This window comes from Lapidilactobacillus dextrinicus DSM 20335, assembly GCF_001436095.1.
GTDB lineage: Bacteria > Bacillota > Bacilli > Lactobacillales > Lactobacillaceae > Lapidilactobacillus > Lapidilactobacillus dextrinicus.
The window spans coordinates 57,672-104,376 of record NZ_AYYK01000022.1; the positions used below are offsets into that span (position 1 = coordinate 57,672).

Annotated in this window: 45 protein-coding genes and 1 pseudogene (1 of these 46 running past the window's edge); 13 read left to right on the forward strand and 33 right to left on the reverse strand. The window is 37.9% G+C overall.

All coding sequences use genetic code 11. From position 1 onward, the window contains the following. From FC84_RS08030 to FC84_RS08050, 5 genes are all read right to left on the reverse strand, one after another. Positions 1–2,077, reverse strand: partial view of a penicillin-binding protein gene (locus tag FC84_RS08030; protein WP_057757574.1) — the 5' portion only. The gene continues 104 nt to the left of window position 1, outside the view; only the first 2,077 of its 2,181 coding nucleotides appear in the window; it begins with the start codon at positions 2,075–2,077; the stop codon falls past the left edge of the window. Continuing rightward, entirely contained in the window at positions 2,074–2,457 is a 384-nt protein-coding gene (ftsL, locus tag FC84_RS08035; protein WP_057757578.1) for a cell division protein FtsL, read from the reverse strand. Before ftsL ends, FC84_RS08030 begins: the two co-directional genes overlap by 4 nt. A gap of 27 nt (positions 2,458–2,484) precedes the next feature. Further along, positions 2,485–3,432 (reverse strand): 16S rRNA (cytosine(1402)-N(4))-methyltransferase RsmH, encoded by a 948-nt coding sequence (rsmH, locus tag FC84_RS08040; RefSeq protein WP_057757581.1) that lies wholly within the window; start codon positions 3,430–3,432, stop codon positions 2,485–2,487. Between the two features lie 9 nt (positions 3,433–3,441). After that, complete coding sequence (gene mraZ / locus FC84_RS08045; protein ID WP_057757584.1) at positions 3,442–3,873, reverse strand: division/cell wall cluster transcriptional repressor MraZ; 432 nt, start codon at positions 3,871–3,873, stop codon at positions 3,442–3,444. Between the two features lie 167 nt (positions 3,874–4,040). Next, a complete protein-coding gene (locus tag FC84_RS08050) occupies positions 4,041–4,397 on the reverse strand; it encodes a DUF3397 family protein (protein ID WP_057757588.1) in 357 nt (118 codons plus the stop codon). An 89-nt stretch (positions 4,398–4,486) separates the two neighbouring features. On the opposite strand from FC84_RS08050, the gene FC84_RS08920 reads away from it, so the two are divergent. Further along, positions 4,487–4,606 carry a DUF4044 domain-containing protein gene (locus FC84_RS08920; RefSeq protein WP_083479598.1) on the forward strand — a complete coding sequence of 40 codons (120 nt, stop codon included), beginning with the start codon at positions 4,487–4,489 and terminating at the stop codon, positions 4,604–4,606. Positions 4,607–4,741: 135 nt separating this feature from the next. On the opposite strand, the gene FC84_RS08055 is transcribed toward FC84_RS08920, so the two are convergent. The 3 genes from FC84_RS08055 to FC84_RS08065 form a co-directional block, all read right to left on the reverse strand. Continuing rightward, entirely contained in the window at positions 4,742–6,322 is a 1,581-nt protein-coding gene (locus tag FC84_RS08055) for a peptide chain release factor 3 (RefSeq protein ID WP_057757591.1), read from the reverse strand. A gap of 140 nt (positions 6,323–6,462) precedes the next feature. After that, positions 6,463–7,818: a hemolysin family protein gene (locus FC84_RS08060; RefSeq protein WP_057757594.1), complete on the reverse strand. Its 1,356-nt coding sequence runs from the start codon at positions 7,816–7,818 to the stop codon at positions 6,463–6,465. A gap of 106 nt (positions 7,819–7,924) precedes the next feature. After that, the gene (locus FC84_RS08065) at positions 7,925–9,076 is read right to left on the reverse strand and encodes an AI-2E family transporter (RefSeq protein ID WP_057757597.1); all 1,152 of its coding nucleotides are present in this window, start codon (positions 9,074–9,076) and stop codon (positions 7,925–7,927) included. A 125-nt stretch (positions 9,077–9,201) separates the two neighbouring features. Between FC84_RS08065 and FC84_RS08070 the strand changes: the two genes are divergently transcribed. Both FC84_RS08070 and FC84_RS08075 read left to right on the forward strand, forming a co-directional pair. Beyond that, positions 9,202–9,648 (forward strand): GNAT family N-acetyltransferase, encoded by a 447-nt coding sequence (locus tag FC84_RS08070; protein ID WP_225733061.1) that lies wholly within the window; start codon positions 9,202–9,204, stop codon positions 9,646–9,648. Positions 9,649–9,653: 5 nt separating this feature from the next. Further along, positions 9,654–10,118 (forward strand): hypothetical protein, encoded by a 465-nt coding sequence (locus FC84_RS08075; RefSeq protein ID WP_057757603.1) that lies wholly within the window; start codon positions 9,654–9,656, stop codon positions 10,116–10,118. Between the two features lie 47 nt (positions 10,119–10,165). Here FC84_RS08075 and FC84_RS08080 read toward each other — a convergent pair whose 3' ends face one another. From FC84_RS08080 to recX, 4 genes are all read right to left on the reverse strand, one after another. Further along, complete coding sequence (locus FC84_RS08080) at positions 10,166–10,690, reverse strand: hypothetical protein (protein WP_057757607.1); 525 nt, start codon at positions 10,688–10,690, stop codon at positions 10,166–10,168. Between the two features lie 17 nt (positions 10,691–10,707). Continuing rightward, on the reverse strand, positions 10,708–11,505 hold the full coding sequence (locus FC84_RS08085) for a DNA/RNA non-specific endonuclease (RefSeq protein ID WP_057757610.1): 798 nt from the start codon (positions 11,503–11,505) through the stop codon (positions 10,708–10,710). Between the two features lie 82 nt (positions 11,506–11,587). Beyond that, positions 11,588–12,127: a nucleoside tri-diphosphate phosphatase gene (gene ntdP, locus FC84_RS08090; protein ID WP_057757613.1), complete on the reverse strand. Its 540-nt coding sequence runs from the start codon at positions 12,125–12,127 to the stop codon at positions 11,588–11,590. Between the two features lie 183 nt (positions 12,128–12,310). Then, positions 12,311–13,108 carry a recombination regulator RecX gene (recX, locus tag FC84_RS08095; RefSeq protein WP_057757616.1) on the reverse strand — a complete coding sequence of 266 codons (798 nt, stop codon included), beginning with the start codon at positions 13,106–13,108 and terminating at the stop codon, positions 12,311–12,313. A gap of 94 nt (positions 13,109–13,202) precedes the next feature. On the opposite strand from recX, the gene rlmD reads away from it, so the two are divergent. The 4 genes from rlmD to FC84_RS08115 all read left to right on the forward strand — a co-directional run bounded on the left by rlmD (position 13,203) and on the right by FC84_RS08115 (position 18,994). Next, complete coding sequence (gene rlmD / locus FC84_RS08100; protein WP_057757618.1) at positions 13,203–14,585, forward strand: 23S rRNA (uracil(1939)-C(5))-methyltransferase RlmD; 1,383 nt, start codon at positions 13,203–13,205, stop codon at positions 14,583–14,585. Between the two features lie 23 nt (positions 14,586–14,608). Then, a complete protein-coding gene (locus tag FC84_RS08105) occupies positions 14,609–15,412 on the forward strand; it encodes a DUF975 family protein (RefSeq protein ID WP_057757620.1) in 804 nt (267 codons plus the stop codon). Positions 15,413–15,433: 21 nt separating this feature from the next. After that, entirely contained in the window at positions 15,434–15,913 is a 480-nt protein-coding gene (locus tag FC84_RS08110; RefSeq protein WP_057757623.1) for a nucleoside 2-deoxyribosyltransferase, read from the forward strand. Between the two features lie 300 nt (positions 15,914–16,213). Next, complete coding sequence (locus FC84_RS08115; RefSeq protein WP_057757626.1) at positions 16,214–18,994, forward strand: cation-translocating P-type ATPase; 2,781 nt, start codon at positions 16,214–16,216, stop codon at positions 18,992–18,994. Positions 18,995–19,037: 43 nt separating this feature from the next. Here the strand turns inward: FC84_RS08115 and FC84_RS08120 are convergent, their stop codons facing one another. From FC84_RS08120 to FC84_RS08130, 3 genes are all read right to left on the reverse strand, one after another. Continuing rightward, entirely contained in the window at positions 19,038–23,330 is a 4,293-nt protein-coding gene (locus tag FC84_RS08120; RefSeq protein ID WP_057757629.1) for a 2-hydroxyacyl-CoA dehydratase, read from the reverse strand. 117 nt (positions 23,331–23,447) lie between these two features. Continuing rightward, positions 23,448–24,095, reverse strand: a complete 648-nt coding sequence (locus FC84_RS08125) for a TetR/AcrR family transcriptional regulator (protein ID WP_057757632.1) — start codon at positions 24,093–24,095, stop codon at positions 23,448–23,450. A gap of 376 nt (positions 24,096–24,471) precedes the next feature. Then, on the reverse strand, positions 24,472–25,443 hold the full coding sequence (locus FC84_RS08130; RefSeq protein WP_057757635.1) for a LacI family DNA-binding transcriptional regulator: 972 nt from the start codon (positions 25,441–25,443) through the stop codon (positions 24,472–24,474). A 225-nt stretch (positions 25,444–25,668) separates the two neighbouring features. Here FC84_RS08130 and FC84_RS08135 point away from each other — a divergent pair, with 225 nt between their 5' ends. After that, positions 25,669–26,322 (forward strand): VTT domain-containing protein, encoded by a 654-nt coding sequence (locus FC84_RS08135; protein WP_057757638.1) that lies wholly within the window; start codon positions 25,669–25,671, stop codon positions 26,320–26,322. A 46-nt stretch (positions 26,323–26,368) separates the two neighbouring features. On the opposite strand, the gene FC84_RS08140 is transcribed toward FC84_RS08135, so the two are convergent. The 3 genes from FC84_RS08140 to FC84_RS08150 form a co-directional block, all read right to left on the reverse strand. After that, positions 26,369–27,037, reverse strand: a complete 669-nt coding sequence (locus tag FC84_RS08140) for an ABC transporter ATP-binding protein (RefSeq protein WP_057757640.1) — start codon at positions 27,035–27,037, stop codon at positions 26,369–26,371. Further along, on the reverse strand, positions 27,037–28,104 hold the full coding sequence (locus FC84_RS08145; RefSeq protein ID WP_057757643.1) for an FtsX-like permease family protein: 1,068 nt from the start codon (positions 28,102–28,104) through the stop codon (positions 27,037–27,039). The genes FC84_RS08140 and FC84_RS08145 overlap by 1 nt, the downstream gene beginning before the upstream one ends. 114 nt (positions 28,105–28,218) lie before the next feature. Beyond that, positions 28,219–28,731 carry a MarR family winged helix-turn-helix transcriptional regulator gene (locus FC84_RS08150; RefSeq protein ID WP_057757646.1) on the reverse strand — a complete coding sequence of 171 codons (513 nt, stop codon included), beginning with the start codon at positions 28,729–28,731 and terminating at the stop codon, positions 28,219–28,221. Positions 28,732–28,930: 199 nt separating this feature from the next. On the opposite strand from FC84_RS08150, the gene FC84_RS08155 reads away from it, so the two are divergent. Together FC84_RS08155 and FC84_RS08160 are read left to right on the forward strand one after the other, a co-directional pair. Continuing rightward, positions 28,931–31,261, forward strand: coding sequence for an ABC transporter ATP-binding protein/permease (locus FC84_RS08155; RefSeq protein ID WP_057757647.1), 2,331 nt, complete (start codon positions 28,931–28,933; stop codon positions 31,259–31,261). Between the two features lie 348 nt (positions 31,262–31,609). After that, entirely contained in the window at positions 31,610–32,149 is a 540-nt protein-coding gene (locus FC84_RS08160) for a GNAT family N-acetyltransferase (RefSeq protein ID WP_057757650.1), read from the forward strand. Positions 32,150–32,198: 49 nt separating this feature from the next. On the opposite strand, the gene FC84_RS08165 is transcribed toward FC84_RS08160, so the two are convergent. From FC84_RS08165 to FC84_RS08180, 4 genes are all read right to left on the reverse strand, one after another. Further along, positions 32,199–32,867 carry a TMEM175 family protein gene (locus tag FC84_RS08165; protein WP_057757653.1) on the reverse strand — a complete coding sequence of 223 codons (669 nt, stop codon included), beginning with the start codon at positions 32,865–32,867 and terminating at the stop codon, positions 32,199–32,201. Positions 32,868–33,373: 506 nt separating this feature from the next. Next, the gene (locus FC84_RS08170; RefSeq protein ID WP_057757656.1) at positions 33,374–34,021 is read right to left on the reverse strand and encodes a YczE/YyaS/YitT family protein; all 648 of its coding nucleotides are present in this window, start codon (positions 34,019–34,021) and stop codon (positions 33,374–33,376) included. 35 nt (positions 34,022–34,056) lie between these two features. Further along, positions 34,057–34,605 (reverse strand): dihydrofolate reductase family protein, encoded by a 549-nt coding sequence (locus tag FC84_RS08175; RefSeq protein ID WP_057757660.1) that lies wholly within the window; start codon positions 34,603–34,605, stop codon positions 34,057–34,059. A 144-nt stretch (positions 34,606–34,749) separates the two neighbouring features. Further along, complete coding sequence (locus FC84_RS08180) at positions 34,750–35,748, reverse strand: TDT family transporter (RefSeq protein ID WP_057757662.1); 999 nt, start codon at positions 35,746–35,748, stop codon at positions 34,750–34,752. 124 nt (positions 35,749–35,872) lie between these two features. Here FC84_RS08180 and FC84_RS08185 point away from each other — a divergent pair, with 124 nt between their 5' ends. Then, entirely contained in the window at positions 35,873–36,715 is an 843-nt protein-coding gene (locus FC84_RS08185) for a LysR family transcriptional regulator (RefSeq protein WP_057757664.1), read from the forward strand. On the opposite strand, the gene FC84_RS08190 is transcribed toward FC84_RS08185, so the two are convergent. The 10 genes and pseudogenes from FC84_RS08190 to FC84_RS08235 all read right to left on the reverse strand — a co-directional run bounded on the left by FC84_RS08190 (position 36,708) and on the right by FC84_RS08235 (position 44,882). Continuing rightward, a complete protein-coding gene (locus tag FC84_RS08190; RefSeq protein ID WP_057757667.1) occupies positions 36,708–37,223 on the reverse strand; it encodes a GNAT family N-acetyltransferase in 516 nt (171 codons plus the stop codon). The two genes, FC84_RS08185 and FC84_RS08190, sit on opposite strands and share 8 nt — an antisense overlap. Positions 37,224–37,241: 18 nt before the next feature. Beyond that, positions 37,242–37,694, reverse strand: a complete 453-nt coding sequence (locus FC84_RS08195; RefSeq protein ID WP_057757669.1) for a MarR family winged helix-turn-helix transcriptional regulator — start codon at positions 37,692–37,694, stop codon at positions 37,242–37,244. A 154-nt stretch (positions 37,695–37,848) separates the two neighbouring features. Beyond that, positions 37,849–38,322, reverse strand: coding sequence for a VanZ family protein (locus tag FC84_RS08200; protein WP_057757672.1), 474 nt, complete (start codon positions 38,320–38,322; stop codon positions 37,849–37,851). A 117-nt stretch (positions 38,323–38,439) separates the two neighbouring features. Beyond that, the gene (locus FC84_RS08205) at positions 38,440–39,129 is read right to left on the reverse strand and encodes a 2,3-diphosphoglycerate-dependent phosphoglycerate mutase (protein WP_057757675.1); all 690 of its coding nucleotides are present in this window, start codon (positions 39,127–39,129) and stop codon (positions 38,440–38,442) included. Positions 39,130–39,324: 195 nt separating this feature from the next. Next, complete coding sequence (locus FC84_RS08210) at positions 39,325–39,864, reverse strand: DNA-3-methyladenine glycosylase I (protein WP_236697762.1); 540 nt, start codon at positions 39,862–39,864, stop codon at positions 39,325–39,327. Further along, entirely contained in the window at positions 39,857–40,270 is a 414-nt protein-coding gene (arsC, locus tag FC84_RS08215) for an arsenate reductase (thioredoxin) (protein WP_057757678.1), read from the reverse strand. The genes FC84_RS08210 and arsC overlap by 8 nt, the downstream gene beginning before the upstream one ends. Before the next feature lie 53 nt (positions 40,271–40,323). Next, positions 40,324–40,944 carry a glycerol-3-phosphate acyltransferase gene (locus FC84_RS08220; RefSeq protein WP_057757682.1) on the reverse strand — a complete coding sequence of 207 codons (621 nt, stop codon included), beginning with the start codon at positions 40,942–40,944 and terminating at the stop codon, positions 40,324–40,326. Between the two features lie 170 nt (positions 40,945–41,114). Then, positions 41,115–41,775 (reverse strand): annotated as a pseudogene (locus FC84_RS08225) (ABC transporter ATP-binding protein). A gap of 12 nt (positions 41,776–41,787) precedes the next feature. Beyond that, positions 41,788–43,266: an ABC transporter permease gene (locus FC84_RS08230; protein ID WP_057757685.1), complete on the reverse strand. Its 1,479-nt coding sequence runs from the start codon at positions 43,264–43,266 to the stop codon at positions 41,788–41,790. A 590-nt stretch (positions 43,267–43,856) separates the two neighbouring features. After that, complete coding sequence (locus FC84_RS08235) at positions 43,857–44,882, reverse strand: YdcF family protein (RefSeq protein ID WP_083479602.1); 1,026 nt, start codon at positions 44,880–44,882, stop codon at positions 43,857–43,859. Between the two features lie 288 nt (positions 44,883–45,170). Between FC84_RS08235 and FC84_RS08240 the strand changes: the two genes are divergently transcribed. Together FC84_RS08240 and FC84_RS08245 are read left to right on the forward strand one after the other, a co-directional pair. After that, a complete protein-coding gene (locus FC84_RS08240) occupies positions 45,171–45,542 on the forward strand; it encodes a hypothetical protein (protein WP_057757691.1) in 372 nt (123 codons plus the stop codon). Between the two features lie 160 nt (positions 45,543–45,702). After that, positions 45,703–46,230: an HdeD family acid-resistance protein gene (locus FC84_RS08245; protein ID WP_057757694.1), complete on the forward strand. Its 528-nt coding sequence runs from the start codon at positions 45,703–45,705 to the stop codon at positions 46,228–46,230. Positions 46,231–46,368: 138 nt separating this feature from the next. On the opposite strand, the gene FC84_RS09235 is transcribed toward FC84_RS08245, so the two are convergent. Next, positions 46,369–46,584 carry an IS3 family transposase gene (locus FC84_RS09235; protein WP_083479600.1) on the reverse strand — a complete coding sequence of 72 codons (216 nt, stop codon included), beginning with the start codon at positions 46,582–46,584 and terminating at the stop codon, positions 46,369–46,371. Positions 46,585–46,705: the final 121 nt, after the last annotated feature.

Below are 46,705 nucleotides of genomic sequence, written 5' to 3' on the forward strand. Positions count from 1 at the left end.
AATCTGCCCCGGTAATTTCAGCTAGTTTCAAAACGTCATTTTTCGACCAGCCTTTAATGTTAGGCATTGTCATTGCGCCTTCTGTCAATAAAACTACGCGTTGATTCTTAATTACTTTTTCACCAGCAGCTGGAAGTTGTTGAACCACCTTGCTACCACTACCTACTTGCGAAACCGTTAATCCTAGCTTTTTGAGTTTTGATTTTGCTGTACTTAAGGAGGTCCCGGTTAACTTAGGCATGGAAATCGAATTAGCATCCAGGTCTTCATCGTTAACTTCAGATTTTAAAGCCCGTTTCATTAACGGATTAAAAAGTCGACTCATCATTTGAGATTCGGAATCCGTCATTTTTTTTGGCTGTTGCATGGTGACATACAAGATATATTTAGGGTTCTTAGCTGGTGCCATCCCTGCAACTGAAAAAACATAGTTACTACTACCAGTTAAATAGTTACCATCAGAACCAGCTATTTGAGCTGTACCTGTTTTAACGGCAATTTTGTAACCCGGAATTTTATACGCGCCACCCGTACCATAATCTGAATAAACAACTTGTTCCATTAACTTGCGTACTTTTTTAGCTGTACTTGCCTTAATAGGGTGATCAACAACTTTAGTATCATAGTTTTTCACTTGACCGTTGTTACTGATCGCATGGTCAACTATTTGTGGTTGAACCATTGTCCCATTATTAGCAATAGCAGATAAGTACTGCATCATTTGAATAACCGTAACATTTACACCTTGACCAAAAGAAGTTGTCGCCTGAGAAACCTTAGACTTCAAATTAAGATTGCCACTAACTTCACCAGGTAAAGTAATACCTGTTTTTTCGCCAACATGGAATTTCTTTAAGTACTTGGCATATTTTTTAGCGCCTAACTGTTGTTCGATTTTAACCAAACCAGTATTGCTTGAACGTGGAATGGCTTGATAGTAAGGAATCCAGCCCCAGCCATCTTTATCCCAGTCATAAATCGTGCGATCAGCGACTTTAATGGACCCAGATTGGAAATACTCATTTGGCTTATAAGTGCCCGCGTCAATTGCCGCACTAACCGTTAATAGTTTAAAAACTGAGCCAGGTTCATAAGTATCCTCAACCAGACTATCCCGCCACATCGAAGCAATGCCTTTTTTTGTAGAAGCATTAAAGGTTGGCCGTTGTGAGGCTGCAATGATTTTACCGTTTTTAGCATTCATTAACACGGCTGTCATTTTAACCGGTTTGTACTTTTCTTGAACATTCGTCATTAATTGTTCAAGGTAACTTTGTAATCTTGAATCTAGCGTTAGATAAATTGAAGAACCATTTTTAGGTTGTTTAGTAACAACTTTGGAATTAGGAATTTCGTAACCAAACGTATCACGCTTAGATGTCTGTAACCCATTCGTTCCAGTTAACGCATTGTTGAAATACTTCTCAATTCCTAAAATACCCGTTAATTTTTCATCATCTTCATCGGTTGCTTTCTTTTTCTCATCTGTATTTGCAAGTTGAGCTAAGCCAACAATATGTGATGCAAACGTACCATTGGGATAAAGACGAGACGGTGTATCCGTAAATCGAATTCCCGGTAATTTTTCGGCCTCAATTTTTTTCTTAGTATTTAAACTAAGGTTCTTACCTGCGCTACCAAACTCTACTTGAAATTGATTTTTCTTCTTCAAATAAGTCAGAATTTTCTTTTGTGACAGTGGTAAGTACTTGCTTAAAACTTTGGCGGTTTTTTTCTTATTAACAACATGCAGTGGCTTGCCATCTGTGTCATTATATTTCTTATCTAAAATCGCATAAACGGAATATACGTTAGAGTCTTCCGCAATAATATTGCCACTGACGTCATAGATCGTCCCGCGTTTACCTAGAAGCACTTTGTTTTGACTATATTTTTGTTCTGTTTTTTTAGTTAAATCCACACTACCCACGTGTCCACTAGTGGCAATATAGGCAAATCTGGAAATAAAAAGCAGGAGTACAGCACTCATCGCAACAATCAGAATCAATCCGACTATTACACGATTACGGCGTGTCCTCCTACTCTTTTGATGATCATCTTGATTGAACTGTTTCATTTAGTAACATTCCTAACGTTAGCTTCTTTAAAAGTCAGGCCATTTTTCTTGGCAAAAGCCGCTAAGCGATCAGAGCTGGATAACTCACCAATTTCTTGTTGCAAATCCATATTTGTCGTTTTGACTTTTGTTATTGACGTTTGAACGTCTTGAAGTTGACGTTGGCTTGCGGAAACACTTACGGTTGTATGTACCAGCATAACCATCATAATAACTGCAGTTACAGCGATGACACAAGCCATAGCCTTTTCAAACGTTGAATAACGAACCTTTTGCTTAACTGAAATTTGTGGTAACTCAATTGGTTTAGCTTGGGTAACAATCTCTGGAGTAATTTCTGGTGCGATGTTTGGTTGAATTTTTCTAACTGTACTATCCATATTATGTCTACTCCATTATTTAATTGATTATAATTTCATTTTTTCAGCAATTCTTAACTTTGCGCTATGTGCTCGATGATTTTCTGCCAGTTCAGTTTCACTTGGCGTAATCGGTTTACGATTAACCAAATTTAGCTTAGGCTGTAATTCTGGTGGAATGATGGGCAAACCAGCGGGAACATCAATCTCAGCATTCTTCTTCATGGTTTGCTTAACAATCCGATCTTCCAGCGATTGGAAAGTAATCACACTTAGACGACCGCCTACTGTCAATAAATCAACTGCTTCATCCAAACTATCTTGCAAAGCACCTAATTCATCATTGACAGCAATTCGGATAGCCTGAAATGTTCGTTTAGCTGGATGACCGCCAGTTCTTCTAGTAGCTGCTGGAATTGCATTTTTGATAATTTCTGCTAATTCCGTTGTAGTTTGAATTGGTTGAATAGCCCGTTGACGTTCAATAGCTCGAGCAATTTGTTTAGCAAATCGTTCTTCGCCATAACGATCGATGATTCGTCTTAAATCTTGGAACGACCACTCATTAACCACCTGATCGGCCGTCAATGCCTGTTCTTGATTCATTCGCATGTCTAATGGAGCTTCTAAACGATAGCTAAAACCACGTTGTTGTTCATCAAGTTGCGGTGAAGAAACGCCTAAATCATACATAATCCCGTCAACATGTTGAATATTTAGTTTAGTTAATTCTTCGCGCATTGCCCGAAAATTAGCCTTAACTAAAGTCACACGACTGGCATCTTGAAATGAAGAATCTTCAGCTAATAATTTTTGTCCATTTTTTAATGCTCGCTCATCTTGATCAAAAGCTATTACTCGACCACCACTAAAGCGAGATAATAATTCTCTAGTATGACCGCCACCACCAAAAGTAGCATCAACGTAAATACCGTTATCATGAGGTGCTAAACCACTAACGGTTTCCTTAAGAAGTACTGTAGTATGTTTAAACATGGCAACTCCTTAAAGATTAAAATCCATTAAATTTTCAGAAATCTCGTCGAAATTCTCCTCAGCCTCTTGGTTAACTTCTTCCCAGCGCGCTTCGTCCCAAATTTCGATTCGATCTGAAACACCGACGATGACACAATTCTTTTGCAATTTTGCAAATTTGAATAAAGGTGTGGCAATGTTAATTCGGCCTTGCTTATCTACTTCATTCTCGGTGGCTGCTGAGTAGAAAAAGCGAACAAAGGCCCGGGCGTCTTTTTTGTTCAGCGGTAGGCTATCAAGCTTTTGCTCAATTTCTTGCCATTTTGCCATTGGATAACCAAACAAGCAGCCATCCATTCCTCGCGTTAAGATGAAGGTGTCACCTAAATCCGCACGAAACTTTGCTGGCATGATCACACGACCCTTACTATCAATTGTGTGATGAAATTCACCCATTAACATTGTCTCACCACCTGTCATGAATAAAGTTTACCACATTCCCCCACTATTAACCACTTGATTTCCAAATGCCTCCACCTTTTTATTGCAACAAAAAAGCCCCTATTAATAGGGGCTTAGCAGCTTTTTAAATTTTGTAAAAAAATCGTAACATTAATACAATCTGTCTGTTATATGACAACGACCCAAATCAGAACAAAAACATACCAAAACACTGTTATTAAAAGCGCACAGCGCCAAACAACTAAGGCGAATCTTTGCCACTTAATTGATCGCGGTACAATAACCAAGTAAATTGCATAAATTAACGCAAAAGCACAAATATCAATGATCATATAAGATCCAGTTGACGCAATTTGACGGCTTGCGGCCAATACCGAGGTTGCCACAATAATAATGGGTGGCCAAGCATCATACAAACGCCATTTCTTACTGACCAGTCGTTTAAAGAACGGCATCAAAAAAACACTAAGAATGCCACCTATAAGTAAAATAACAAAGCTCCAAATTAAATACTTAATTTGCATAATGACCCACTTTCGCAATATAATCAAGAGTCGTTGAAATATCGAAATAATTACAGTAGAATAATAGCAAAGATAAATGAGGTGCAGTTTTGAAAAAGAAAAAAACGAGTACATTTAGCAAAATAACCAAATTTTTTGTTTGGTTAATGATTATCATCACAATCGCTGGTGTCGTTCTCGGTGCACTAAGCACATTTAGTATTTTATAAGACACAACACTAAAATTATTTTACCGCATATTTAATAAATAGCAAAAGCGTTTAGGATATTATTGTTATCCTAAACGCTTTTGCTATTTTATTGCTACTGTTAATAACACCTCGAGCTATTATCTAAATCAAATTTTACAACAAGCTCTTTAATTTAACATCGGGATATTTGTCTTTGAACCAATTCTCTGCAAATCGATTTTCAAACAAGAATAATGGTTGACCTTGAATGTCTTTAACTAATAAGTTTCGGCTTGAAGACATCTTAGGATCTAATTGTTCCGGATCAATCCAACGAGCTGTTCGAGCTCCAATTGGCTTCATAATAACCTCAGAGTTATATTCGTGCATCATTCGATATTGGAAAACTTCAAACTGCAGTTGACCAACGGCACCTAAAATATAATCATCAGTCGCATAAGTCTTATACAACTGAACGGCACCTTCTTGAACTAATTGTTGCATACCTTTATGGAATGATTTTTGTTTCATGACGTTTTTAGCCGTTACTTCAACGAAAAGTTCTGGTGTAAATTGCGGTAACTTTTCAAATTCAACTTTTTGTTTACCTGAGTAAATACTGTCCCCGATTTGGAAGTTACCCGTATCATAAAGACCGACAATATCACCTGCTACGGCTGAGCTAACCTGTTCACGCTGTGCTGACATGAACTCAGTGGCATTATTTAACCGCAAATCTTTACCTGTCCGCGCTAGAGTTACTGTCATGCCCTTTTCAAATTCACCTGAACAAATTCTAACAAAAGCAATTCGGTCACGATGAGCCGGGTTCATATTTGCCTGAATTTTAAAGACAAAACCAGAAAATTCTGATTCATCAGCTGCTAAAACTTCACCATCTTGTAATTGATGGCTAGCTGGTGCAGGAGCCATGCTTAAAAAGCTCTTTAAGAAAGTTTCTACGCCAAAGTTAGTTAACGCTGAACCAAAATAAATTGGTGTTTGTTCACCGGCAGCTATTTTATCGAGATTGAAAGTATTACCTGCTTCAGCCAATAATTCAACTTCATCTAAAGTTTGTTGATAAATTGAATCTTCCTTCAACGGATGATCACCATCAATTTCGCCGGTTTTTTCATTAAGCGGAATAAAACGCTGATCGTCATTTTCAGGACGATATAATTCAATCCGATGATCGTAAATATCATACAGTCCCTTAAGACCCTTACCCATACCCATTGGCCAATTCATAGCAACGCCTTCAATATCCAATAGCTCTTCTAACTCTGCGATTAAATCTAATGGTTCGCGTCCATCACGATCTAACTTATTCATAAAGGTAAAGATTGGAATACCACGTTGTTTAACAACTTTAAATAACTTTTTAGTTTGTGGCTCGATACCTTTAGCTGAGTCAATTACCATGACCGCAGCATCAACTGCCATCAATGTTCGGTAAGTATCTTCTGAGAAATCCTCATGTCCTGGCGTATCCAAAATATTGACACGCTTGCCGTCAAAATCAAACTGCATAACGGAACTGGTGACTGAAATACCACGTTTCTTTTCAATTTCCATCCAGTCAGAAGTAGCAAAGTTGCCACTCTTCTTACCTTTAACTGTACCTGCTTGCCGAATAACGCCACCAAACAACAACATCTGTTCTGTAATGGTTGTTTTACCAGCATCGGGGTGAGAGATAATGGCAAAGGTCCGGCGTTTCAATACTTCTTCATCTAATTGTTTTTTATCCACTTTTTTACTCCTACTAATCTTAGGCCTTAATAAAAGACCCAACTAATTAAAACAGGATCTGGAATTTTGTCCCAGATCCTGTTAAATCATCTCACAATTATATCATTTAATTACGATTGTGTTGTCGATCTTACATTGGACTAATCCTCTTCTGTCGGTTCTTCTGAATCATCGACATCCTCATGTTCTTCAGGCAAGGTTAGGGTTACATTTTCCATACGTGAGCCTTGCATTGTACCAGTCGTTAAAATCATACCATTTTCTAACGTTACTTTTAAATGCTGACCATCACTTGGAATAGCACCTAATTCCGTGATCACAAAACCAGCAATCGTATCGACATCGTCGTTTTCTAAATCAGTCTTAAATTGGTCGTTAAATTCAGATAACGACATCTTGCCGGCAATAACATAAGTTCTATCGCCAACTTTTGAAAAGAGTGTTTCCGTTGAATCTGACTCATCATCGATTTCACCAACAATTTCTTCAAGCAAATCTTCAATGGTGGCAATACCGACAACACCGCCGTATTCATCAAGTAGCACAGCCATTTGTTGATGCGTGCGCTGCATTTCTAACAAAAGGTCATCAATGGTAATGGTTTCAGGAACAAACATTGGTTTAGACATAACATCTACCAATTGTAGATCCTCAAACCCAGATTCACGGGCGGTTTTTAAAATATTCTTGATATGAACAATGCCCACGATAGAATCTTTATCTTCTTTGTAAACAGGAATTCGTGAATATGGTTGGCTAAGAATCTCATCAATGTTTTTGCTGTTCGAATCGTTGATGTCAACCATAAAGGCGTCTGTTCTTGGCACCATAACTTCACGGGCCATCGTGTCATTGAAATTAATAATCCCTTCAAGCATATTATACTCATCCGGGTTTAACGCGCCGGTTTTACGAGAGCGTTCAATTACAGAAAGCATTTCATCACGTGTCATCTTATTATCTTCGCTTGCTAAATCAACTGGCGTTAACTTCACTAAAAGATTAGTTGAGGCTGACAACAACCAAACAAACGGCCGTAAAAAGGCACGAACAACTTTAACTGGACCAACACTAGCTTTGGCAACTTCTTCAGCCTTAGCTAAAGCTATCTGCTTAGGAAACAATTCCCCAAACACTAATGAAACATACGATAAAACAATCGTAATGATAATAACAGAAACTTGTTCAGCCCAACTAACATTACCAAAAAGTGGCGCTAACAAACTAGCCATTGAAGTTGCAGCACTTGCAGAAGATAAGAAGCCTGCAAAAGTAATAGCTACCTGAATCGTTGCTAAAAAACCACTTGAATCATTCATAACACCTAACAGAGACTTGGCTTTTTTATCACCATTTTCTGCCTCTGTTTCAATCTTAGTTCGGTTTACTGAGACGATCGCCATCTCTGCTGCCGCGAAAAACGCATTGACTAACGTCAAAATGACGATCAAAAGTATCTGTCCACCCAACGAACTACTGGCCGGGTCACCACTCATTATCTAACCAACTCACTTTCAAAATTATGTCTATTAATTGTTATTATACCAATCACAAATGGTGCTTTCAATATTATAAGACGGTTCACCTTATTAAAATTTACTTTTATTTTGTTTTCTCAATCGGTTTATCAATTGGAGCGACAATTTCAGCTTCAGACCGCGCCCGTTTTTGCAGACGATAAAAAGAAACTAAGTATTGAATAATCGTCCTCACAACTGCATAACCAGGAATTGCCAAGACAATCCCTAAGAAGCCAAACATATTACCGGCTACCAGTAATAGCACAATAATTGTTAGGGGGTGAATTTGTAATGTCTTGCCAATAACGTTTGGATAAAGCAGATTGCTATCTACTTGTTGAACAATAATCACCACGACGGCTACCGCAATAGCCTTAGGAAATGAAACGGTTAAAGCAACAATAATTGCCGGCAAAACACCTAGCCATGGTCCTAAATAAGGCACGATGTTTAAGATACCCGCCACAACTCCAAGCAACAAAGCATAAGGCATTTGAATAATTAAATAACCAATAAACGTTAATGAACCCACAAAGAGCATATCTAAAAATTGCCCAGCAAAGTACGTGGAAATAGTTTGATTCATCTGGTGCAGTAATTCAGCTACTTCATCGCGAAACCTTTCTGGAAATAGACGCTGAATATTGGGCACGAGCTTTTCGCCATCATGTAGTAAGTAAAATAAAATAACCGGAATGGTGAAAGCACTAACTGCAATGCCACCAATTGAACTAATCAGCGAACTAACATTACTAACATTACTTGTAAAGTATTCGCCAATTTTTAAATACATTGTTTGTGGCTCAAAGTCTAACTGCTTAACCAATTGTGTAACATGATATTTTTTCGCCCAATCACTTCTTAATAGCGCTTGGGTTTCGCGCTGAATATCAGTCGCAAATTGCGGCAAATGACTGATAATATTAGAGATTTGGCTTGTTAGAGTAGGAATTAAGGCACTCATTGCCAACACAATCACCGCTAATAAAATAAAGAAGGAAATTAAGATCCCCCAGTTACGCTTAATTTTAAACTTAGCCAATAAATTAATTAATGGGTTCATTAAATAATAAAGAAAACCAGCCGCTAAAAAAGGCCCAAATAAAGTAGCTACAAAAGTTTGAATAGGCGTAAATACAAAAGAAATTTTGCTCAAAACAAAGATCAAGGAGACAATAACTAATAATTCAACGCTCCAGAAAAATAGTTTTGATTCTTTAAATTTATTGATCATGATTTATTTTCTCCTGGAAATAAAATAAGCTATAATTGATTTATCATTAGCTAGCGCTACGACTATATATAGCTATCATATTACTCGGTCGAAATGCTAAGAACAACAAAAAGTTGGTTATATCAGTGGAGATTAAATCAGAAATCGGTCTTAAGACTCAAACTTATCAAGATGCACTCATGATTCGCCGCGAGGTTTTTGTCAACGAACAAAAAGTTGAGTTAGCTTTAGAAATTGACGACAACGATCCGATTGCCGTTAATTATGTTGGCTATCTTAATCAAACACCTGTGACCACAGCACGAACTGTTCCCGCTGACAATAACGGTTGGCATATACAACGAGTTGCCACACTAAGAGAATTCCGCCATCATCAATACGGCTCAACTTTATTAAAGCAAATAACTAAAATTGCCCGACAACAACACCTTGACTATTTAATTCTCGATGCACAAGTGGCAGCTATTCCTTTTTATCAACAATTAGGCTACCAATTAACGAAGCGGGCAATATTCCTCGATGCTGGTATCGCTCATCGCGAAATGATACTACCTTTAGCAACGAAAGGATGAGTTCATTGTCCAAAACTAAACTGTTCTTTACTTATTTATTTTTATTTTTAGTTCCTTACGTTTTAGCAATTCTTTTAATTGGCACTGCTTATAATGCACTAGTTATTCATTGGTCAAGCTACTGGCGCCTACTTGTTGGTGCAACTGTTGGTGCCATTTTTATGATGCTACTTAAGGTTATTATTCAACAGCCCTTAGGCTTGTTAGTCTTACAAAAACAACCTGGCATCATGCGGTATTTAGGTCAGTTCTTTCTGATTAGTCACAACCGGCCCTTACAAATTTTTAACTTACTGGTAGATGCCGCCTTGAGTATCGCCGGTATTTATTTCACCCGCTTATTTTTCTCTGAAAAATTCATTAATGGTTCAGCATTGGGGTGGCTGATTACGGGAATATTTTTAGCCGTGATGATTGGCTCGTATTTAGCATTTGATGTCTTAAAAATGAACGATCGTAAATCAGCATAGTTATATTAAAAAAGCATCATCGCTCTTTAATAAGCGATGGTGCTTTTTTAGCCTAGGTCGTCTTCAAGTGCTTCAATTTCATCACTTAAATAAACGAGATAGCGTTGTTGTTCAACATGATTAATATCATTGAATTTTAATTCTTCTAAGAAGTAAGGTTGTTGCGCATGGCCCAAACTATCTGGTAGCTGAACGTTTTCTTTTTCAGCCTGTGCAAAAATTTGATCTAATTTAAAATTAAGGGGGATTTGTGGCATAAACTCTGGTGTGGCTTGTGTTACTTCAAACGCTTGCCCAGCTGGCAAGAGATAGGATTGCCAATCTTGCGGCGTTGAAAAGGTTGTCGGAACAGCTACTCCAGCCCAATAAAGATAACTCTCTGGCGCATAAACAACTAACCCGACTCGATTCGTCTGGCCGACCTGTTCTTGTAACTGTTGATCTACTTGTGACATTTGTGGATCGTCATTAAGATCTTGCCACAGGCTGTAGAAACTACCGTTAGGATCTATTTGGTTGGCTAATGCAATTCGACCAATAATTTTTAGTTGCGGAACTTTAACAATACTCATCATAACATCTCCTAGAATTACGCATTGCTGCTGGTACCTGTTGCATAATTAATAACATAATTTGCTTGTACGTTGAAAATATAAACATTAAAACTAATTTTATCATCTTCAACAGATTGCGCCATCATTTGAATCCCTCGCGCAACCAAATCGTTCCCGCGAAAAACGGGGCGAATTTGATAGCGGACATGATGATTAGTTTTACGAATATATTGAGCAACGGTATTTTCATAATAAGTCATGCCTGGATCATTTAATGAACGTGTCCCCGTCATTAAATTCTTAGCATTATTATTTTGCCCCGTCAATTGATAACCGATTAAATGACAACGATTGTAAAGCGAATCTTGATGACCGTTATTAATAATAGTGCGTTGATGCCAACCAGTTGGCTTAATATATAGACGTTCCCGTTCAGCAGTGGGCATAATATCGCGACCCAACATGGCATTAGCCACACCGACACGATTAAGTGAATCTAAATCAGAATAACTCTCCCAAGAACCACGGGCTAAACTCAAGTCAGTCTGTGAAAAAGTTGGTTGATTATCATTAACAGCAATAATTTGCTGTTTATCATAGTTTAAGTCTGCTAGTTTACTTTGAGTGCTATTAGTATCTGTTTTGGTTTGACCATCAGTTGTCGGTGCTTGTGCGGCTACTTTACTACTGGTTAAACCACTGCCGGTGTTAGTAGTGGTTTGATTTTGATTATTGGGACTCTTTAAATACCAACTAACCAGTGCAATTAGAATCACACCAATTAACGAAGGCAGACTATACTTTTGTTTGCGACTATAACGTCTTTTTGCCATTCTTTTTTCGACTCCTCTAATAAATTCCTAGCGATAAAAAAAGCTCGCTATTGCGAGCTAGAACTAAATTGCGCACCCTTATTTAAGCACGACGATGCAATAATTCTTGATAACGGCGATACCAAATATCAATGTATGCCTGTGAAAATGGACCTTTCCCTTGATTAATCCAGTCAACTAGAACTTTAACATTCTGTTTAAGAATATGATCAATTTCTGGTGGATAATTCCAGTGCACACTATGTTGCTTATACTCATCGACATCTAACAATCGTTTCTCTCCATTAGGAAAAACCTTAATGTCTAGATCGTAATCAATATACTTCAAAGCTTCACGATCTAAAGCATACGGCGTTGCTAAATTACAATAATAAGACACTCCGTTGTCACGAATCATCGCGACGACATTAAACCAATAATGCTTATGAAAAAAAACAATGGCCGGTTCCCGAGTTACCCAACGACGTCCATCATCTTCAGTAACTAAAGTATGGTCATTACAACCAATTAATGAATTCTCGCTAGTTTTAAGAACCATTGTTTCTTTCCATGTACGATGCAAACTGCCGTCATGCTTATAGCTTTGGATAGCAATATAGTCCCCTTCTTTGGGAACTTGCATCAATTATCTAACCTACTTTCATGGAACATAACTATTCCTAGTTATTATAACAAACCTGTGCTTGAATTACATTGCCCAGTGTTAATTTTGACCAATCTAAAAATAATTATTTTAGATCGCTCATTAATGGTTAGATTCCTGAAAGTTTAACGATTATTAATTAACAATAACTAATTAATTTAATCAAGCCTCTGGGTGTTCTTCTAACCAACGACTAATATCATCAAAACTGAACCCCTTACGAACTAATGCTTGCTTAAACTTCTGCTTTTGCTTCAGATCACTCAAAGGTTGGTACCGCCGAACTAACTTTTCTGCGGTTACGTTTAAAATATCGCGTTCATCTTCTGGATCAACAGAAAAGTCCAACTGATCAAAAATCATTGTAATTTCATCACCAGTAAATCCTTTTTGTTGCAGGGTTTGACGAACTTTTTGTTGACGCACCCGTTGTGCCAATTTAGCCTGTCGCTGCCAAGTCTTTTGGGCTAACTTGGTTCCATTTTCTAGTGTTGTTTCCGTATCATATAACGTTAAAGCATCAGCGATTTCTGTAGGGCCCACGCCTTTTTGCTTTAATTCCCGTTCAAGAACAATCCGGCCTTTTTCGTGTAAAATCATATTCGTTCGAACATAAGCCTTGGCATATTCAGCATCATCTAAATATTTCTGTTCAATTAACTGGCCAATAATCGTTTCAATTGTCGCAGCTGCAATATCATGATCACGCAAATAAGTTTGCATTTCTTTAACAGTCCGCAATTGATAACTGAGATAGTTCAAGGCTAGTTCATGAGCTTGTGAATTGGCGTCAGCGACTAACAGCTTTTGCTTAAGTTCGTTATCAACCTCTTGACCCTTCATGAGACCAAATTGGATTAAAACATCTTCGCTTACTGGCAAAGCATATTGCCCGTCAAGAAAAATATTATACCGGCCCGGACGCTTCTGGGCAGTTATTTTAGTGATTTTTGCGGTCATCAAGCACCTCCAGCATCGCTTTACTTTGTAAAATCATTTATACTAAAACTAATATCATCATTTTAACATGAGAATGATAAAAAAGAGGTTAACCATGAAACAACAAAATAATGTTGTCGTAACAATCGGACAACGCTTCCCCATAACGGCTCATAAAATTGGGATTAACGGCGAAGGCATTGGCTACTTTCAACACAAAGTAACTTTTGTTCCAGGCTTGCTTCCTGAAGAAGTAGCCGTTGTTGAAGCAACTCAGGTCACTGATCGTTATATCCGCGCAAAAATTCATAAGTTGCGCAAAAAATCACCACAACGCGCTAGAGAAGTTCCCGAAATTGCTGCCAAAGTTGGTGGCTTAGAATTTGCTCATATTGACTATCCTGAACAGCTGGTTTATAAGAACGATTTAATTAAACAAGCTCTAGAGAAGTTTAAGCCCCGCGGTTATGAGCATTATCAAATTCTTCCGCCAATTGGTGCAGATAATCCTTGGCATTATCGTAATAAGGCTCAATTCCCGATTGAACAATTAGCTGATGGTACTTTAATTAGTGGTCTTTATCAAGCCAATTCCCAGACCTTAGTCGATCTGCCAGAAATGCCTACGCAAAGTGAATTAACATTGAGTGTTGTTCGACGTTTATTACCAATCTTAACAGAATTACAAATACCTATTTATGATGCTAAAACAAACGCTGGTATTATTAAAGCAGTCGCTGTTCGAGAGTCACAATTACATCATCAGGCTCAACTAACTTTCATTACTAATTCCAAGAAGATGCCCCATAAGCAACCGTTGTTGACTTTAATTGCAGAAAAAATTCCAGAAGTTACTGGCATTTTTCAAAATCTAAATCAAACTAAGCAAGGTTTATTCTGGGGCGAAGAAACTTGGAAACTAAGCGGTGATGATTATCTCGAAGAACAATTAGGCGATTTAAAATTCTTATTATCACCACGTGCTTTCTTACAACTCAACTTAGCTCAAACAGAAAAATTATACCAAGTCGTCGCTAAATTCTTAGATCCAAAACCTGATGATCAATTACTCGATGCCTATGCTGGTGTTGGTACAATTGGCTTAAGTATGGCTAATAAAGTGCAATCGGTCGTTGGCATTGAAGAAATTCCCGGTGCTGTAGCTGATGCACGTCAAAATGCTAAGCACAATCAGATCACCAATGCGGTTTACTACACTGGTAAAGTTGAAAATAAATTACCTAAATTACAAGCTGAAGGACAATATTTCTCTGCTGTTGTGGTTGACCCACCACGAGTTGGTCTAGCAGACAGTTTAATTCAAACCTTACTATCCGCAATGCCAGAAAAAATAGTCTACGTTTCTTGTAATGAATCGACTTTGGCTCGTGATTTAGTTAAACTAACTAAGGCTTATCGCGTTTCCAAAATTCAAATGGTCGACATGTTCCCAGAAACAGCCCGTGTTGAAGCAGTAGTACAATTAATTAGACGTTAAAAATTATCTTGGGGGAAATTTAGATGAATGATTATTTAACACGACCACAAATCAAAAAAAGAGCTCGTGAAACGATGAAGGGGCATTTTGGCACTGCTTTTTCTTTAAACTGGTTACCTGTAATTGGCACTATTTTAATTGGTTTATTGATTGCTGGTTTATTTGCCGGTTTGACTTATGCAATTTCTACATCGGAGGCCTTTCGCAACTCGATTACGACGGCAATGAATTCTGCAACTGAAGCTGGTCAAAATGGTGGCGCTGCTGGTGGTAACGGTGGTGTTAGCCCCTTTACTTCTTTTGGTGGTAGCTTAATCGGAACAATTCTCAGCTCTGGAATTGGTTTTGCTTCTCTAGAATGGTTGCGTCTAAAAGATCATCAAGTTTTAGAACATCCATTCAAGAAGGCTTTCCAAGGTTTTAAGTTTGAATATTTATTAGGGATTGTTGTCCTTTATATTCTAACTTCAATCGCCGGGATTGTTGGCTTGATGTTATTCGTTATCCCAGCAATTCTCTTCTCTTATGCTTTTAAGATCATCTATTTATTATATTATGATGTAGGCGACAAATATGGCTATTTGGAATTGCTTAAACTCAGTTGGAAATTAATGCGTGGTCATAAGTTTGATCTATTTATCTTCCAGTTAAGTTTCTTCTGGTGGTATCTCGGTGTTATTTTGACGTTTGGTTTGTTGTCAATTTACTTCACACCTTACTATAATTTAGCCTTTGCTGCCTTTTATGATAATATTTACCAAAATAGCGAATTGGCACAAGAAAATATTACCAATGCTGACAATTCAACTGACAACCTTGATTACTAATTAAATTATGGAGGAAAAATAATGCACTTTTATTTTGCAAATGGTTTATTCTCACAAGCCGACTATAATTTTAACGCTCAATTAGTTGCTAAAATTCGCGCATTGTCAGCTAAAATTGACGTTTATCTCCCTCAAGAAAATGAAACGATCAATGATAAACAAGCTTATGCCGATTCTAAAATGATCGCGCAAGCTGATACTGATGAAGTTTTGCGTAGTGATTTAATGATTGCTATTTTAGACGGTCCTGTTATCGATGCGGGCGTTGCTAGTGAAATTGGTGTAGCTTACGCTAAAAACATTCCTATCTTTGGTTTATACACAGACTCTCGTCAACAAGGCTTTTCAAATCAAAAAAAATTAGCCGCACTCGCTGAAATATGTGAGAATCAATTCCACTATTTAAATCTATACACAACTGGTTTAATTAAGTTAAACGGGACGATTTATAATAATGAAGCTGATCTCTTAGCCGGTATTCAACAATTTGTTAATCAATAAAACTATTCTTTATCAATGATAAAGAAGCCCTGAGTATTCCAAATCCGGATACTCAGGGCTTCTTTTTTTAGTTTATAGAAAAACACCCTATCTTATTTGTGTTACGTCAAATTCAAAGTGTTATTATTACTGCCGTGGGGTTAATAATGCCACGTTTAAGATAAATTTACTGCGTAAAACGGTCTTTATTGTTTCACTTTTACTGAGAATAGCTTACGATGAAATTAACCTTGATCGATAAAAAAGTAAATAAGCCGGAGAAATATGCAGTAATTTCGTAATTTTTTCAAGGGGAGATTAATGATGGATAAACAAAAAAGAGGTCGCGACTATGCAACTGTAAATATTGACCAAGTTTATCAAGAACTGAACTCAGGCCAAACTGGACTTTCATCAGAACAAGCCCACAACTTATTGGAAAAATTCGGGCTCAATACCATTCAAAAAACCAAACGAGAATCTCAATTCAAAGTTTTTATTAAAAACTTTGTTAGCCTAATGGCTATTTTGCTTTGGGTTAGTGGCTTTGTGGCCATTTTTGCTGGCACAACTGAATTAGGAATTGCAATTTGGTGTGTCAATATTATCAATGGTCTTTTTAGCTTTTATCAACAACATGCTGCTCAAAAGGCAACAGATTCATTATTAAAGATGCTGCCTTCTTACACGAAGGTTTTGCGCAACGGCAAGCCTCAACAGGTCGAGACTTCTCAGATAGTGCCGGGCGATGTCTTTACATTACAGGCTGGCGATTCTGTTCCTACCGATGCCCGAATTATTGAAGCAATATCATTACAAGTCGATGAATCGGCATTAACTGGCGAATCTGTTCCTGAGTCAAAAAGTGCTACTTATAAAAAAGGCGACGGACAATTTGCTGAGAGTAATATCATTTATGCTGGAACCAATGTGGGCAACGGTACTGCTACAGCAATTGCCGTTGCTACAGGTATGCATACAGAATTTGGTCGGATTGCCAAGTTAACTCACAGTCAAAAGAAAACCATTAGTCCTTTACAATTAGAACTAAACCGTTTGACAAAACAAATTTCTTTAATTGCTATTGCTATTGGCATTACTTTTTTCCTTGCCGCAATTTTCTTCGTTCATTATCCAGTCGCTAAGTCCTTTATTTTTGCCTTAGGAATGATTGTTGCCTTTATTCCTGAAGGCCTCTTGCCAACTGTCACGTTATCTTTAGCACGTGGTGTCCAGCGAATGGCTAAAAAACATGCCTTAGTTAAAGACTTAAATAGTATTGAGACCTTGGGTGAAACAACCGTCATTTGTTCCGATAAAACTGGAACGCTAACTCAAAATCAAATGACTATTGATCATGTTTGGTTACCTAGCAAAGAATATCAAGTTACTGGCAAAGGTTATTATAATAACGGAAAAATACAAGTTAACCAGCAAGACATCGATTTAAAAAATGAACCTGATCTTAATTTATTAATCACTATTGCAGCTTTAGATAATGATACACAAGTTCAAGAAGTCGACGGTAAAGCTAAAATCTTGGGTACACCCACAGAAGCATCACTCATTATCTTGACCCAAAAGGCCGGACTGGATCCTGATGAACTTGCCAAAAACAGTCCACGCTTAAGAGAATTTCCTTTTGACTCCGATCGTAAACGGATGTCATCAATTCAAAAAATCGATGATCAAACCCAGCGCTTATGTTTGAAGGGCTCATTAAGCGATACTTTAAAACACTGTCCTTATATTTTAGACAATGGGCAAGTTCGCGACATGACTGATGACGACCGTGATAAAATTAGCGCCATTAACAAGACTTATGCTGCTAAAGGTTTACGTTCAATGGCGATCGCTTATCGAGATTTTGCCAAGGTTATGACTAAGGACGAACTAGCCCAATTAGAAACTGAACAGGCTGAACAAGAATTAGTTTTCGTTGGTTTAACTGCCATGTCTGACCCACCACGTGAAGAAGTCTTCGATGCAGTTAAGAAATGTCATGCTGCCAATATCAAAATCATCATGGTCACTGGTGATAGCACACTAACGGCGAAATCAGTTGCAACCCAAATTGGAATTGTTAGTGACCAAGCTCGCGTGGTTACCGGCAATGAACTAGATCAAATGACTGACGAAGAATTAGGAGAGGCTCTTGCAGGTGAAATCATTTTTGCTCGAGTTGCACCAGAACAGAAATATAAAATTGTTTCTGCTCTACAAGCTCGTGGTGAAATTGTCGCCTCAACTGGTGATGGTGTTAATGATGCCCCTGCTCTTAAAAAAGCGGATATTGGCGTTGCCATGGGTAAAATGGGGACGGACGTTGCCAAAGACGCTGCCGATATGATCTTAACCGATGATAACTTTGCGTCGATTGTCGCCGCAATTGAAGAAGGACGCGCAGTTTACAGTAATATTCAAAAATTCTTAATCTATATTTTAACTTCAAACGTTCCCGAAGCGATGCCTTCTATCCTCTTCTTATTCAGTCGTGGTTTGATTCCTTTACCTTTAACCGTGATGCAAATTTTAACGGTTGACTTGGGAACTGATTTAATCCCCGCAATTGGTTTAGGCTCTGAGCAATCCGAACCAGGTATCATGAATCAACCACCACGGCGCCGGGATGCTCACTTATTAAATAAAGGTGTGATTTGGAAGGCCTTTGCTTGGTATGGCTTAATTGCTTCAGCAATTTCTACTTTTGCTTATTTCTTTACGAATATGCAAAATGGTTGGCCAGAAGTTGCACTGGCTAGCAGTGGTTATAATTATCATGAAGCCACTACTATGACTTTGGCCGCAATTATCTTTACCCAAATAGCTGCTGTTATGAATTGCCGCACACAAAAAGCATCAGTTTTCAAAGCCGGAATTTTTTCAAATCGTTTAATTTGGGTTGGTATGGTTTTTGAAATTTGTTTATTAGCCGTACTTGTTTATACGCCGTTCTTCCAGGGATTATTTAATACAGCCCCACTTAATTTGCGGGACTGGTTATTCCTAATTTGTATTCCGATTCCACTTTTCCTAATTGAAGAGTTACGCAAATATGTTGCCAGAAGAATAGCGGCCAAACAAAAAGTCTCAGTAAATTAATTTAAAATAAAAAACGTAGCGGATGATTGTCCGCTACGTTTTTTTATTCTGCTAGTGCTGTTATTTTTTGAGACTGTGCTTGCTTGGCTAAATTCTTGTTGGCTGTTGCTAACATTAAGCGAATCCGATTTAATTGATTAACTACCGAAGTGCCGGGATCGTAATCGATTGGTGAAATATTTGCACCTGGAAATTGACGACGTAATTCTTTAACCATACCTTTACCAACAATGTGATTAGGCAAGCAGCCAAACGGTTGCATACAGATAATATTAGGTACATCACTCTTCAATAACTCAATCATTTCGCCAGTTAAGAACCAACCTTCACCAGTTTGGTTACCAAGTGATAGGACTTTGCTGGCATCATCAGCTAAGTCGGCAATGGCAGCAATACCTGTGAACCGTTTAGATTCAGTTAAGGCTTTTTGCATAGGTTTTTCACACCATTTAATAACTTGCATACCTAATTCAGCAATCCACTTAGCTTTAACTGAAGCACCTAGCGCATCGTGTTTGTAAATCTGATTAAAGAAAGAATAATTCATAAAACCAGCGATATCAGGAACGACTGCTTCCGCTCCTTCTGACTCCAATAAACGAACAACATCGTTATTGGCAATTGGCGAGTACTTAACTAGTATCTCGCCTACCACACCAACCCGTGGCTTAACGACATCACGTAATGGTACTGTATCAAAGTCTTTGACGATTTGTGGCACATTCTTTTTAAATTCATGGAAACTACCATTTTCAACATTTCGACGAACAAGTTTGAGCCAATTCTCATGCATTTGATCAACTTTACCAGGCTCAACTTCATAAGGTCGCGTACGATAAACCACGCGCTCGAATAAATCACCGTACAAGAATGCAATTGCTACTCGTTTTAATAACGGCAAACTGAAATTAAAACCAGGCGTATCTTCAACACCTTGGTTACCCAACGATAATGATACAACTGGAATCTTTTCAAAACCGGCATCTTTTAAAGCTTTACGAATCAAAGGAATATAATTGGTAGCTCGACAACCGCCACCAGTTTGCGTCATCATCACCGCTGTTTTGGTTAGATCATATTGACCGGACTGCAATGCTTCAATCATCTGGCCAATCGAAATAATGGCAGGGTAACAAGCATCATTATTAACGAATTGTTGGCCTACATCAACGGCTTTACGGTCTTTCATTGGTAAATTGACAACATTGTAACCTGATGCTTGTAGTGCCACATCGACTAAACCGTGTTGATGAATCGGTGACATCATCGGTAACAATAACGTATAGCCTTGTGTTTGCATATCTTTCGTATAGGTAACAGGTTGAGGATCATCATGCAATTTCTCTGGTTCAATCTGACGATTATGACGTTCCAAAACTGCAGCTTTAAGTGAGCGAAGTCGAATACGAACAGCTCCCATATTCGTTCCCTCGTCAATTTTCAATGCTGTGTAGAGACGATTATATTGACTCATAATCTCTTCAACTTGATCCGTATCAATGGCATCTAAGCCACAACCAAAGGAGTTTAACTGTACAAATTCTAACTGTGGTGTTTTAGCCGCAACACGTGCAGCCGCATAGAGCCGAGAATGGTAAACCCATTGGTTAACAACGCGCAAGCCTTTGACATTACCTAAATGAGCAATTGAATCTTCTGTCAACACATGGAAACCTTCTGCTGTCATCAACTGCGAAATACCGTGGTTTACTTCAGGATCTAAATGATAAGGGCGTCCTGCTAAAACAATGCCATGTTCGCCACGCTCCCGTAATAAACGTAATGTATCTTCACCACGATTACGAATCTTTAATTTGAATTTCTCAAGCTCTTGATAGCCAAGCTCCAATGCTTCCACAACTTCTGCTTTAGTCACGCCGTAGTCTTTAAAGCATTGATATAAATTCTCTGCCGTTGATTTATGGTCGGCTAGGTTTAAGTAAGGATTACGATAATCAACTTGCCCCGCACGAATTTCATCAACATTATTACGAATAACATCTGGATAAGATTGAACGATCGGACAATTGAAATGATTTTGGGCATCTTTATTTTCATTAACTTCATAAACAACTGCAGGATAAAAGATCGTTGGGATGCCTTTTTCAATCAAAGCTTGAATATGACCATGCACTTGTTTAGCCGGATAACAAACAGTATCTGAAGGGATTGTTTCCATTCCCTTCTCGTATTGTTTCTGACTACCTTTAGATGATAATTCTGCTCGAATACCTAATTTAGTAAAGAACGTTTGCCATAAAGGATAATTCTCGTACATATTTAAGACGCGTGGTAGTCCAATCACCCCACGTGGTGCTAACTTTTTACGTAAAGGGCGGTAACTAAAGAGTAATTTATATTTCTCTTGAACGAGATTAATCTTGCCATTTTCTTTGGGTAAGTGTTGGCGTAATCCGCGAGCCTCACCCTTCTCACAACGATTACCTGTTACAAAACGTCGACCATCATTGAAAATTGTAATCGTTAAAGGACAGTTATTTTCGCAACCACCACAATGCATGTATTCTTTAGTAAAAGTTAACTGATCCATTTCTGCAACGTTCAACATCGTGGTGACGTCACCTTCATGATAATTAGCCTGGGCAATCAAAGCCGCACCATATGCGCCCATCAAGCCGGCAATATTGGGTCGAATAACTTCACAACCAGCAATTTTTTCAAAAGCACGCAAAACCGCTTCGTTATAAAAAGTCCCACCTTGACAAACAATATGCTGCCCCATATCTTCAGATCGCCGCATCTTAATTACTTTATAAAGCGCGTTTTTGATAATTGAAACGGATAAGCCTGCTGCAATATCACCAACTGTTGCGCCTTCTTTTTGAACTTGTTTCACCTTTGAATTCATAAAGACAGTACAACGCGAACCTAAATCTGAGGGATGCTTAGCTAACAACGCAGCTTGAGCAAAATCACGAATATCATAATTCAAGCCGCTAGCAAAGGTCTCTAAAAACGAACCACAGCCTGAAGAACAAGCTTCGTTCAACTTAATTGTCGATAAAGCATCGTTTTTAATCGTCATGGCCTTCATATCTTGACCACCAATATCTAAAATGAAATCAACATCTGGTTGGAAATAATGGGCAGCTTGATAATGAGCCACAGTTTCCACTTCACCAATATCAACTTTTAAGGCATTTTTGATAAGATGCTCACCATAACCAGTAACAGTGGCCTTCCCAATTGTTACACCTTCAGGAATTTTATTGGTCAAGTCACGCATAATCTCTTTTGTTTTTTCGAGAGGGTCACCATCGTTACTATCGTAATAAGTGCAAAGAATTTTGTGATCGTCACTAATTAAAGCAACTTTAGTTGTTGTTGAACCAGCATCAATACCTAGAAAAGCCACTCCTTGATAACTGGCTAAGTCACGTGTCTCAACTTTAGCTTGTACATGACGTTTACGGAATTCTTGCAATTCATTGTCGTCATTAAATAGCGGATCCAATGAATGAGCTGGTTTCATGACAGAATCATCGCCATTTTCCAAACGATCCATAATCTCAGCCAAGTTGCTTTCAGATTCTTCAACCGCATATAGTGCCGCACCTTTAGCCACGAATAATTGTGGATCTTCTGGAAAAATAACTTGTTCTGGCGTCAAATGCAACGTTTCAATGAAGCGATAACGAAGTTGGTCCATGAAATATAACGGACCGCCTAAGAAAGCAACATTGCCTTTAATTTTATGACCTGCAGCCAATCCAGAAATTGTTTGGTTAACGACCGCTTGGAAAATACTTGCTGCAATATCGCTTTTGGCAACACCATCATTAATTAATGGTTGAACATCTGTTTTAGCAAATACGCCACAACGACTAGCAATTGGGTAAATGATTTTAGCCTCTTTGGCCATCTCATTTAAACCATCAGCGTCCGTTTTTAAAAGAACCGCCATTTGATCGATAAATGCACCAGTCCCACCAGCGCAGCTACCGTTCATCCGTTGTTCTAATGATGCACCAAAGAAGGTGATTTTGGCATCTTCACCACCTAATTCGATACTAACATCTGTTTGCGGAATTAAAGTTTCCACTGTCTTTGTACAAGCAATCACCTCTTGAACGAACTTTAATTCTAGTAAGTGAGCTAAGCCCATGCCACCAGAACCTGTAATCGTAAAAGCAATCGGCGCCTTTGTACCAAGTTCAGTAATTGCTTCTTGTAAAATCTTTTTACTCGCAGCTTTTACGTCTGAATAATGTCGTTCATAACGCGCAAACTTCGTCTGATAGTTTGCATCCATGATGACGAGTTTGACGGTTGTTGATCCAACATCAATCCCGCCGAATAACATATTTGTTGTCATTTAGTAATTCCTCCATAATTAATAATTTCGGAAAGATTTTTATCTTCAAATAATCGAGGATGTTTTTGGCTTGTTATCAGCTAATTCATTCAAAAAATATTCTGGCAAAATAAAAAGCTAAGCTGATAGCCCCCGCATTAAAAATTCAACACATTCACGCGTTTGTTGTTCGATGACCAGTGGCTCATCACTCATTAACGTATTAGGTAATAAGTATCCCAGAATCACACTCACAATATAGCGACTGATTCGCATAGGATCCCAAGTAATTAATTCACCTTTATCTTGATAAAATCTAAGCATTTCACTTAATCGGCGATTAATTAATGTGTTTAAACGTTCAGTTAACATAATTAGTAACTGAGGATTCCGGCCCATTTCCTGAACGAATATTTTAAATTCACTGCGATGACTCATCACAAAGCTCATGCGATCATGCACAATGTAATTTAAAAAGTCTTCAAAATGCGGTAAGGAGGTTGTTTGTAATTGGTTAATAAAATCACTAGCAGCCATTGGCAAAATTTCTCCAATAAACGGTTCTAAAATCGCATGTAACAGTTGATTTTTTGTCTTAAACTGTGAAAAGACTGTTCCTTCAGAAACCCCAGCTAACTTAGCAATTTCATAAGTACTAGTTCGATCATAGCCAACCTTGGCAAACAAAGATAAACTAGCTTTTAAAACAGCTTGTTGTTTCTTAGAAAGCTGAGTTATTGCCTTTTCTGGTGATATTTGATTAATGGTTGTTTCAAGATTATCCATATTAACCTCACAATATCATGCTAATATTGAGCAACAGATTCCATTTAATTTATTGAGTACTCACTCAATAAATTAAGTATAAACCGCACAAACTCAACCACAAGGCTTATTAAAAATATGCCAAATTTATATCAACCTACTTAAAGACACAAAAAAGCCCAGCATCGCTGCTGGACTTAATTGGGGACAAGAGATCAACGGCTGAATTGACCTCTTGTTTATTTCATGTAAACATGGGTTAACAAAAATTCATTAATTATCATTCAATGATTAATTCTTGCTACGTGAACACTCTAACTTATGGGAATGTTCCCATGTCAATAAAATAACTTCAGTTTTTATTTAATTATCTTTTTCACTTAATCGTTATAGCCAGTTAACATGTTTTACGGATGATCATTTTAGGTGTAATTTTTTGGTATTGAACCTCTTTATGTTCGATCTGGTGATACAAGTAATAAAAAGAATTAGCAGCTTGTAAGTCAATACGCGGATCAAACGTGGTAATATCAAATAAACGACTGAAAATATCATTCTCGAAACCAAAAACTTTACAGTCCTCAGGAACCCGATAACCAGCATTACGCAAAGTTCTAATAAATTCTGCTGAAACAACATCTGCAAAACAAATCACAGCATCAGGTGCTTGGTTTTGCTTCTTATCAGCAATCCAGTGTTTACCGGCATCAATCCCCGCTTCAGTAGAAACAGAGTAAAAACGACGCCAGCTTTGGTCAATTGTTGGATTTTCGTCACTGAAGTCGGTCAAAGCATGAACACGAGCCACCGTGTTACTACTACTAATACTATTAAAAATATGCCCGATCTTGCGAGCGCCATGTTCCTTTAAATAATACAAAGCTTGTAAATATAAGGGATAATGATCCACGTATGAAGAATAAATATGTTTAGAATCGATCCGCCGCCAGGTTGCAATAGGCCCGTATTTCGTATAGGGAATAATTTTATCCCAATCATTCATCGCTGATAGTAAAAAAATACCATCTAACTGATGCGTCACTAATAAATTCAAAGCGCTAATTTCGTCTTCTTCATTATCAGCTAAATAAATACTAGTTTGATAATGATACTTCCGCGCAATTCCGGCAAAGCTATTGATTAAGTCCCCCGTGTTAGAATAGTAGGTCGACATCAAAAATCCGATATTTTGCGTCCTCTGATACTTCAAATCACGAGCAATTTGGTTAGGAACATAGTGTAATTCTTCAATTGCCATCAAAACTCGCTGGCGTGTTTCTGCTTTAACATACCCATTTCCACTAATTACTCGAGAAACAGTTGATTTAGATGTGCCCGCTAATTCCGCAATATCAAAAATAGTCGCCATTATTTCACCTACTTTAATTAGACGCTTTCATTACTGTTAGTTTAGCACGCCCGATGAAAATTTGCTTTTTAAATTATTTAAAAAATAAATGGCGACGAATACTTAAAACTATTTTTTTACAAACAGAAGTTATTTTTTTCTAAACTTGCTAGGCAATAACGTTTCAGCTCTGCTATACTCAACACAGCATCTATCATTTACACACGCAAGCGGGAGGAATATCAATTGAATTTTTTGATTGATTTTATTTTACACATTGATGAACATCTGGTTACCATCGTTAATCAATTTGGTGATTGGACCTATTTAATTTTATTTGCGATTATCTTTATTGAGACTGGTGCGGTTATTTTACCGTTTTTACCAGGTGATTCGTTGCTTTTTGCTGCGGCTGCTTTAGCTGCAAATCCGGTCTATCATTTGCATATTTGGCTATTTGTCGTGCTTTTCTTGATCGCCTGTCTAGCCGGTGACTCGTTAAACTTCTATCTCGGCCGCAATGTCGAAAAACTATTACAACATAGTAAGCTTTTCAGTCGCTTACTTGATAAAGATAGCTTAGAAAAAGGCCGTGAATTCTTTGAAAAACATGGCGCAATAGCGATTATCTTGGCACGTTTTATGCCAATCATTCGGACTTTCGTTCCTTTCGTGGCTGCTGGTTCTGGCTTTGAATACCGCCGTTTTATTAAATATAATTGGACGGCTTGTGTTGCTTGGGTTGCCTTATGTTGCGGCGCCGGTTACTTCTTCGGTAACTTGCCATTTGTTAAAGCCCACTTCTCAGCTATTATCTTAGCTATTATTGTGGTGACCTTAATTCCTGCTGTTGTTGGTTTCATTAAAACAAAAATGGGCAGTAAAAAAGTTGCTCAATAAAAATAAAAAAACTTGTCTTGATGTTAAAACATCAGGACAAGTTTTTTTATTGCCGTGATAATTGGCCATCACGAACTTGATAAACTTGATCAGTATATTCAAATAAACTTTCATCATGCGTTACCATTACCACTGCTGTCTTATGCGCATGTGCTGTTTCCTTTAACGTTTGAACAACTTGATGCGCCCGTTTACTATCTAAAGAAGCTGTTGGTTCATCAGCAAAGACAACTTGTGGTTGATGATATAAAGCACGCGCTATAGCCACCCGTTGGCGTTGTCCACCTGATAACATTTTAGGCAAGCTATTCTTCTGCTTTTCTAAGCCTAAAGATTGTAATAACTCATTAGCATAGGCCTGATTATCTTGACGACTTAATCGATCCACTAGTTTGAACTGCTCCGTTACACTTAAATAAGGAATTAAATTAGAAGCCTGTAAAATAAAGCCATATTTTTCAAAGCGAACTTTACTACGCTGTTTCTCAGATAGCTGGGCTAGATCTTGACCATTAAGCAATACGGCGCCACTAGTTGGTGACTGCAACGCTCCCATGATGGTTAATAACGTCGTCTTCCCCGAACCGGAAGGACCAGTCAAGGTCATAAACTCACCGGCTTCTAACGTTAAATCCGTCGGCTGAATTGCTTGCGTCATTGCAGCACCTTTACCGAAAGTTTTGGTAATTTGTTTCAATTCTAAAACGGTTGTCATTATGCTGCACCTCCGATTGCATCAAGCGGATCAATTTTAAGGATTCGTTTGATTGAGAAAACTGAACCTAAAACTACCACAGCCAGTAACCCCATGGTAAAACCACCAACGAGTAAAGGATTATTCGTATACGGTATCTTGGCCGGTAAAACAAGTATCGTTAGTTGGTTGGCAATTAGTCCTAACCCAACTCCCATCAGGCCAAGCAACAGTGACTGTGCTAGTACTGAACGAATGAGTGTACCATTACTAATTCCTTGTGCTCGCATCACACCATAAACACTGATATTTTGGATTGTTAGAATATACATAAAGATACCAACAATAAAAAGCACGATCACAAATAAGGCACCAATCATTAGTGAGAAAGTTGAGTTTTGTGCCGTATACCCAGGAATATTTTCAATGACCGTTTGTGGTGTCATTGTTTCTAAGCCAGCTTTTTTAACAACGTCCTTTTTTTGCTGATAAATCACGGCACTCATGTTTTTAACTGCAGTACTGCCAAAACGTAATTGGTTATAGGTAGCCAATGTTGTAAAAGTAATCGGTAAGGTACCAAATAGATTATTCTTTGTTAAACCAACAACTTTGTAATAAGTATCAGAGCCGTTAAGCTTAACTTTACTGCCCAACTTCAATTGACCAGCACCTAAACGTTGATCAATGACGACTTCATGATCATGGCGTACTTGACGACCAGCAATTAATTTAGGCTTAATAAAACTAGCAAAATTAATCCCAAATACATAAGTATCTAAATCGGTGTCATACCCTTTTTGACTGACTTCACTGGCTAAAACACCTAGTGGCGCAACCTTTTTGGATAAATCAGCTTGATCAAATTGTTGCTCAGTAATCGTAGATGATTGTAAATTATGATCGGCATATTTATTCATGGTGACGCGTGCTGCGCCCCACTGATCAACACCAACACGATTATTATTAGCTAAGCCATAGGCCAACCCCGTCAAAAAATAAATTAAATACGCGATTAAAAATAGTGTTAACACAACCAAGCTATAGCGTGCTTTGGCCGATTTAAGTTCGTGATAGGCTAAATACAATTTGAATCACTTCTCTTTTAAGTTTGCTCCATTATAGCATTACCTATCATCAAGTAAACGCTACATGGCTTAGACTTACACTAGATTTGACTTAAGGTTAACTAATTTTTACTGTCACTCTTCTTTAGAAGTAGCCTGATGTTTTGAAGTTGTTGGTAAAGTGGCAATAAATTCTTCAGGTGACATTTGGACGACTCCGGCTTGAGCAAGAATGTCGACAATAGCTGCCAAATGTCGCTCTACTTCTGTGATTGCCTGCGGTGTCAAATTACTCAAACGAGCTGACATTTTTTCTTTAACACTAGCAATTTGCGCTTCAGCAAATTTATCTCCGTCTTTTGTCCGATGTACATTAACAACCCGACGATTATCCTTATTATGTTCTCGACGGACCAAGCCTTTATCTTCGAGATGACGAATTGTGCGACTTAATTGTGCACTGGAGATATTTAAAACCTGTGCCAATTCTGACATGGTGACGTTAGGATGCGTATAAACTCCCATCACAATCATCATCTGTAGTGGTGTTAATTCAGAATCTTCAATATCCAAGCTGCCTAAAATAGATTGAGTGAGTGTCACAAACATTTGCCCGAACAATTGTGTACTAGAAGTTTTACTTTCCATAAAACATGAACCTTTCATTGTTGATTTCTAATTCTCATAAAGAAACAAAACTAGTAAACGTGCCCTAAACGTTTGCTAAACTAATTCCATTTTGTTTCTGTTTAAGAAGATATTATTTAACAATAGAAAACATTTGACATTTGTTAAGTATAGTGGATAATTAACAAATGTCAATTATTTAATCAAGGGAGATTTCATAATGTTAGAGCTCAAGCATATTAAAAAGTACTATCATGTTGGCGATACCGTCACTAAAGCACAAGACGATGTTTCTGTTGCCTTTCGTGAAAAAGAATTCGTCGCCATTCTTGGTCCTAGTGGTTCTGGTAAAACCACCATGTTAAATATTATTGGTGGCTTGGATCGTTATGATTCTGGTGACCTCCTAATCAAAGGCAAGTCTACTAAAGGTTTTAAAGATGCAGATTGGGATGCTTATCGGAATAACTCGGTCGGCTTTATCTTCCAGTCTTACAACTTAATTAGTCACTTAGGTATTATCGAAAACGTTGAAATGGGAATGACCTTAAGTGGTGTTCCTGCTGCCACTCGTCGTCAAAAAGCTGAGGAAGCTTTAATTCGCGTTGGCTTGAATCAACACATGCACAAAAAGATCAACCAATTATCCGGTGGTCAAATGCAACGTGTCGCTATTGCCCGAGCAATTGCCAGTGATCCTGAAATTCTCTTAGCCGATGAACCAACCGGTGCTTTGGATTCAGAAACCAGTAACGAAATCATGCAACTCATCAAGGATCTTAGTAAGGAACGACTAGTGATCATGGTGACGCATAACCCTGAATTAGCTCATCAATATGCTGATCGCATTATTGAATTTGCTGATGGTAAAATTCAAAATGATTCTCATCCCCACATTGAAGGTGCTAAGGCTGACAACTTTAAGTTAACGCGTACCAAAATGAGTTACTGGACCGCTTTGAAACTTTCTTGGACTAATATTCGGACCAAAAAAGGAAGAACCTTCTTAACCGTTTTTGCATCAAGTATTGGGATTATCAGTATCGCCATCGTCTTAGCCCTATCCAATGGTTTTCAAAAGCAAATTGATAAAACGCAATCTGAAGCAATGTCGTCAATGCCAATTACGATTTCTCAAGTTGGTTCTGACACCAGTGCAATGACCGGTACAACCACGAAGAAGTTCTCAAAGGCTGACACAGTAACCGCAGAAAAAAGTGACGCTGACAAAGCCCAACACGTTAATAAAATTACCAATAAATATATCAACTACGTTAAAGATATTCCTGCTAAATATACCAAGAACATCGCCATTACTTACGGCACTGGCATGAATCTTATTCGCCAAGTTGACGGCAAATATAAGACGGTTTCTTTCTCAAACAGTAATCCTGATAGCCAAACTGTTGATACAGCGTCAATGATGGCAAATGCTACAGGTGTTGGCGGTTCCGTTTACCCAATCAATAGTGATGGTAAACAAACATTCTTGAAGACTTACTACAAAGTCATCGCCGGTAACTATCCTAAGAGTGCCACAGATATTGTTTTAGTCGTTAATAAAGATAACAGTATTAATATCAACGCACTTAAGAATCTTGGTATTTCAGTAAAAGAAAACGAAAAATTAGACTTCGATAAATTAGTTAGCACTACAGTCAAAGTAGTCGCTAATAACGACTACTACACAAAACTACCAACGGGTAATTTCGTACCTGACAATAATTATGATGGTATGGCCACTAAAGCTAATACTAAAACCCTACGTGTGACTGGTATTATCCGCGTTAAATCTAAAAATAGTGATGGTTTATTAGCCAGTGGTGTAGCTTATAGCTCACAATTGACTAAGGAAGTTCTTAACACAAATAAAGATTCCGAAATTGTTAAAGCCCAAAAAGCAACCCCAACTAAAAATATTATGACTGGTCAAACAATGGACGCCTCAACTGCCAACGGTCTTTTGACGATGCTAGGTGGTTCTTCTAAACCAACAACTATTCAGATTTACCCAACAACCTTCAAGGATAAAGATCATGTCTTGAACTATTTAGATAAATATAACAAAGGTAAAAATAAGAATGATAAAGTGATCTATACTGACCTTGCCGGTACCGTTTCTGACATGACGGGTGGCTTAATGGACGCCATTACTTACGTCTTGATTGCCTTTGCTGCTATCTCTTTAATTACAAGTATGATTATGATTTCTATCATCACTTACACTTCCGTAATTGAACGGACTAAAGAAATTGGTGTTCTCAAAGCTTTAGGTGCGCGTAAAAGAGATATTACCCGTGTCTTTAATGCTGAAACCTTTATTCTCGGCTTCGGTGCTGGTCTCTTTGGGATTGCTGTCGCTTACTTGGCAACCTTCCCAATCAACAGTGTCCTAGCTAACGTAACAGGTTTGAACGGCGTTGCCGTACTCAATCCAATGCATGCCATTGTCTTAGTCCTTGTCAGCACTGTCTTAACCATTCTTGGTGGACACATTCCAGCACGAATGGCCGCTAAGAAAGATGCAGCAATTGCTTTACGTTCCGAATAAAACTAACTTGTAAAAAAAGATTGCCCTCCTAACAGGATGGGCGATCTTTTTTTGCTCTTTTCTAATTTTGTAGTTCTTGACGCTATTCTAGCGATCATGTTAGAATAACGGCAATAAGCAGAAGATCTTTAACAGAAGGGTGGTCGTGATTTTAAGTAACTGATTTTAGATTAATCTAAAATAGGGCACAAGGTTATTTAGTATACCTTGATGCAGTTACTTAAAATTCAAGGCCGACCCTTCTGCTTAGTTAAACTAGCAGAAGCGTGAGTTAAGTTCACCTTCTGTTTTTTTGTGCCTTATTTTAGACTAACAATTCGCAAACTAAAACAAATAAGGAGTCATACCATGACAAAATTAATAACCAACAGAATGATCTTACGAAATTTCCAACTATCTGACGCACCATCTGTTTATCAGTACGCTAAAAATCCGCACGTCGGTCCAATTGCGGGATGGCCGGTCCACACAAGTATCGAAAATTCGCGCTACTATATTGAAAATTATTTTATTAGTCCGCATATTTTTGCGATTACCCTTCAAGCTAATCCTGAAGAAGTCATCGGTTTAGTTGGACTAGAATTAGTTGACGAAGGCAACGGCAAACCTTTTATGAAGTCTGGTGAAGCTGAAATTAGTTATTGGCTCGGTGAACCATTTTGGGGACAAGGCTTAATGCCTGAAGCTATCCAAGCCGTTGTTAATTATGGTTTTGAAAAATGTCAGCTGCAAAGTATTTGGTGTGGTTACAAAGACGGCAATAATCAATCTAAAAGAGCGCAAGAAAAGCAAGGTTTTAAATACGACCATACTGTTGAACACATGTACAACCCCGTCTTAGATGAATATATCATTGAGCACTTTACCAAACTAACTCGAGTTCAATAAAATAAAAAGGTAGCCTTGAAAGTAAATTTGCTTTTTAAGGCTACCTTTTTTAATTTTGTTTACGTGCTACATTAGCTGCTGCATTTTCAATAAGTGCCTTTTCATGATATTTTTTAATTGTAGCGTTTAAGCGAACATAAGCGTAAAAATGGAAAATAATGCCACAACCTAACAAGATACCACCCAATGAATTTGAAAAAAGCGTTACGATAATAGCTGCAAAATAAATCGCCACACTACGGATCGGATCATATTCTACTCTTTCGTAAAAATCAGTGTTAACTTTCTTATTGCGTAATTCAGGATGCTCATGCAAATATCGATAAATCACAAAAAACATTGCTGAAGCAATTAAAGCAACAACATCATAAACAATTAAAGCAACTTTTAAATCTGTTCGATTCATAGTAGTCAATGTATTAGCTACCAGTGACATTGGATAATCAATTAAAGTAATGACAAATAACAAAATCAAATTAATCACATTCATATTACGATCAATCTTCTTAAACAAGCCGAAAAAATCATGATGAAACAACCAAAGTGTCCCTACATAAAAATAAGAAAAAGCATACGATAAAAGAATCGGCCACTGATTAATCAACGCTTGTCCTAAATGGCCGACTTGATAATCGGGAACTTGAAACTGTAAAACTAAAATTGTAATTAGAATGGCAAAAATACCATCACTAAATGCTTGAAATCGACTGATACTCATATTGCATCACTTCCGCGGTTTAATTTACACTTCTTATCTTAGCATAGACAAACCAACGCGTATACGAATCCTGGATTCAAGGTGCTCTGCTAAACAATGATCGCTGTTCTAAATAAATCGTCATATTTTAATCACAGAATGATCCGACAACTTGCAAAATTGCCGCATACTTCTTTCAAATACTGGCAGTATAGTAATAACCATAGAAAGTTATTAAGAGGTGATGCACATGACTAATACAGCCGATGATTTTCTAGTCAGCGCAACTGAAAATCCTTAGGCACCTGATCTGAATTAATTGCTAGTTTTCTTCATTTTATTCCTCCCCTTAAAATGAAACTTAAACATCTAACAGCCCCCTCTGTTAGATGTCTCCTTATAATCAGAATTGCCCGTTCTGATTAATACCCAAAAATATATCTATCCTTCCGACTCATCCTGTTTGCCCACAGGATGAGTTTTTTATTGTTGTTAAGGGATAAAATTTTATAGACCCAATTCAACTTTTACGCCACTGTGATTCTCTTTAGCAATTGTCCTAAAACATGTCGTTCCCAAAAAATAATGAAAGGACCCGAACCAAATGCTACAATAATCGTCACTAAACCAAAATGACCGTGTACTAAAACCGCAATCATCATAGCCGTGACATCTTGTATAATTCTAATGAGTCGATAGTTTTTACAGTGTGAGACTTTCAAAATCATCGGCGTAATGGCATCATAGGGCGAAATACCGACGTCAGCAACCAGATACATCGTTAAACCAAACGTGAAAACTAAAAGACCCAAAAAAGCCAACAAAATTTGAAGCCATAATGAATTAGGCGTTGGTAAGTTTTTCAACAAAATGAGATTAAAAAATTGAATTTCATAACCAACTAAAGCCATATTAAAAATAGTACCTATCCCAATTAAGTGACGATCAACGAAAAATACCACGATTAAAATACCTAAATTCAATAGCAGTTGATAAGGGCCTAATTGCCAACCTAATAATTGGGAAACACCTAAATTCATCGCTGAATAAGGATCCATCCCTAAATTAGAAGCCAGTAAAATCGTAGCTCCTAACGCAAAAATTAATACCCCGATTAAAGACATGATTGAACGTCGCCCGATTTCGCGATAACTTCTCTTACTTACAGTTGGCATTAGTATTCCTCTTTTCAACAGTCACTCGTAATCTTTTATTCGTGCTGATCAGTTCTAAGATACGTTAGATAAGCAAAGTTATTAACTTTATGAGCCGATTGTAATTGAAAAACATGCTGATCAATCGCCCCAGTAAATAATGGAATACCGGAATCAATTAAAACCGGTACAATCGTAATTTGATAACTATCAATCAAATCAGCATTTATTAACGGTGCCAATAAACTGCTACCGCCAATAATCCAAATATCTTTTCCGGGTTGATTTTTTAATTGTTGTACCAAGTCAACCACACTCATATTTACAAAATGACGTTGAGGAATAGCGGGCTGATCCAGATGCGTCGTTAAAATATAACTTTCCTGATCAACATAGGGATACACATCAGGCGATAATTCATTAACGACTTGATCATAAGTCGTCCGTCCCATGACCACAGTGTCGACACCAGCCATTAATCGATCATAAGCATCGTCAACATCGTCGTGAGTACGATTAAATTCCAAAAAATCAATTGAGCCATCTGTGCGGGCAATATAACCATCTAAACTCTGGGCGATAAATAGAATTACTTTACGAGCCATTATTATCACCATCCTTTAATCCTTATTCTAGCAAAACGCTTAAAGTAATACCCCTTTTAACAACGCGCTACCATCATGATCTTTATGCCGACCTAACAAAAAAACACCTCTAGTGTTAGAGGTGTTTAAACTGTTATTTTTTAATTAGTGGCTAGGATGTTGACTAATGGTCTTTTTGACTTGTGATCCTTGGAAATATTCACTAACTAGTCCGCGCATAAAATGTAAATAGTGACCTAAAACAAACAAAATTACCACGACCGCAACAATTAATTCAATGTAAGCTAATCCAGTCAACACCGGTGTTAAAGCTGCATTAGGGAATCGTTTCAACAAGGTGAACAAACCTGTTGCCGAAATAACCAGTGGGAATGTAAAGGCTGCAAAACTTGGGAAGAAATGTAAAAGTGAATGCTTAGCAGAAATATAAATGCGTGCCATAGTTAATAGTGTGGATAAATATAAAACTTGGGCAAGAATGCCCAAACCAATAGCAAAAGCAACGTTGATTTCAGTAAAAGTATTGAGATAACCAGTCAAACAAAGTGATGCCGGCGCTGCAACAATTGTAATGAACGGCAAGACACCTTCATTCATCTCATGATGCTTTACTAAACGATAAATGACAATAGGTAATAAAATAACATAAAGTCCTAGTGCAAGATATAATAATGCTTGGCCAATGCTAGGAATAAATTGACTAGCTGTTACTGGTGCGACACCAAAACCAACAAATGTTACGAACCAACTAGGATAAACATGTTCAAGACCAACGGCCGGCTTAATTAAATGCAAGTATACAAAAACAGCTGTGATGGTCAATTGAACAACAATTGCTGCACACCAAAGAACCAATGCAAAAGTATGGAAGCCCCAGTTCCCCCAATAAGTTGCAATGACCATTAATCCCATTGTAAATGTCGGTAATGTTGCTGCTGAAATTGGATTGGTAATCTCTTTAACAGCGTGATTGAAGGTTAAGACAACTTTCACTAGGACGAAAAACATTAAAATCATACTCAAAACACCTAAAAATGTTCCGATAGGCTTCATTTGTAGACTAATAAATAAATTGCCCAGTGAAGCAATACCTAAAATCATGCCACAAATTGCCATAGGTAATTTTTTCAAAATTGTTGTCATATTTTTCCCCTTAAATGTTGTTTTGATAACACTAATTTTAGAATCATAAACTTAATAAGTCAAACTAGCATTTTTTATTGTTATAATAAGAATAACTAATATTGGATTGTGAGGAAAATAAATCATGAACACTGAACTACTCACTTTTATCTATGTCTATGAAAGTCATAGTTTCTCTATTGCAGCTCGGGAATTATTCGTCACCCAACCGACCGTTTCTCTACGAATTAGTCAGCTTGAAAAGGAATTAGGCACTGACTTATTCGTGCGAACAAATCGCCATGACATTACACCAACCAACGCTGGTAAACTTCTCTATAAACAAGCGATTCAATTGCGCCAACTATGGCAAAATACACGCGACGAAATTCGTTATGTTGATAATCGGGATCAACATCTAATTAGGATTGGACTTTCGCAAACGTTAGCTGAAACCATCATGACCAGTTTTGTTACCCAAATACAGAATCAGTTTAATAACTTCGATTGGAATATTACCGTTGATAATTCTGATACAGTATCTAAACTCATGGCACAAAAAAAGTTAGACATCGGCATTATCGAAAAGCCGATTCTAACTGATACCAACACTATCACTAGAAAAGAAATCGCCCCAGATCAACTGGTCCGAATTGGAAAAAATACCGGTACTTGGCTAATCCGTGAACAAGGATCTGGCATTGAACACTATACAAGATTATATTTGCGCGAAGCAGATATTATGCCGCAACACACAATTGTCTTAAACCGCAATGACCTTATCCGTGAATTAGTTGATCAAGGACTTGGCGAAACTATTGTCTCTAAAAGCATTTTGCCAAAAAATTACCCTTATCAAGAATTGGGCCCCCACTTTGTTCGGGCGCTATATTTATTGCATTTGAATAACTTTGACAAGAACATTTTAAATGTTATTTCACCACTATTATTAAAATTAGTTGCCCAAACTTATCGTGATGTTAAATAGACAACCGCATTAATAAATCACGTTGTGAATCATCACCCAGTTGAAAAACATGATCGCCAAATTGAGTAAAGCCCAAACGTTGATAGAACTTTAGTGCAGGCTGATTCTCTTCCCAAACACCTAACCAGATCGTCTGTTTTTGCTTTTGTTGAGCGACGATTAATGCTTTTTGATAAAGTTGCTTGCCCAGACCCTGGCGTTTAAATTCAGGTTTAATATAAATACGCTCAATTTCTAAAGACTGGTCGCCCATTGCTTCTGTTTGGGCATGATCAATATTTAGTTTTAAGTAGCCCGCTAAAACTTGTTCAACCTCAATAAAATAAAAAAATGAGGCGGAATTTTGTAATTCCGCGGTTAACTTAGCGTCACTGTAGGCTGTATCCAAGTATTCTTGTAGATCTGCTGCTGTATTTTGTTTGCCAAATGTATCAGCAAAAGTTTCCCGACTTATTTTTTGTAATTCCTTTAGATTAGTTTGATTAATTTGTCGAATAGTTGTTGTCATTTTTGATACTCCTTTAATTTAATATTGGCGCTTTTGACCGCTAATGACTTGTTGCCAATCAGTCTCAATATTGTGCATAACTTGTTGTAATAACTGATCTAGTTGGTCAATTTGATCCGGTGATAATCCCGCCAGTGCATTTTGATTAGAATAATTATTTTCCCGAATGATCAAGGGATATAGTTTTTTCCCTTGATTGGTTGCAAAAAGCCCCTTATTCTTCTTATTCGTATCGCTAAATTCACGTGTAATTAAACCGTTATGTTCAAGTTTCTTGACAGCATGAGCTACCGTTGTGCGATCAACTTTAATTAGTTCAGCTAGCCGACTTTGAATAATCCCAGGATTTTCAACAATGCGTACTAAATAAACGTATTGTCCCTTCGTCAAGTTTAAATCTTTAAATTCAATATTGGCGATCACATCTAAAGCCCGACTAATATCACCAACGGTTCGTAAAATATCTGGCATCTTCTCACAAACTCTCTTTTTAAACTGACTGTATCATATAGTTTTTTTGTTGAAAATGCAACAAAAAAAGATCTAAAAAAACACCTAGTGCTGAGTTAAAATCTTACACACTAGGTAATTTTTTATGCTTTAACATTCATTGAAGAGCCGTGATTCATTCGATGAAATACTGAAATTTTTTCACGACACTGGGTAAGACTAATCTGATCACCCATAAAACAATATACCCGATTAAAACACCGAGTACGTTAGCAATCACGTCATCAATATCCATGCTGCGGTTTAACATCAATGAATGATTCAAGACGTATTGAACCGTCTCGACTAAACTACTTGCCAACAAGCCGACTACAAACACTTTGAAAATATTAGCGCGTGGTATCAATAAGCCATAGTAAATACCTAACGGAATCGCCATCACAATATTCAAATAAAACGTCGCGTCGATACTTTGAAAGATTACAAAATTAACCGTGCCCCAACCTGCCATTAGTGGCTGAATCGTATGACCAGTAAAACTCATCGGTGTAAAACATAATACAGCGACACTAAAGAAATAGAAAACAGCTGAATATAAAGTTAGACGTTGATAACCACTTTTGTGTTCAGGAACTAGCGCGTTGTTCACAATTAACGTTAAAACGACAATAAAAATAAATGGTACCCAACGAATGATATTAATAGTTACTGCACTCCTTTATCAATAAAAAAAGGACAATCCCTCGAGATTGTCCTTTTTGACTAATTAATTTAACTTAGTCTTACTTTGTACTTCAAGTTTGTCGTTGAAGTCGTAAACAACTGGTTCGCCAGTTGCCATTTCTAAGTTGATGATATCTTCATCAGAAATGTTTTCGATATACTTGCTTAAGGCACGTAATGAATTACCATGAGCGGCAATGATGATGTTCTTGCCGTCAAGTAATTTAGGAGCAATTTCATCTTCCCAGAAAGGCATAACCCGTTCCAAGGTAACTTTTAAGTTTTCGCCACCAGGGATGATGTGTGGATCCAAGTTAGCATAACGGCGATCGTTTGCTGCTGAACCTTCATCATTTGCATCCAATAATGGTGGTAAAGTATCATAAGAACGACGCCAGATATGAACTTGTTCGTCGCCCCATTTTTCAGCTGCTTCAGCTTTGTTTTGGCCTTGTAATGCACCGTAATGACGTTCGTTTAAGCGCCATGTCTTCATTTCAGGAACCCATAATTGGTCTGAACCTTCAAGTGCATAGTGTAAAGTCTTGATAGCACGAGTCAATACAGAAGTGTAAGCTTGGTCGAATTCCAAACCTGCTTCTTTGATTAATTTACCAGCGTTTTGTGCTTGTTTAACGCCTTCTTCACTAAGGTCAACATCAACCCAACCAGTGAATTGGTTAGATAAGTTCCATTGACTTTGTCCGTGACGGATCAATACTAATTTTGCCATTAATATTAGCCTCATTTCATGATTAATTTATCAACATTAATTGTATTTGTTTTTCAGAAAAAATACAAGTTACAGCCGCCTTTTGTTTACATCTTTTCTAAGCAGAGTGAAAAAGTAACGGGTTGGCAATTTGAGCATATTTCAAATAACGAGTATAGCAATACACGCGCAAAGCAACAATTTCATAACATTATTTCAAACTCGTTTAATAATACCAGCAGCTAATAACAATAATTGCACGGTTGTTGGCCCAACGAAAGTAAAGCCTCGTTTTTTCATATCTTTAGCAACCACTGTCCCCAAACTGGATTGTTGATTCAGTGGTGTGCCAGGCTCAACGGCCATTTGCCAAATATTGTTGTCTGTGAAATGCCATAAGTAGTCTGCAAAGCTGCTAAATTCTGGCGCTAACTTAATAATGGCACGAGCATTGATGATAATGGCTTTAATCTTACGAGGATTGCGAATCATGGCGGGATTTTTCAGTAATGCTTCATATTCTGGCTCGTCAAAACCTGCGACTTGATGATGATCAAAGTTTGCAAATACTTGGCGAAAAACCGGAATCTTATTAGCCGCTACTTTCCAACTTAAACCGGCTTGAAAAACTGCAATCACTAACATTTCAAATAACAATTGGTCATCATGTGTTGCTTGACCGAAAATTCGCTCATATTCGCGAACCCCAGCTTGTTGTTGATTATCCATGCTATTTAACAGATCGCGTTTAACCATATGTTATCGCAAATTCTTTCATGTTAGCCTCGATTTCATCACGAACCTGACGAAAAACAGTTAATTGTGCTGACTTTGAGCCAGTTGCTTGGGCAGGATCAATTAAAGGCCAATGTTGTTTAACCACGGCACCACTAACAACAGGACAGCGGTCGCGAGCATCACCGCATAACGTGACAACATAATCACATCCCTGTAAAAATTCAGGATCAATTAATTTTGATTGATAAGTTGAAATATCTAGTCCTTTTTCCGCCATGACTTGAACCGCCAACGGATTGAGCCCGTGTGTTTCTAAGCCGGCGCTAGCAATTTGCCAGTCTGCTGGTAGAATTTGACGGGCAAACCCTTCGGCCATTTGACTACGACAAGAATTCCCAGTACATAAAAAATAAATCTGCGCCACAAAAATCGCCTACTTTCCTGTGTTTTATATTATCGACTAGAAGCAATCTAAAATTAGTGGCGAATTTTTTTCAACCAATCGACTTTTTTGGCACGACCATGGAACAAGTCAGCTAAATCACGACGAAAACTAAAAATCGACAGTAACGTTAATCCCGTAAAGCCTAAGCCAACTTCTAACTGATATTGGCTAAAACCAATCACCGCATAACTCAGTAAAATCACAATTCCCGGTAAGGTCAAATTCTGCGTCACCAACATCACCGCCAATGTGATCAATAAACTCAGCAAGCCCCACTTCAAATTAAAGAGCATTACCACCGCTACGGCAACGGCCACTCCCTTACCGCCGCGAAAGTTTTGCCAGGCAGGAAAATTATGACCCAAAGTGGTCCCGATACCTGCGTATAAAATGGCTAAATTGCCTAAATCCGGAAAAAGTAACTGACAAATCAGCACAGCTAAAATTGTTTTGAGTAAATCACCGCCTAAGGTTAAAATACCGTACTTCTTACCTAAGACTGCGCCAATATTAGCCGTACCCGGATTCCCGGAACCTAATTCAGTCGGCTTTTTACCCGTGCGCCAATGACTAATCACATAGGCGGTCACAAAATTACCAAAGCCATATCCGATTAATAAACAATATAATTTTTCTGTCCAGATTGTTCTCACCTACAATTGTTATCAATTCTCTTAATATTACGTTGATTATAGCATAGAAATTTTAGCTAAATAAAATGGCAAGAGATACGTTTAAAGGGGTCACAATCCATTTTTAAAATTGTGCCCCTTTAATTTTGATCAGAATTTTCTGATAAACTTTGTGGCTGTCTTTAATACGCTCATGATTCTAGCGAAAATTTATGATGAGCTAAGCGATAAGCATGGTCACAAACTGCGGCGACATCTGGCTCATGAGTAACAATGATCACACAACGATTTTGTTCGTGGGCGATTTCTTGGAAGAGTTGGATTACTTCTTGGGGTATTTTCTTCGTCCAAATTACCGGTCGGTTCATCGGCGACGACTAATTTGGCATCACAGCACATAGTTCTAGCAATTGCGACGCGTTGTTTCTGGCCGCCAGAGAGCCGTTGAACGTTCTTAGTCATTTGTTCATCAGTCAAGCCTAGCTTACGCAGCATGTCTTTTGCATATTTCTGATTGCCTTGGTGGCTAGATTTCGTAACAGCCATTGCCGTTAATAAATTATTCAGCGGTGACATATAGGTTAATAAATTATAAGACTGAAAAACAATCGAAACGTTTTGTTGGCGATATTTAGTTAACCCAATGTCATTAATGGAATGACCATTATAGTCGATCTCACCTACACGTGGTTTTTCTAAACCGGCAATTAATGACAGGAAGGTTGTTTTACCTGAGCCACTTTGACCAACAATGGCATAGGATTGACCTTGTTCAAATTCCAAGTTGATGTCTGTAAAAAGACTATTTTCAGGACGGTCATACCAATAACCGAGATTTTTAGTTGTTAACATTGAATGACCTCCTTAATCAATCAAAACCTTCCGCGGCGATAGACGTAAAATACCACCGGATGCTAATGTAATTGAAACAAAGATAATGGCTAAGCCAAAACCGCCTAATTCAGCCAAGTTGGTTGGTGTCACTTGAACATCAAGTTTAGTTTTGTCAGCCTTGTTGTTCCCCATAAAGCTGGCACCACCGTTTCGGCCAGGTTGACCATTAGGAGCCTTACCACCAGGACCACCTTGGCCACTATCGGTGTTGCCGGGACGTTGTGAATTAACATTAGACGCCGTTGAACTAGCTTGTTGACTAACCAATTGCTCACCTAATTTATCACCGACAAATTTACCACCAACACCAGCGACGCCAACAGCAATTACTAAAACGATGAACATTTCAATGAAGAACTGACCAATAATTTTCATTCGTGACTCACCCATTGAGAGCAAGACACCAATTTCATAACGGCGTTCACGAATCATCAAGATCACAATTAAAGCTAAAATAATTGTGCCAGCAATCGCCACTAACCAAACAATTTTATCGGCAAAGGACTTAACATTGTTCATTGATGACTTCACACTTTGGTAACTAGCATCATTAGCAGATAATGAGTATTTAGAGGTGTTAATTAACTTCTTACCAGCCTTTTTAACACTATTAACCTTCGCAGGATCGCTAACCGTAAAGGTAACGGAATCAGCTGTATTAGCATATTTGCTACCTTTAATTGTATTAGCTAATGTGTAGGAACTGTAAATGGTATTGGCAGGATCTGTGGCACCAGGCCCCATTTGTGTGGAAGTACTGGTTGACGGCGCCTTATAAATACCGACAATTGTTAATTGATAAGTCTTACTACCAGAAGTAGCTTTAACTTTAACTGTGTCGCCAACTTTAAGACCTTCTTGTTTAGCCAATTCAGATTCAATGATAATATTGTTTGTATTGGCATCAGAAGCCTTAATACCACGGCCCTTAGTAATCTGATAATTATTATCAGTAAAGTTGCTTGTCAAACTTGTCGCAGAAACACCTGTAACGGCAATATCACCTTGACTATTTGTCATTTTGTCATCGCCACCAGGCATATTACCGCCACCTTGCATGACACTTTGCCCAGAAGATGACGAGGTCGAAATTGCTTCAAAACTCTGGGCATTAACAGAAGTCGTTGATGTTAAATTGTAACTCTCAACATTATTTAAGTTGGCGATCTGCTTAACATCACTTAACTTAACTGGCGTCATTGACAACGAAGGTTTCGTGCCACCGGTTGCCCCTTGGCGCATCTTCTTAAAGGCCGCTTCTCGGTTGGCAGACAAAGTTAATGTGGCACCAACGTTTTTCTTAGCATTGCTAGTCGCAGCATCGGCGGCATTGCGAATTAATAATCCGGCTAAGACAAACAGCATAATCGCTGAAGTCACGAGAATTAACAGGAACGACCGCCCCTTCTTAGCTATTAAACTTAACCAAGCACGTTTAATAAAATTCATAAAAAACCTCCTAAATACAAGGTGTGAGCGGGCGCGTCTAGTGACGTACGGATAAGACAAATCACGACAAAATTTTGTTTTTAATTTTCGTCATGATTCGTCTTATCAGCTAGTCATTGCGACCGCGAACACTATTAATACAAGTTGTGAGTAAGTATGGGTGAAAGCTTTAGCTAAGCGTTGAAAAAGTTAAATCTTGTTCTTAAGATTTTATCTTTTTCGATCTTAGCTATAACTTTCAATACTTACGGACACTATACAAGTCGTGAGTCGTACTGGGTGAGCTAGCCCCATAAGGTAGCTGGGGTTAAAAACTCGCAGAGATGTTGACAACAGCTACCTTATGAGAAACTGCTCAAGTACGACGAACACATTTACAAGTCACAAGTAAGTAAAACAAATCGTTATTTCATAACATCCTCTAGATTACTTAATAAAAGCGATCAATCTGTGATTCAACTTTGTATTTTTCACGCGTTAATTTTGAATTTTTTGTGTCTTTCTCACCGATAATCATTCAAAAAAATCCCCAGCAACTATTTATGAATAGTTACTGGGGATTTAAATCATATCATTTAATTGTTAAACCATTAGTGACTGATCACTGTAATAATTGTGGCGAACAGCGTTATAACCAGGATAGCCGAAATCACAATCATGTGGCGCCGTTTATTTAAGAGGAAAACAGCTACGAATTCGCGAATCAAAGCGTTGGGAAGGAAATATAAGCGCACCTTTGAACCGACGCCATTTGCTTTTAGATTAGCCATTTTAGCATACAAACCAGCTCGGAAAGTGTGATAGTTATTCGTGAAGAACTTAATACGTGGTTCTTGCTCCGAGCCAAAATCGGCGGCGATAATTTCTTTAGAGAATGCCATATTTTGTAAGGTGTTTTTGGATTTATCTTCTAGTAACACCAATTCTGCTGGCCAACCGTGAGCAACAGCATAATCGGCCATCGCCTTAGCTTCAGGTAACTGCTCGTCGGCACCTTGACCACCGGAAAAAACAATCTTTGGTAGCGGTCGTCCCTTTTTTTCTTGTTTCTTAGCATAAACTAAGGCCCGATCAATTCGACTACCTAGTAACCGCGAAACCTTATGCCCATCAATTAAACCGGCGCCTAATACGATAAGATAATCTTGTCGATAATTACGCGGCACGAATTGATACAGCAACACATTAAGTAGAAAATTATAACTACAAAAAACGAGATAAGTGCCAATCGTGGGAATAGCCCCCAGCAAAACGTTCAACCAAGCTGGCAAGAAACGACTTGTGTTCAATAAGTTAAAGGCCCAAATAGCAATTAAAAATAAAGCTAAGAACAACGTTAACATATTAGCCAAAGTATGACTTTCACGCTTCCAGACAATCGCTGCGTTCCAGAGCAGTAACGCCCACCCCATAATCAAAGTCAGCAAGATGACCCCAACCAGAGCTAGAAAGAGCAGCCCCATAAATGTAATAAACACTTCATTATCCGTATTAAAAATTAAAACAGCTAACCAAACTAAAAAAACACCAAAAAACATTGAAAATAAAATACCATTAATTAAACGTCGTGGTTCTCTTAACCAACTGTATAAAAAGATGCCCAGAAAAACTAACATAATAGCACCAACAATTAAAACCGCACCAATTAACCGCCCAAGTGAGGCATTCGCAAGTTGTTCCAAAATAACGACCTCCGCTGAATATTTCTAATCTCATTTTATCATAACAACGTTTAGACCAAAAATCTGTACCACTTCTTGGACCTGACGATATGATTCACTATTTAACGCAAAATGCTTAGTATTTTCAGTAATCATCGCTAAAATCAGCACTTTTCTTACCAAACACCATAGTTAAGACTATAATGAAATAGTAGATATTCATAGTATGGGGAGGTTCACCTTATGGCAAAAGTTATCGACATTAAAAATTATCAAACTGATCGCGTCGCACACGCGTTTCTCGAGTTTTATTTATCACTATTCAAAAACGGCGAATTGGATTCATTGGCCACTTTTGATTCAAAAGAGCAGATGGCAGAAATCAATCACTTCTTGGAATTGGCACCTCAAGTTCCTAACGATCAATTAATTGAAAAACTAGTTGAGGCACGGAGTACTGAATTAACTGGCCTTACTAATAATATTATCGCCGCTGAACCAGCTGTTACTGAATTAACTAGTAGCAACGCTTGGCATGATTGGTACAAACAATTGATTAAAAAGATTGCAGTCAGAACACCAGGTGGTAGTTGGAATAAATACGGCACCCGTTAAAGTTTAATTAAGGATCGTCAAGTGGCTCAAGTTAGGCACGATTGTTCATCATTCCTAACTTGGGCCAACTTCATGCTATTGCCACCCAAAGATCAGTCCCGAGATTGATGAGTCCCACTACTGAAGATGAGAAAATAAGAATGAACATGGAGGTTAGCAGATGGATAATTTAGTTAAAAACATTAAACGTAACATGTGGCTACGTGCCGCAGCTTTTATCATTTTGGGGATCTTAATCGCTTTTAAGCCCGCAATGATGATCAACATTAGTATTCAGTTAATCGCCTTATATTTAGCTATTCTAGGTATTTATAGCTTAGTGACAGGTCTCAAAACACATCAAAAAGGTGAGTCACTAAACAGTGCGATGATTTTAGGGATTACCGAGCTAGTTGGTGCGCTATTCGTCTGGTTATTCGCTAAATCACTACTTAGCCTTTTACCTTTCGTTATTGGGATTGGCCTATTAGTCCACGGTATTAATTACATCATGCAAATCCGCAACAATCGCCAATATGTAAACGTGAGTCCAGTTATGAACTACGTCTACGGCGCTTTGATCATTGTTGCCGCTGTCGTCATGATCTTCAATCCTTTTAAGTCGTTGACCGTTCTCTTTGCCATCTTCGGTTGGCTCTTAATCGTCATGGGCATCGCAGAAATCTTCGGCACCAGATTATTTAAGTGAAGTGCGGAAAACAACGGGTTGATGACCCGGATTTAAGTGAAAAGATTCGCTGGTAAATAACTAGAAAAGCCGGTTCAGATTAATTGATCGGAACTGCAACTATTTTTTGAAACATATAAATAAAAGCAGCTTTCTACATTAGGCAATTGATTTTCTGTAGTCTACAGGAGATTGATTGCCTAATTTTGTAAATATACGTTTATTATTCCAAAAACTAATGTAGTTTTTGACCATTTCTATTACAATGTTATTGGAACCTATCGGTTCCTTATGGTTGTAGAATGTTTCAACCTTTAGGCAGGAGTGAAACGATTCTATTGGTGCGTTATCCGCTGGTGTTCCTTTACGGGACATACTGCGGATAACGCCTTTTTGCGTGCCATTTCAAAAAATTCGCGTGATGTATAAGTTGAGCCTTAATCACTATGCAAGATTGTGTTTCCCGATAAATTGTCTAATTGCTCTAATGTATTTA

Coding starts and splice junctions, on each gene's coding strand:
- ftsL (WP_057757578.1), bottom strand. CDS start 2,457: ATGGATAGTACAGTTAGAAAAATTCAACCAAACATCGCACCAGAAATT.
- rsmH (WP_057757581.1), bottom strand. CDS start 3,432: ATGTTTAAACATACTACAGTACTTCTTAAGGAAACCGTTAGTGGTTTA.
- mraZ (WP_057757584.1), bottom strand. CDS start 3,873: ATGTTAATGGGTGAATTTCATCACACAATTGATAGTAAGGGTCGTGTG.
- FC84_RS08050 (WP_057757588.1), bottom strand. CDS start 4,397: ATGCAAATTAAGTATTTAATTTGGAGCTTTGTTATTTTACTTATAGGT.
- FC84_RS08060 (WP_057757594.1), bottom strand. CDS start 7,818: ATGAGTGGTGACCCGGCCAGTAGTTCGTTGGGTGGACAGATACTTTTG.
- FC84_RS08065 (WP_057757597.1), bottom strand. CDS start 9,076: ATGATCAATAAATTTAAAGAATCAAAACTATTTTTCTGGAGCGTTGAA.
- FC84_RS08080 (WP_057757607.1), bottom strand. CDS start 10,690: ATGAGTATTGTTAAAGTTCCGCAACTAAAAATTATTGGTCGAATTGCA.
- FC84_RS08085 (WP_057757610.1), bottom strand. CDS start 11,505: ATGGCAAAAAGACGTTATAGTCGCAAACAAAAGTATAGTCTGCCTTCG.
- ntdP (WP_057757613.1), bottom strand. CDS start 12,127: ATGCAAGTTCCCAAAGAAGGGGACTATATTGCTATCCAAAGCTATAAG.
- recX (WP_057757616.1), bottom strand. CDS start 13,108: ATGACCGCAAAAATCACTAAAATAACTGCCCAGAAGCGTCCGGGCCGG.
- rlmD (WP_057757618.1), top strand. CDS start 13,203: ATGAAACAACAAAATAATGTTGTCGTAACAATCGGACAACGCTTCCCC.
- FC84_RS08105 (WP_057757620.1), top strand. CDS start 14,609: ATGAATGATTATTTAACACGACCACAAATCAAAAAAAGAGCTCGTGAA.
- FC84_RS08110 (WP_057757623.1), top strand. CDS start 15,434: ATGCACTTTTATTTTGCAAATGGTTTATTCTCACAAGCCGACTATAAT.
- FC84_RS08115 (WP_057757626.1), top strand. CDS start 16,214: ATGATGGATAAACAAAAAAGAGGTCGCGACTATGCAACTGTAAATATT.
- FC84_RS08120 (WP_057757629.1), bottom strand. CDS start 23,330: ATGACAACAAATATGTTATTCGGCGGGATTGATGTTGGATCAACAACC.
- FC84_RS08125 (WP_057757632.1), bottom strand. CDS start 24,095: ATGGATAATCTTGAAACAACCATTAATCAAATATCACCAGAAAAGGCA.
- FC84_RS08130 (WP_057757635.1), bottom strand. CDS start 25,443: ATGGCGACTATTTTTGATATTGCGGAATTAGCGGGCACATCTAAATCA.
- FC84_RS08140 (WP_057757640.1), bottom strand. CDS start 27,037: ATGACAACCGTTTTAGAATTGAAACAAATTACCAAAACTTTCGGTAAA.
- FC84_RS08150 (WP_057757646.1), bottom strand. CDS start 28,731: ATGGAAAGTAAAACTTCTAGTACACAATTGTTCGGGCAAATGTTTGTG.
- FC84_RS08155 (WP_057757647.1), top strand. CDS start 28,931: ATGTTAGAGCTCAAGCATATTAAAAAGTACTATCATGTTGGCGATACC.
- FC84_RS08160 (WP_057757650.1), top strand. CDS start 31,610: ATGACAAAATTAATAACCAACAGAATGATCTTACGAAATTTCCAACTA.
- FC84_RS08165 (WP_057757653.1), bottom strand. CDS start 32,867: ATGAGTATCAGTCGATTTCAAGCATTTAGTGATGGTATTTTTGCCATT.
- FC84_RS08170 (WP_057757656.1), bottom strand. CDS start 34,021: ATGCCAACTGTAAGTAAGAGAAGTTATCGCGAAATCGGGCGACGTTCA.
- FC84_RS08175 (WP_057757660.1), bottom strand. CDS start 34,605: ATGGCTCGTAAAGTAATTCTATTTATCGCCCAGAGTTTAGATGGTTAT.
- FC84_RS08180 (WP_057757662.1), bottom strand. CDS start 35,748: ATGACAACAATTTTGAAAAAATTACCTATGGCAATTTGTGGCATGATT.
- FC84_RS08185 (WP_057757664.1), top strand. CDS start 35,873: ATGAACACTGAACTACTCACTTTTATCTATGTCTATGAAAGTCATAGT.
- FC84_RS08190 (WP_057757667.1), bottom strand. CDS start 37,223: ATGACAACAACTATTCGACAAATTAATCAAACTAATCTAAAGGAATTA.
- FC84_RS08195 (WP_057757669.1), bottom strand. CDS start 37,694: ATGCCAGATATTTTACGAACCGTTGGTGATATTAGTCGGGCTTTAGAT.
- FC84_RS08205 (WP_057757675.1), bottom strand. CDS start 39,129: ATGGCAAAATTAGTATTGATCCGTCACGGACAAAGTCAATGGAACTTA.
- FC84_RS08210 (WP_236697762.1), bottom strand. CDS start 39,864: ATGGTTAAACGCGATCTGTTAAATAGCATGGATAATCAACAACAAGCT.
- FC84_RS08230 (WP_057757685.1), bottom strand. CDS start 43,266: ATGAATTTTATTAAACGTGCTTGGTTAAGTTTAATAGCTAAGAAGGGG.
- FC84_RS08235 (WP_083479602.1), bottom strand. CDS start 44,882: ATGTTAGTTTTTCTGGGCATCTTTTTATACAGTTGGTTAAGAGAACCA.
- FC84_RS08240 (WP_057757691.1), top strand. CDS start 45,171: ATGGCAAAAGTTATCGACATTAAAAATTATCAAACTGATCGCGTCGCA.
- FC84_RS08245 (WP_057757694.1), top strand. CDS start 45,703: ATGGATAATTTAGTTAAAAACATTAAACGTAACATGTGGCTACGTGCC.
- FC84_RS09235 (WP_083479600.1), bottom strand. CDS start 46,584: ATGTCCCGTAAAGGAACACCAGCGGATAACGCACCAATAGAATCGTTT.